The following is a 57,040-nucleotide window of genomic DNA, read 5'->3' as shown; positions in this document are numbered from 1 at the left end:
CGACACGAACCTGGCCGAGTCGCTGCAGCGCATCTCCGGCGTCTCGATCGACCGCCAGAACGGCGAAGGCCAGAAGATCACCGTGCGCGGCGTCGGCCCCGACTTCAATATGGTGCTGCTGAACGGCCGCCAGATGCCGACGTCGAACCTGGGCGACCTGAACGGCCGCGCCTTCGACTTCTCGAACCTGGCATCGGAAGCGATCTCGCAGCTGCAGGTGTACAAGACCAGCCGCGCCGAGACCCCGACGGGCGGCATCGGCGCCACCGTCAACGTGATGACGGCGCGCCCGCTCGACAAGCTGGGCACGTTCTCCAGCATCGGCGTGAAGGCCGTGCACGACACCTCGGCCAGCAACGTGCCGGGCGACGACCGCACCGGCAAGTCGACCACCCCGGAATTCTCGGGCATCTACAGCACCACCTCGAAGGACGGCCGCTTCGGCTTCGGCGTCTCCGCCAGCTACCAGGAGCGAAACCTCGGCTACGCCCAGGCATCCGTCTCCAGCGGCTGGAAAGGCCCGTACCGCGCCGACGAAAGCGGCTACGGCACCATCCCGCAAACGGGCGCCGTCAACCGGCCGGACGGCACCGACGTCTACCAGGTGCCGCAGAACCTGAACTACAGCTTCACGGGCGTCAAGCGCCAGCGCACCAACAGCCAGCTCGTGTTCCAGTTCGCGCCGACCAAGGAACTGACCACCACGCTGGACTACACCTATTCCGAGAACAAGCTGCACACCAAGCGCAACGACGTCTCGGCCTGGTTCAACTTCGGCCCGTCGACCTCGACCTGGACCAACGGCCCCGTCGCCGCGCCGCTCGTCTATACCGAGCAGATCGCCGCCGGCAACGCCGACATCGCGATGGGCGCGGGCGACTTCGCCACCAAGACCGAGAACAAGTCGCTCGGCTTCAATGCCCAGTGGCGCGCCACCGCGGACCTGAAGCTCGAATTCGACGCGCACCACTCGACCGCCGAGTCGATGGCCGACAGCCCGTTCGGCTCCTTCAACACGCTGGGCACGGCGAGCTTCTCGCGCGGTAATACCTCGGTCGACTTCTCGCAGGACTTCCCCGTGCTGAGCATCCAGGGCGCCGACTACAACCGCGCGCCGCAGCAGGTCACGGGCTCGAACTTCCAGAACGGCTACATGAAGGGCAAGATCGAGCAGGAGCAGATCAAGGGCCGCCTGCGCATACTGGAGTCGTCGAACCTGAACTTCGGCCTCGGCGCCATCAAGGTCGACAACCGCTCGGCGCTGTCGAACAACCAGCGCGACAGCTGGGGCGGCGCGACCAAGGCATCCGACTATCCGGCCACCCTGTTCCACCCGGCCACCGTGCGCCAGTACTTCGACCAGATCGACGGCAGCGGCAACCCGGCCCTGTTCAACAATTTCTACACCTTCAACTTCGACCAGGTGCGCCAGACCGTGGCGACGGCGTCCGGCCTGCCGGGCCTGTACGTGCCGAAGACCACGTTCGACACCGACCAGCGCACCGAGGAAAAGTCCAAGCACCTGTACCTGCAGCTGAACACGGACTGGGACACGGCGCTGCCGATGCACACGTCGATCGGCGTACGCTACGAGAAGACGGACGTCGTCTCCACGGCGCTGGTGCCCGCATCGACCGCGATCAGCTGGGGCTCGCAGAACGAGTTCACGGTGATCCAGGGCGCGCCGACCTTCACCACCCTGACGGGCAAGTACCACAACCTGCTGCCGAGCGTGGACTGGGACATGGACGTGCGCCCGGACATGAAGGTGCGCGCGAGCTACGGCGAGACCATCGGCCGTCCGCGCTATGACCAGATCGCCGGCGGCCAGATCCTGAACCAGCTGGCACGCGTCGAAGGCGGCACGGGCTCGCAGGGCAATCCGGCGCTGAAGCCCGTCAAGTCGAAGAACCTCGACCTGTCGTGGGAATGGTATTACGCGAAGCAGAGCTTCTTCTCGGTCAATATGTTCCACAAGGACCTGGAGAACTACGCGGGCCAGTCGCAGGTCGTCGAGACCCCGTTCAACCTGCACACCCCGGTCGGCGGCGCGCTGTGGAACGAGGCGCTGGCCAACGGCTGCGCGAATGCCGACACCACCTGCATCCGCAACTACATCTTCCGCAACCGCGCCGGCAGCCCGGGCGTGACGCGCGGACCGGACGACGCCAGCGGCAACGCCACCGGCTCCATCGTCGGCCAGCCGGGCGATCCGGTCGCCAACTTCCGGATCACCTCCTTCTCGAACCAGAAGAAGGCGAGCCTGAAGGGTGCGGAACTGAACCTGCAGCACATGTTCGGCAATTCCGGCTTCGGCGTCTCGGCCAACTACACGTGGGTGCACTCGGGCCTGAAGTACGACAACGCCTCCGTCGGCGAGCAGTTCGCGCTGGTCGGCCTGTCGAACTCCGCCAACCTGGTCGGCATCTACGAGGACGCCAAGTGGAGCGTGCGCGCCGCCTACAACTGGCGCGACGAGTTCCTGTCCTCGACCTTCGACTCGGCCGGCCCGAACCCGCAGTACGTGGAACCGTACGGCCAGCTGGACCTGAGCGTCGGCTACAACATCACGGACAAGCTGAGCGTGCAGTTCGAGGCGATCAACCTGACCGACGAGACGGCCCGCGTGCACGGCCGCCGCAAGGAACAGGCGTTGTACGTGACCCAGTCCGGCCCCCGTTACTCGGTGGGCGCGCGCTACAAGTTCTGACGTAGCGCCGGCACCACGACGGCGGGCACGCTTTCCGGGCGTGCCCGCCGTCTGCGTATCGGGACCCAAAAAAGTTGTTCCAAAAACAGCTTTTTCGGGTAGACTCGACCGGAGCGGGTTTTGCGTGACAGGAAGCAGCAATGAGTAAGACCATCGAACACATCGTCGTGGTCGGCGGCGGATCCGCCGGCTGGCTGGTGGCCGGCGTGCTCGCCGCCGAGCACCGCCTGCGCGTCACCCTCGTCGAATCGCCGGGCATCGCGCCCATCGGCGTCGGCGAAGGCACCTGGCCGTCGATGCGCGACACGCTGCGCCGCATCGGCGTGGCCGAATCCGATTTCCTGCGCGAGTGCGACGCCGCCTTCAAGCAGGGCTCGCGCTTCGACCGCTGGGTCGACGGCGGCGACGCCGACCGCTATTTCCACCCTTTCAGCCTGCCCCTGGGCCATGGCGACGCCAACCTGGCCGCCGCCTGGGCGGGCATGCACCGCGACGTGCCGTTCGCGGAACTCGTCGGGCCGCAGGCGCTCTTGTGCCTGGAGGGCCGCGCGCCCAAGCAGCCGCAGACGCCGGAATTCGCCGCCGTCGCCAACTATGGCTACCACCTGGACGCCGGCAAGTTCGGGCTGTTCCTGCAGCGCCACTGCACGGCCAGACTGGGCGTGCGCCACCTGCTGGCCCACGTCGAGGAAGTGGTGACGGTCAAGGACGGCGACCATGCCGGCGACATCGCCGCGCTGCGCACGCGCGAACATGGCCTCGTCGAGGGCGACCTGTTCGTCGACTGCACGGGCATGGCCTCGCTGCTGCTGGGCGGCCACTACGGCGTACCGCTCGTGCCCCAGCGCGGGGTGCTGTTCAACGACCGCGCGCTGGCCGTGCAGGTGCCCTACGCCACGCCCGACAACCCGATCGCCTCGCAGACCACGTCCACCGCCCAGCAGGCCGGCTGGATCTGGGACATCGGACTGCCCACGCGGCGCGGCATCGGCCACGTGTATTCGAGCGCCCACATGGCGGACGACGAGGCGGAACGGCTGCTGCGCGCCTACGTCACGGCGAGCGGCGCGCCGGCCGATCCGCCGCCGGCGCGCAAGCTGTCCTTCGAACCCGGCTACCGCGCCCGCTTCTGGGAGCGCAACTGCGTGGCGATCGGCCTGTCGGCCGGCTTCATCGAACCGCTCGAAGCGTCGGCGCTCGCCCTGGTCGAGCTGTCCGCCGCCTGGATCGCGGACGACATGCCGGCCACGCGCGCCCACATGGACATCGTCGCGCGCCGCTTCAACGAGGCGTTCACCTACCGCTGGGAGCGGGTCATCGACTTCCTCAAGCTGCACTACGTGCTCTCGCGGCGCCAGGGCGCCTACTGGGACGAGCACCGGCGGCCAGAGACGATTCCCGAACGCCTGCGCGAGCTGCTCGCGCTGTGGCGCACCCGGCCCCCGATGCACCGCGATTTCTACCGCATCGAGGAAGTCTTCCCGTCGGCCAGCTACCAGTACATCCTGTACGGCATGGGCTTCCGGCCCGAGATGCCGGCACGCGGCTCCGACGTGCCGCAGCTGGCCGAGGCGCAGTTCCGCGAGGCCGCGCGGCTGGGCGCGCGCATGCTGGCGCTGCTGCCGTCCAACCGCGACCTGCTCGACCACATCCGCACCCACGGCCTGCCGCCCGGCTAGCCCGTTTCACCCACCAGAACGACAACGACAACAATAGAGACAGAGACACCATGGCCAACCACGCAATCCTCAACAACGTCGACCACAAGCACCTGCGCATCGTCACGGCGCGCGGCGCCGAATACGGCGACGCCGTCATGTCGGCCCTGACCTTCCCGGCCGAGTTCCGCGACCTGCAGGCCTGCTACCCGATCGTGTTCGCGCGCGACGAGGACGGCAGCTTCACGCCGCTCGCGCTGATGGGCTTCGAACAGGGCGAGAACCTGTTCCTCGGCCCGGACGGCTGGGACGCGCCCGTCATTCCGCTGACCGTCGAGCGCCAGCCCTTCCTGATCGGGCGCGGCGGCGAGGAGCTGCAGGTGCACGTGGACATGGACCACCCGCGCGTGCGCACGGGCGGCCTGGAGGGCGAACCCGTGTTCCTGACCTACGGCGGCACGAGCGAATACCTGGAACGCATCTCGTCCGTGCTGCGCACGATCCACGAGGGGCTGGAAGCGTCGCGCGGCTTCACGGCGGCGCTGGGCGAGCTGGACCTGCTGGAATCCTTCGTGCTCGACGTCGAGCTGGACGACGGCGCCCGCCACCAGCTGGCCGGCTTCTGGACCGTGGCCGAGGAGCGCCTGCAGGCGCTGGCGCCGGACCAGCTGGCGGCGCTGCACCGCGCCGGCTACCTGCAGGCGATCTACATGCAGATCGCGTCGCTGTCGCAGTTCCGCACGCTGATCGCGCGCCGCAACCGTGCCGACGCCGCCCGCAACACGCAAGGTATCCTTGGCCATGCCGGCGCTTGACAAGCGCGTACGCGAGGTTGGCGTCCACGACGGCACCGTCCCGGACGAGATGCTGCGCGCGACCGAGCCCTACATCGTGCGCGGCCTCGCCGCCGGCTGGCCGCTGGTACAGGCCGCGCGCAGCTCGCACGACGCCGCCGACGCCTACCTGCGCGGCTTCTACCGCGACGCCACCGTCCACGCGCTGCTGGGCCACCCGGCGATCGCCGGCCGCTTCTTCTACAACGAGGCGCTGGACGGTTTCAACTACCAGTCCGTGCGGGCGCGCCTGGACGGCATCCTCGACGAGCTGAAGGTGCAGGCGACGCAGGAACGCCCGGGCGCCATCTACGTGGGCTCGACCACGATCGACACCGCCCTGCCCGGCCTGCGCCTCGACAACGACGTCGACCTCGGCGGCAGGGATGCGCTGGCCAGCATCTGGATCGGCAACCGCACCCGCATCGCCGCCCACTACGACCTGCCGGACAATCTCGCCGTGGTCGCGGCCGGGCACCGGCGCTTCACGCTGTTTCCGCCCGAGCAGCTGGCCAACCTGTACGTGGGGCCCATCGACTTCACGCCGGCCGGCCAGCCGATCAGCATGGTCGACTTCCACGCACCCGACTGGGAGCGCTTCCCGCGCTTCCGGACGGCGCTCGAGCACGCCCAGGTGGCCGAGCTGGGTCCCGGCGACGCGCTGTTCATCCCGTCCATGTGGTGGCACCACGTGGAGGCGCTGGACCGCTTCAACATCCTCGTCAACTACTGGTGGCGCCAGTCGCCGGACTGGATGGACACGCCCACGAATTCGCTGATGCTGGCGCTGCTGACGATGCGCGAGCTGCCACCGGCGCAGCGGCGCGCCTGGCAGGAGATCTTCCGCCACTACATCTTCGAACCGGACGAGGCGAGCCTCGCCCACATGCCGGAGCAGCGCCGCTACGCGCTGGCGCCGCTGGACGAGGACGGCGCCCGCATCCTGCGCGGCCAGGTCCTGAAACGCATCAACCGATAAGAACATCCCCCGAGGAGACCATGGAGACGAGCAATCGACAACAAGCCGCCGGGCGCCGCCCGGTACGCCGCATCGTCATCGCCGGCGGCGGTACGGCCGGCTGGATGGCCGCGGCGGCGCTCTCGCGCACGCTGGGCAAGGTGCTGGACATCAAACTGGTGGAATCCGACGAGATCGGCACGGTGGGCGTAGGCGAGGCGACGATCCCCAGCCTCGTGCACTTCCACCGCCTGCTCGACATCGACGAGCAGGAATTCATGGCCGCGACCCAGGCCACGTTCAAGCTGGGCATCGCCTTCGAGGGCTGGCGCCAGCGCGGCGAGGACTACATCCACTCGTTCGGCATGACCGGCACCGACCACTGGACGGCCGGCTTCCAGCACTTCTGGCACAAGGGCCGCGAACGCGGCCTGGCCGGCGACTACGGCGACTATTGCCTGGAACTGGCGGCGGCGCGCGACAACCGCTTCGGCCACCTGCCGAACGAAGGCCTGAACTACGCTTACCACCTGGACGCGACCCGCTACGCGCGCTACCTGCGCCGCTTCTCCGAGCACTTCGGCGTCGAGCGCATCGAGGCCAGGATCGCCTCCGTCGACAAGGACGCCGGCGGCGACATCGCCGCGCTCGTGCTCGATTCCGGCACCCGCATCGAGGGCGACCTGTTCCTCGACTGCACGGGCTTCCGCTCCCTGCTGCTGGGCCAGGCCCTGGGCGTCGGGTACGAGGACTGGTCGCAGTGGCTGTTCAACGACAGCGCCATCGCCGTGCAGACGGAGTCCGTGGGCCCCGCCGTGCCCTACACGCGCTCGATCGCGCACGACTGGGGCTGGCAGTGGCGCATCCCGCTGCAGCACCGCACGGGCAACGGCATCGTGTTCTCCAGCCGCTACGTCGACGACGCGACGGCACGCGCCGCGCTGCTGGCCAACGTCGAAGGCCGCGTGCTGACGGAGCCCCGCGTGATCCGCTTCACGCCGGGCCAGCGCAAGCAGGTGTGGGCAAGGAACTGCGTGGCGCTGGGCCTGGCCAGCGGCTTCCTGGAACCGATCGAATCGACCAGCATCCACCTGATCCAGCGCGCGCTGGTGCGCCTGCTGCAGACCTTCCCCACCGACGGCATCAGCCAGGCCGACGTCGACGAGTTCAACGGCCAGGCCGATGCGGACATCCGCCAGATCCGCGACTTCATCATCGCCCACTACAAGGTCACCAACCGCCGCGACACGCCGTACTGGCACGACGCGGCCGCGATGGAGGTGCCGGAGGCGCTGCGCCACCGCATCGCGCTGTTCCGCGAGACGGGCCAGGTATTCCGCATCGCCAACGAGCTGTTCGCGGAGAACTCCTGGGTGCAGGTGATGCTGGGCCAGGGCCTCCATCCGGAACAGCACCACCGCAGCGCGGACCTGATGGGCGACGCCGAGTTGCAGGGCTTCCTGGAGAACATCCGGCACAGCGTCGCGCAGCAGGTGGCGCGGCTGCCCCAGCACGAGGCTTACGTGCGCAAATACTGCCCCGCGGGCAAGCCGTGACGGCCGGCGCGTTCGCCGACAGCAAGCGCCACTACCCGATCCTGGACGGCCTGCGCGGCGTGGCTGCCGTGCTGGTGGTGGCGTTCCACCTGTTCGAAGCCCATGCAACGAGCCGTTTCGAGCAGCTGATCAACCACGGCTACCTGGCCGTCGACTTCTTCTTCGTGCTGTCCGGCTTCGTCATCGGCTATGCCTACGACGACCGCTGGGACCGCATGTCGGCGGGCGATTTCTTCCGCCGCCGACTCGTGCGCCTGCATCCGATGATCGTCGTCGCCATGGTCGTCGGCGCGCTGATGTTCTACTTCCAGGCCAGCCCCGTCTTCCCGAAGATCGCGGACACGCCCCCGTGGCAGCTGCTGCTCGTGATGGTCGTCGGGATGACGCTGCTGCCCCTGCCGCCGTCGATGGACCTGCGCGGCTGGGGAGAAATGCATGCGCTGAACGGACCCGCGTGGTCGCTGTTCTTCGAATACGTCGCCAACATCCTGTACGCGCTGGTCGTGCGCCGTTTCTCGAACGGCCTGCTGGCCGTGCTGGTCTTCCTGTCAGGCTGCGCCCTCGTCCATCACACGGTGTTCGGGCCGAACGGCGACGTGATCGGCGGCTGGTCGCTGGACCCCGTGCAGCTGCAACTGGGCTTCACGCGTCTCATGTATCCGTTCTTCGCCGGGCTGCTGCTGTCGCGCGTCGTCCGCCCCGGGCGCATCCGCCACGCGTTTCCCCTGTGCGCCGCCGTGCTGGCGGCGGCCCTCGCGGTGCCGCGCTTCGGCGGGCCGGACACACTGTGGATGAACGGCCTGTACGAGGCCGTGGCCATCGTCGTGCTGTTCCCGCTCGTCGTGTGGCTGGGCGCCAGCGGCGACGCGGGTTCCGGCCCGATGGCGCGGGTCTGCGGCTTCCTGGGCGCGATCTCTTATCCGCTGTACATCGTCCACTACCCGTTCGTCTACACCTATACCGCCTGGGTGGCGAACAACAAGATCACGCTGGTCCAGGGAGCGCCGGTCGCGGTGGCGACGCTGCTGGGCTCCATCCTGCTGGCCTGGGCGCTGCTCGTCTGGTACGACATCCCCGTGCGGAGATGGCTAGGGCGGCGCCTGCTGGCGCGCGAGGGGCAGCCGCTGGGACAGACGGCGGCCGGCTGATCAGCCGCCCGCCAGGTGCTGGCGCAGGATCATCGATCCGATCGCGATCAGCACCACGCCGCCGGCCAGTTCCGCGCGCTTGCCCGCCACCTTGCCCAGGCCGCGGCCCAGCATCACGCCGAGCGTCACCATCATGAAGGTGCAGAAGCCGATCGCGCCGGCCGTGCTGAGGATGTCCGCGTCCATGAACGCCAGGCCAACGCCGACGGCCATGGCGTCGATGCTGGTGGCGAAGCCGGTCAGCGCGAGCAGCCAGAACGAGTGGCTCTGGGGCTTGTCGTCCTCGTCCTCGTCGTCGCCCAGCCAGCCTTCGCGCAGCATGCGCAGGCCCAGGAAGCCGAGCAGCACGAAGGCGATCCAGTGGTCCCAGGCTTCGACATAGGGCGCGGCCGCCTGGCCCAGCGCCCAGCCGATCAGCGGCGTGCAGCCTTCGATGACGCCGAAGATCGCACCGGTGCGCAGCGCCTCGCGCCATTGCGGCCGCTGCAGGGCCGCCCCCTTTCCGATGGCGACGGCAAAGGCGTCGGTGGACATGGCGAGGGCCAGCGCGGCGGTGGCGATGAAATTCATGGAAATTCTTTTTCCGGTCGGGCATGGACGAAGGCATGCCGGCGCGGCCCGACACGGCGCGCAGGCATACCAACGGTCTTGCCAACCTTGACGGCGCCCGCACCACGGCCGCCGCTGGCTGCCGAGCATGTTGATGCGGGAACTTCCGGGGGACGGAAGCAGGCTACTCCCCGATGGGATGCGGCATGTTACACCATCCCCGCCAAAGAAAAAAGCCGGCGCAGGCAATGCAGCCCCGCGCCGGCAAAGGAGACCCGCCCGGTCGTCAAGCCGCGCCGGTCTCCAGCCGATAAAGGTTTGCGTATTTCAGACCGAAATACAGGATGAAGCCGTAGCACAGCGCCGGCACGATGAACGACACCTGCAGGCCGGCCGTGTCGGCCAGGTAGCCCTGCGCGAACGGCACCACGGCCCCGCCGACAATGGCCATGCACAGGATGCCGGAGCCCTGGCCCGTGTGCCGCCCCAATCCATGCAGCGCCATGCTGAAGATCGTGGGGAACATGATGGAATTGAACAGGCCGACGGCCAGGATCGCCCACATCGCCACGCCCCCGCTGGTGAACATCGCGCACAGCACGAGGGCGATGGCCAGCACCGCGTTGAACGCGAGCGCCTTGCCGGGGCTGACCGTGCGCATCACGGCGAAGCCGATGAAGCGGCCGACCAGCGCACCGCCCCAGTACAGGCTGACATAGTGGGCGGCCGTGGCGGGCGCCAGGCCCGCGATGCCCGGCTCGCCCAGGAAATTCACGAGGAAGCTGCCGATGCTGACCTCGCCGCCCACGTACAGGAAGATGGCGACGGCGCCCAGCACCAGGTGGCGGTGCGCGAGCGCCGAGCCTTTGACGCCGTCGAGCGCGGCGGCCGGGTCGTCACCGTCCACGATCTTCGGCAGGCGCGCCAGCGCGAACAGCACGGCGAGGATCGCCAGCGCCGCCGCCAGCGCCAGGTAGGGGCCCTGCACGGCAGCCGCCTCGCGGGCACGCGCGGCCACCTGGTCGGCGCCGACGGCCGCCGCGCCGGACAGGATCAGCATGCCGCCCAGTGCCGGGCCCACGGTGGTGCCGAGCGAATTGAACGCCTGGGTCAGCGTGAGGCGGCTCGACGCGGTGGCGGCCGGCCCCAGCACGGTGACGTACGGGTTCGCCGCCACCTGCAGGATCGTGATGCCGCTCGCCAGCACGAAAAAGGCGAACAGGAACAGGCCGTAGCCGCTGGTGGCGGCCGGATAGAACAGCGCGCAGCCGCAGGCGGCGATGGCAAGGCCGATGACGGCACCGGCCTGGTAGCCGACGCGGCGGATCAAGGCGCCGGCCGGCAGCGACACGATGAAGTAGGCGCCGAAGAAGCAGAACTGCACGAGCATCGCCTGCACGTAGCTGAGCGTATAGATGGCCTTCAGGTGCGGGATCAGCACGTCGTTCAGCGACGTGAGCAGGCCCCACATGAAGAACAGGATGGTGACGATCACCAGCGGCGCCGTCGTGCCGCCGGTGGCGGGCGTCGCGGCCAGCGGCCGGTTGGTGGCGGTATGTTCCATGGTCTCTCTCCTCAGGCGGCAGCGGCCGCGTGTTCGTCCAGCAACGCAGCGACGCCGCGCAGCGCAGGGTACGGTTCCGTGACGACCCAGGTCGGGATCTTCGCCAGGTAGCCACGCAGGCGTCCCTTGTCCTCGAAGCGGCGGCGGAAGCCGGAGGCATTGAACAGTGGCCCCAGCCGCGGTACGATGCCGCCGCCGATGTACATGCCGCCCGTGGCGCCCAGCGTCAGCGCCACGTTGCCGGCGACGCTGCCGAGGATCGCGCAGAACGCGTCGACGGTGGCGCGGCAGGCGGCGCAGCTGCCGTCCAGCGCCCTGGCCGTGATGTCGGCCGCGCCCAGGCGTTCGCCGCCAGGCTGGCCGATGAGTGGGCCAATGAGCGCACGGTGGATCGCTTCCAGGCCCATGCCGGACAGCAGGCGCTCGGCCGACACGTGGCCTTCCTCCTGTCCCAATTCGTCCCACAGCGCCTCGAGGATGCGGATCTCCTGGCGGCTGACGGGCGCGAAGCTGGCATGGCCGCCCTCGCCCGGCAGCGCCATCCAGCGGCCGTTGCAGCGGACGATGCCGGACACGCCCAGGCCCGTGCCGGGACCCACCAGGCCGATGGGCCGGCCCGGCACGGAGGCATGGTCGCCGTCGCCGACCCGCATGCGTCCCTCGTCGCCCAAGTGCGGCAGCGCCATGGCCAGCGCCGCGAAGTCGTTCACGACGAGCAGCGTCTCCAGGCCGCGCTCGCGCCGCAGCGCCTCGATCGAGAAGCGCCAGTGGTGGTTCGTCATCGCGACCGCATCGCCCTCGACGGGGTTGGCGATCGCCAGCGCCGCCGCGCGCACGCCGGCCGTGTCCACGCCACGGGCGGCCGCGCGGGCCAGGTAGCCGTCCATGGCGGCGCCGATCGTCGCGTGCTCGCAGCAAGGCAGCACCTCGAGGTCGGCGAAACCGCCGCCCGGGGCCTGCAGCGCGAAACGGGCGTTCGTTCCGCCGATGTCAGCGAGCAGGCGCAGCGTCATTGCAGCTCTCCGCACGCGACGTCCACGGCGGGTGCCGCCTGTGGCGACGGCGGCTGCGCATCCTTGCCGCTGCCCAGCACGTCGATATTGCCGAAGGCGGCGGCGAACGGGCCGCTGCTGGTCACGCTGAACGGCGTCGTCACCGCGTCCAGCTTCGTGCCCCTGGCCGTGAAGCAGGCCAGCGGAATCCGGACCGACTGGCGGCCCTTGCCGGCCAGGCGCGCGAACAGTGTCGTCGCGTCTAGCGGCGTGCCGCAGGCGGCGGCGCCGTCGCAGGCCATGGCGATCGTGACCTTGCCGGCCGGAGCCGACTGCACCATCGTGTCGAAGCGCAGGGCCCCGCCGTTCGCCAGCGCCGCCGGCAGGGCCAGGGGGCGGGTGCCGCGGGCTTCGTAAGTGGCCGGGCCCGTCCAGGTGACGAGGCGCGCATCCTGCTGCGTATTGATCTGGGCGACGGCCGCCGAGATGCCCGGCAGCGTCGTCGTGGCGTTCAGGTCCTGGCCCAGCGGCTGCACCTTGGCGGCGCTTCTCAAGTGCAGCGGGAAGCTGGCGCGGTCGGCCGGTCCGAACAGGGGCCAGCTATTGGAGGCGATGCAGCCGCCGGCCGGGTAGCGCTCATCGAGCAGGCCCAGCGTCGAGCGCTCGCCGCGGCGCAGGCCGTAGCCGTAGGCGAACAGGGGCGCGTAGTCCTTGTCGCCCACGTTCAGCGGCGTCTGGCACACGCCCTTCGGCCACGAGAACGACAGCTTGCCCTGGAAGTCGTAGGGCTTGCCGCTCGCCGGCGCAACCAGCAGGTCGGCCACGCCCTTGCCCTCCGTGCCGGGCAGCCAGGCGGCGACGAAGGTGTCCGACAGGTTCAGCAGGTCGTTGACCCACAGCGGACGGCCGGACAGGAATACCGTGACGACGGGCTTGCCCTTGCCGTGCACGGCCTTGAGCACGGCCAGGTCTTCCGGATAGCGGCTCGAATGGCGCAGCGTCCCGGACGGCACGATGTCACCGTCCCCTTCCGCATACGGCGCCTCGCCGATCACGGCGATCACGGCGTCGAAACGGGCCGGATCCACACCCTTCGCATCCGCGCTGTACGTGACTTGCGCGCCGGCCGCCTTCAGGCCGGCGAGGATCGTGTCCGCATGCGGGAAATCGGCGTTCGTGTTGGCCGTGCCCTGCCACGTCAGCGCCCAGCCGCCCGTCTGGTTGGCCATGCTGTCGGCGGCCTTGCCGACGACGAGGATGCGCGTGGCCCGCGCCAGCGGCAGCGCCGGTCCCTCGTTCTTCAGCAGCACCAGCGACTCGCGCACGGCGCGGCGCGCCAGTTCGCGTGCCTGCAGCGCATCGTCCTTGCCCGCGTACGCGCTCTGCGAGGGCTTGTGGTCGAACACGCCGGCGCGCAGCTTGACGCGGACGATCCGGCTGACGGCATCGTCCAGGCGCGCCATCGGGATGCGGCCTTCCTCGACATCCTTCATCGTGTTGGCGATGAAGGCCTTCCAGTCGTTCGGCACCATCACCATGTCGATGCCGGCGTTGATCGCCTGCGCGCAGCGGTCGTTGCTGCAGCCCGCGACTTCTCCGATCCCGTTCCAGTCGCTGACGACGAAGCCGTCGAAGCCCATCTCGTCCTTCAGGATGCCCGTCAGGGCGCGCCGGCTGCCGTGCAGCTTGCCGTGCTTTTCTCCCGTCGCCACGTCGTCCCAGCTGTTGAACGAGGCCATGACGGTCTGCGCGCCCGCCTGCAGGCCCGTCACGTAGCCGGGCGCGTGGATCGCGAGCATGTCGCGCTCGCTCGCCTTCGTCACGCCCGTATTGATGCCGTGCTCCGTGCCGCCGTCGCCGATGTAGTGCTTGATGCTGGCGATGACGTTGCCGTCGTCCTTGAACGTGCCCTGCATGCCCTTCACGTACACGCCCGACATCTCGCCGACCAGCTTCGGATCTTCCGAGAAGCTCTCGTAGGTACGTCCCCAGCGGTCGTCGCGCACCACGGCCACCGTGGGGCCGAACGCCCACAGGATGCCCGTCGCGCGCACCGCCTTGCCCGTCGCGGCGCCGATCGCGCCGACCAGCGCCGAGTCGCGCGCGGCGCCCAGGCCGATATTGTGCGGGAACATGGTGGCGCCGTAGACGTTGTTGTGGCCGTGCACGGCGTCCGTGCCCCAGATCATGGGCACCTTGACGGCCATGTCGGTGCGCATCGACGCGTCGTAGTAGGCGTCGGCCATCCCGAGCCAGTCGGCCGCACGCGCATGCTTGTCGTTGCCGGGCCAGCTGCCGCCGCCGTTCAGCACGGAGCCGAGGTAGTACTTGCGGACGTCGTCCGGCGTGACGGCCTTGATCTCGGCCTGCGTGATCTGGCCGACCTTTTGCGCCAGCGTCATCTTCGCCACGATGGCGGCGACGCGCGCCTCGATGGCCGGATCCTTCGCGATCGCGCTCTTCGCCTGCGGCCAGGCGGCCCGCTGTTCCGCGGCGTTCGCGGCGCTCGCGGACGCTGCCAGAGTCGGCGCGAGCGGCAGCGTCAATGCGACGGCCAGTGCCAGGGCGTACGGAACCAGGTGCGCCGCGGCGCTGTGCTTGTTCATGCCTTGTCTCCCATTCTTGGTATTGTGGGCCGATTGGAAACGATTCCAATCGGCCTTGCCAATATTGAATGGAAACGGCCGCGCTGTCAATCGCCGCCGTGCAGGAAAGCGCCGTACCACTTGCCGCTGTCCTTCAGGCGCCGCTCCTGCGTCGCATAGTCCACGTGCACCAGGCCGAAGCGCCGCAGGTAGCCTTCCGCCCATTCGAAGTTGTCCAGCAGGCTCCAGGCGAAATAGCCGCGCACGTCGACGCCGTCGCGCTGCGCGGCGTGCAATGCGGCCAGGTGGCGCTGCAGGTAGCGCGTCCTTGCCGTGTCGCGGATCGCGCCGTCGGCGTCGACCGTGTCGTCGTAGCAGGAACCGTTCTCCGTCACGTAGAGGGGACCGGGGCGGTAGTCGCGCTGCACGCGTGCCAGCAGCTCGGCCAGGCCGGCCGGCTCCACGGGCCAGCCCATCGCCGTGATCTCGCGCCCCTCGCCGGCCTGCGGCTCCAGCACGCGGGCGCGCAGCGGGCCGTGCGCCGGGTCGTCGACGATGGTCTCCGGGAAGTAGTAGTTCACGCCGAGGAAGTCGGTGGCCACGGCGATCGCCTCCATGTCGCCGTCCTCCACGCGCGGTGCACTGGCGCCGACCAGGTCCAGCGTCTGCGCCGGATAGCCGCGACCATGCAGCGGGTCGAGGAACCAGCGGTAGCGCAGGCCGTCGTGGCGCTCCATGGCGGCGACGTCGCGCGGGTCGGCCGTGGCGGCGCGCAGCGGATGGAGGCTGAGCGAAATGCCGACCTTCGCATCGGACACGTTGGCGCGGATCAGCGGCACTGCCAGGCCATGCGACAGCAGCACGTGGTGGCAGACCTGCAGCGCCGTCCGCAAGTCCGTATTGCCCGGCGCATGCCAGCCCTCGTAGTTGCCGATGATGGCCGTGCACCAGGGCTCGTTGTGGGTGATCCAGTGCTTGACGCGGTCGCCCAGGCGGCGCGTCATGGCGTCGGCCAGGTCGAGGAAGGCGTGCACGGTGGCCCGTTCGTTCCAGCCGCCCCGCTCCTGCAGGTATTGCGGGAGGTCCCAGTGGTACAGCGTGGCCCACGGCTGCAGTCCCCGCTCCAGCATGCCGTCGACGAGGCGCTCGTAGAAATCCAGCCCCTTCGCATTCGGCGCGCCGCCCGCCTCCCCGAAGATGCGCGGCCAGGCGATCGAGAAGCGGTAGGCGTTCAGGCCCAGGTCACGGGCGATGTCGAGGTCCTGCGGCCAGCGGTGGTAATGGTCGCAGGCGACGGCGCCGCTGGAGCCGTCGCGGATGCGGCCGGGCGTGGCGGCGAAGCGGTCCCAGATCGATTCGACGCGGCCGTCCGCGTCGGCGGCGCCTTCGATCTGGTACGAGGACGTCGCGCAGCCCCACAGGAAGTCCTGCGGAAAGTCGCCGCGCCGTGGCAGGCCGGGGTCGCTGGATGGTGTGCTCATGGTCTCCGTTCTTGTCATCATGTGATTGGAAAGCTTTCCAGCCTTCGGTCAAAAAAAAGCGCGCGGTCGGCACGCCGGGTCGCGGGCAGGCCTCCTCACGCGGCCTTGCGCCTGCCTCCGGCGGCCGTGGCGAGCGAGGCACGCAGCGTCACGCTGACGGGGAAGTCGCGCGTGACGGTGCGGCGCACGTCGTAGCACAGGTTCAGCAAGGCGTTCACGCCGTTCTGCGTCATCTCGCGCCACGGCATGTGCACGGAGGTCAGGCGCGGCGCGGAAAAGGCGGCGCTGGGCGTGTCGTCGTAGCCGATCACGGACAGGTCGTGCGGCACGCGGATACCCGCCTCCTGGAAATAGGACAGCGCGCCGACGGCCATCTCGTCGTTCGCGCAGAACAGCGCCGTGCAGCCGTAGTCCGAATCGAGCAGCTGCTTGGCCGCGGCCCAGCCGCCGGCCGGCGAGAAGTCGCTCTCCATGCGCCACACCCTGGCCGGATCGATGCCCTGCTCGGCCAGCTCGCTCATGAAGCCGTCGACGCGCGCGACGTTGTCGGCGAGGCGGCGCGGGCCCTCGATGACGGCGATCTTGCGGTGCTTGTGGTCCAGCAGCGCGCGCGCGGCAAGCCGCCCGCCGAGCGCGTGGTCGACCGTGAAGCACTGGTCCGGAATCGAGGAAAAGCTGTGGTTCAGCGCGACCAGCTGGCCCGCCTTCAGGCCCAGCGCCGCGATGTCTTCCTCCAGCAGCGCGCTGGTCATGACGACCAGGCCGTCGCAACCCCGTTCGATGAGGAACTCGACGCCCTCGACGGCCTGGCGGCGCTCGTCGCCCAGGCCCACGCCGAAGGCCAGCACCATGTGCACGCCGGCCGCGCGCAGCTCCGTGTCGATGATCTGCAGGATCGGCGTGTAGAAGGTGCCGGACAGGACGGGAATGTAGACGCCGACCATGCGGCTGGAGCCGGACAGCAGCGCCCGTGCCGCGTGCGAGGGCCGGAATCCCAGCTCGTCGATTGCCTTCTTCACGCGCGCCAGCGTGGCGGGCGATACCGAGCCCTTGCCGCTGACCACGCGCGACGCCGTTCCCAGGCCGACGCCCGCCAGTTTCGCTACATCCTTGATAGTTGCCACAAACTGATCCTCATGAAGACAGGCGTTGCCGCCAACCCGAAGGATACCGCAGGACCGCCCTCTCCCGCACCTTCCTTTGCGCGAACTTGCATGACGGCCCTACAGGCGCACGCCCGTCCCGGGGTCGAACAGCGATACCCGCGCCGGGTCGATGAGGACGCCCACCGCCTCCCCCGGCGCCCAGCAGCGAGGCGCATGCACGAGCGCCGGCAAGCTGGCGCCGCCCACCTTCACCCACACGACCTGGTGGCTGCCCATCGGCTCGACCAGCGCCACCTCGCCGCGCAGGCTGCCGGCGGTGCCCGGCTCCACGACGTCCACGTGCTCCGCGCGTACGCCCAGCACGGCAGGCCGGGCACCCAGGGCGCCCGTCATGCAGCCGGGATCGGGACGCAGCGCGATGCCGTCGGCGGCGAACGTGCCGTCGGCCGCCAGGTGGCCATCGACGAAGGTCATCGCCGGGGCCCCCAGGAAACCGGCCACGAAGCGGTTCGCAGGCCGCTCGTACACGTCGACCGGCGCGCCGACCTGCTGGATCTCGCCGCCGCGCATGACGACGATGCGGCTGGCCAGCGTCATCGCTTCCACCTGGTCGTGGGTCACGTAGATCATCGTCGAGCCCAGGTTCCGGTGCAGCAGCTTCAGTTCGCGGCGCAGCTCGGCGCGCAGCTTGGCGTCGAGGTTCGACAGGGGCTCGTCGAACAGCAGCACGCGCGCCTGGCGCACAAGCGCCCTGCCGATCGCCACGCGCTGGCGCTGGCCGCCCGACAGCTGCGCGGGCTTGCGCGAGAGCAGCGCATCCAGCTGCAGCATCTCGGCGGCCTCGCGCACGCGCATTTTGATCTCGGGCTTCGGCGTACCGGCGATCTTCAGGCCGAACGACATATTGTCCTCGACCGTCATCGTGGGATACAGCGCATACGACTGGAACACCATGCCGATGCCGCGCTCGCTGGGATCGGCGTCCGTCATGTCGCGGCCGCCGATCTCCACCAGCCCGCCGCTCGTGTCGACGAGGCCCGCGATGCTGTGCAACAGCGTGGACTTGCCGCAGCCGGAAGGACCCAGCAGCACGAGGAATTCGCCCGGCTCCACGTGCAGGTCGAGGTCGCGGATGATGTCCTTGCCGCCCAGCGTGATGGAGAGCTTGCGCAGTGTGACGTTCGACATGCCTGACTATCCCTTCACGGCGCCGGCCGCGATGCCGCGCACGAACCAGCGCCCGGACACGAAGTACAGCGCCAGGGGCACGAGCGCGGTCAGGATCGTGGCCGCCATGTTGACGTTGTACAGGCGCGTTCCGGTGGTGGTGTTGATCACGTTGTTCAGCTGGACCGTCATCGGCAGGTTGTCCCTTCCCGCGAACACGAGGCCCAGGATGTAGTCGTTCCACACGCCCGTCACCTGCATGATGGCGGCGACGACGACGATCGGCAGCGACATCGGCAGCATCACCTGGACGAAGATGCGCCAGAACCCGCCGCCGTCGATGCGCGCGGCCTGGAACAGCTCGTGCGGCACGTTGCAGTAGTAATTCCGGAAGAGCAGCGTCATGACGGGCAGCCCGAACACCGTGTGCACCAGCACGATGGCGGGCAGCGAGCCGAAGATGCCGGCCAGCGCCAGCACCCGCACCAGCGGATAGATCATCACCTGCACGGGCACGAAGGCGCCGGCCAGCAGGATGCCGAACAGGAGATTGGCCCCGCGCGGGCGCCAGAACGACAGCGCGTAGCCGTTGATCGCCCCCAGCAGGATCGGCAGGATCGTGCTGGGGATCGCGATGGCGACGGAATTGCGGAACCCCGTGCGGATGCCCTCGCAGGCCGCGCCCGTGCACACGCCGCTCCAGGCCTGGCGCCACGGCTCCAGCGTGAACGCGTGCGGCAGCGCGAAGATGCCGCCCTGGCGGATCTCTTCCATCGGCTTGACCGAGGTGACGAGCATGACGTACAGGGGCACAAGGAAGAACGCCGCCGCGCACAGCAGGAAAGCGTAGACACCGATCCGGGCCGGCGTGAGGCGGCGCCGGCGCGCGCGCGTCCGCGGCCGGGCGGCGCCCTGGGTGGAAGCCCCCTGCAGCGGCAGCGGGCGGGCGATCGATTGACGGCTCATCGGGTATCCTTCTTCGGTGTCCATCGACGGGTGGTCTTCATGCAGCCGCCCTGCGGCTGCGGGCATACGCGTAGGGCGCGAACAGTGCCAGCACGGGCACCAGCAGCACGATGGCGCCGGCCGACGCCAGCCCCACGTTCGAGCGCAGGAACAGGTGATCCATGATGAACTTGGCCGGCACTTCGCTGGCGATGCCGGGGCCGCCCTGGGTCATGGCGACGACGGCGTCGTACAGTTTCGCCACCGACGTCGCCAGCAGGAGCAAGATGGTGGCGAAGCTGGGCCACAGCATCGGCACGACGATCTGCAGGTACACGCGCCAGGCCGGGATGCCGTCCAGGCGCGCCGCTTTCCAGATTTCCGGGTCGATGCCGCGCAGGCCGGCCAGCACGAGGGCCATGACGAGGCCGGACGCCTGCCACACCGTCGCCAGCACGACGGCCACGATCGCCCTGTGCTGCGACACGATCCAGTCGAGGCGGAAGCCCGGGAAGCCCAGCGCGCGGATGGCGCCGTCGATGCCGTCGCCCGGCGTGAGCAGCCATTGCCACACCAGGCCGGTGGCGACGAAGGACATCGCATACGGATACAGGAAGATGGTGCGCAAGGCGCCTTCGCCGCGCACGTCCTGGTCGATGAACACGGCCAGCAGGAAGCCGATGACGACGCAGGCGACGACGAACAGCACGCCGTACACGGCCAGGTTGTGCAGCGACAGCATCCAGCGTTCGTTGTCGAACAGGCGCTGGTACTGGGCCAGGCCGATGAAGCTGCCGCTGGGGAAGGTGCGCGACCCCGTCATGGAGATCCACAGCGTCCAGCAGGCCGCGCCCACGTAGCCGACCAGCGCCACGAGGGCCATCGGCAGCAGCGCCGCGCGCGGCGCCAGCCAGGACAGGAACTTGGAGGATGCGGGACGCTGCATGTCAGTAGCGCAGCGCCGAGGCGATGCTGTTCTGGGCCCGCTCGACGGGCATCGGGGTATTCCAGTAGGCGGTCAGCACGTCCTGCAACGCGCCGTTCTGGTCCGGGGTCAGGTACACCTCGGCCACGCCGACGGGGCGCGCGCGGTCGCGCAGGATCGCCATGCCCTTGCGCGCGCAGTCGTCGAAGGCGGACGGGTCGGCGTCCGTGCGCACAGGGATCGACCCCTTGAGGCGGTTGAACGCCACCTGCACGGCGGGCCGCTCGACGACGTCGGCGATCAGCTTCTGGGCGCGCAGCGCGTCCGCCTTGCCCGTCTTGGGAAACACGAACACGTCGCCCTGGATCAGGTAGGGGCTGTCCGGGCCGAGTCCGGGCAGGCAGCCGAACTCGCGGCCCGGGCGCTGGCCGGCCGCCGTGAATTCGCCCTTGGCCCAGTCGCCCATGATCTGCATGCCGGCCCGCCCCGCGATCACGAGCGCCGTGGCATCGTTCCAGTTGCGTCCCGGCGAGGCCGGATCCACGTAGGCCTGCAGGCGCTTGTAGGCAACGAGCACGCGCCGGAATGCCGGCGAGCGGATCGCCGCCTGGTCGCGGTCGCGCATCACGCGCAGGTAGAGGTCGCGCCCGCCCAGGTTGGACAGCATCAGCGAGAACAGGATCGTTTCCTGCCAGGCCTGGCCGCCGTGCGCCAGCGGCACCAGGCCGGCGGCCTTGAGCTTGTCCAGCGCGGCGAACAGCTCGTCGACGTCCTGCGGCTCGCGCGCGATGCCGGCGCGGGCGAAGGCCGCCTTCGAGTACCAGATCCACGTCTGCATGTGGATGTTCATGGGGACGGCGTAGTAGTGCCCGCGGTACTTGATGGCGTCCACGATCGGCTGCGGCAGCACGCGGTCCCAGTCGTCGCGGCGCGCCACGTCGTCGACGGGATTGAGCATGTCTTCCTCGATGATGTCGAGGAACTGCTTGGAGGTGTTGAACTGGGCCGCCGTGGGGGGATTGCCGCCGATGATGCGGTTGATGGTGACGGCGCGCGACTGGTCGCCGCCCGCGATCGCCGAATTGACCCAGGCGCCGCCCGCGCTGCGGTAGGCGGCGGCCACCTCCTTGACGGCCGCCGATTCGCCGCCCGACGTCCACCAGTGGATGACTTCGGCCTGCGCCGGCATCGGGGCGGCGGCGTGCGCCCACGGCGCGGCGCACAGCCACGCGCCGGCCAGCCAGGCCTTGCGGAATCGGACCATCGTTGTCTCCATGCGGCCGCCATCGATGGCGGTCCTTCGGCTGTCATTTGCGGGGCGTCGTTGGAAACGCTCCCATGACTTTTGCCGGACTATAGCACCGGGCCGAAATTAGTGTCAAATAGAAAATATCCGGTGAATTTTCCTACAAAAATGGCTGAGCAGGTGGGATTCCGGGCAATCGTGCGGGCCGGCAACGCCATATAACAACACTAAGGCTGCAGGCGGTAGCCGACCGCCGTCTCCGTCAGCAGGTAACGCGGCTGGGCTGGATCGTCTTCCAGCTTCTGGCGCAGATGGCCCATGTAGATGCGCACGTAGTGCCCGTTCTCGCGGTTGGCCGGCCCCCACACCTCGCGCAGCAGCTGGGGAGCCGTGACGACCTCGCCCAGGTGGGCGACGAGCACGGACAACAGCCGGTATTCAGTGGGCGTCAGGCGCACCGGCTCCCCGGCGCGCGTCACCTGGCGTTTCTGCAGGTCGACGACGACGTTGCCGAAGGCGACCGTCGACGCCGGCTCGCCCGCCGCCTTGTGCTGGCGCCGCAGCGCCGCGCGCACGCGGGCCAGCAGCTCGCCCGTGCCGAAGGGCTTGGTGAGATAGTCGTCCGCACCCGCGTCGAGCGCCGTGATCTTGTCCGCTTCGTCCACGCGCGCCGACAGCACGATGATCGGCACGGGACTCCAGGCGCGCACGGTGCGGATCAGGTCCACGCCGTCGCCATCTGGCAGGCCGAGGTCGAGGACGATCAGGTCGGGGGTGCGGGTACCGGCGTCGATGACGCCGCGTTTCAGATTCTCGGACTGGTGCACGGTCCAGCCCTCGCCTTCCAGCGCCATGCGCACGAAGCGGCGGATCTGCGGTTCGTCCTCGACGAGGAGCGCAACGGGAGCGACATCACGGTTCATGCCGGGATGGTAAGCGATCGGGCGTAAAAGCGGCGTAAAAAATGTCTCTGGACACGGCAAAGGAAGCGCGCCCGCCACCTTGCGCGGCGGGCGGAGTACCGCGCCGGATCAGCCGAACAGCTTGGCGGCCGTCTTTGCCACCAGCTCGCCCTGGTGGCGGGCGCCGTCCAGGTCGAGGGCGCTCGGCTGGCGCTGGCCCTGGCCGCCGGCGATGGTAGTGGCGCCGTAGGGTGCGCCGCCGGCGACTTCGTCCAGCGTCATCTGGCCCGCGTAGCTGTACGGCAGGCCGACGACGACCATCCCGAAGTGCAGCAAATTCGTGATGATCGAGAACAGCGTCGCTTCCTGGCCGCCGTGCTGCGTGGCCGTCGACGTGAAGGCGGCGCCGACCTTGCCGTTCAGGGCGCCGCGCGCCCACAGGCCGCCCGTCTGGTCGAGGAAGGCCGCCATCTGCGACGGCATGCGGCCGTAGCGGGTCGGCGCGCCGATCACGATGGCGTCGTAATCCGCCAGCTCGTCCACGGTGGCGATGGGCGCCTGCTGGTCGAGCTTGAAGTGGCCGTTCTTCGCGATGTCTTCCGGCACCGTCTCCGGCACGCGCTTGACGGCGACGGTGGCGCCGGCACCGCGCGCGCCCTCGGCGACGGCATTCGCCATCTGCTCGACGTGACCATAGGTGGAGTAATACAGAACCAGTACCTTCGCCATGCTGTTCCCCTTTCAGTGAGTCGTTCGACAAGAAAAAGTCATGCTAAACCAATCCGCCGTCCAGCGGCATCCGCCTTCCGGCGGGTTCGTCTGCTACCCTGTCAGGATCAACAGCTGGGCGGCCCGTACCCGATCGGCCAGAATCCCCGCACCAACCACGACAGGAGACACGCATGAACGACACCGTCCGCTGGGGCATCCTCGGCACCGGCCGCATCGCCCGCGATTTCGCCAACGGCTTGCGCGCGACGCCGGGCGCCGTCCTCGCCGCCGTGGCCTCGCGCAGCCAGGACGGTGCCGACGCCTTCGGCAGCGAGTTCGATATCCCCCTGCGCCTGCCCAGCTACGAGGCGCTGGCGGATTGCGCGGACGTCGACCTCGTGTACATCGCGACCCCGCATTCGCTGCACGCGGAAAATGCGCTGGCCATGCTGGACGGGGGCAAGGGCGCGCTGTGCGAGAAGCCGTTCGCCCTCAATCGCGCCCAGTCGGAGCGGGTCGTGGCGCGCGCCCGCGAACGCAAGCTGTTCCTGATGGAGGCGATGTGGTCGCGCTTCCTGCCAGGCCTACTGGAAGCGCGCCGCATCGTCGCTTCCGGCGAGCTCGGAACCGTCACCCAGGCCCATGCCGACTTCGGCTTCGCGGCCGCCTACGATCCGGAGGCGCGCCTGTTCAATCCGCAGCTGGGCGGCGGCGCCCTGCTCGACGTCGGCATCTATCCGCTGTCCCTGGCCGCCTTCCTGCTCGGGCCCGTGGCGGCCGTGCAGGCGCAGTCGGAGCTCGGCCCGACCGGCGTCGACCTGCAGACCGTCTTCACACTGCACCATGCGGACGGCGCCCTGTCCACGGGCGCCTGCTCGCTGAAGGCGCGCACGCCCGGCCTCATGACGCTGTCCGGCGACCGTGGCCGGCTGCGCCTGGACGCCCCCTTCCACCGTCCGCCCACGCTGACCCTGACGGATGCCGACGGCAACAGCCGCACCATCGACACGCCCTACCTCGGCAACGGCTACGTGCACGAGGCGATCGAGGCACAACGCTGCTGGCTGGCCGGGGACATCGAGAGTCCGCTGATGCCGCATGCGCAGACGCTGGCGCTGATGGGCGTGCTGGACGAGATCCGCCGCCAGGTGGGCGTGCGCTATCCGGGAGACTGAGGCCGGACACACACGGTGCACGCCGGGCGCGTTGACACGGCCACCGTCCCGGGGCATACTCGCACGAAGTGTTAGCGCTATCAGAAATGCTCGCAGAAGCGGTGCGCAACATACATATCAGGAGACTCGCATGCTCGAACACCGGATCCGCGGCGGCGCCGCGCCCACCCGCGCGCCCGCCCCTTCCGCCGACACGGCGGCCGGACGGGACGCGACCGCACCGCTGCGCTGGCGCGAAAAGCTCGCCTACGGCGTGGCCGACATGGGCTTCAATTTCTACTGGACCAATGTCGCCACCTTCCTGCTGATCTTCTATACGGATACCTTCGGCATCTCGGCCGCCGCGGCCGCCGCGATGATGTCGACCGTGAAGATCGTGAATGCCTTCACCGATCCCATGATCGGCGCCGCCGCCGACCGCACGGCGACCCGCTTCGGCAAGTTCCGCCCCTGGCTCGTGTGGATGAGCATCCCGCTGGCCGGCGCCGCCGTCCTCACGTACACGACGCCGGACCTCGAGGGCGACGCCAAGCTGGCCTGGGCCTACGGCACCTACCTGCTCATGATGGTGTGCTACACCTGCGTCAACATCCCCTACAACGCGCTGTCGGGCGTGATGTCGGCCGACCCGCAGGAGCGCTCCACGATCAACGGCCTGCGCTTCATCTTCGCCTTCGCCGGCAGCACCCTCGTCACGGCCGCCACGCCTTCGCTGGTGCGCCTGCTGGGCGGCGGCAACGACGCGCGCGGCTGGCAGCTGGCGATGCTGGCCTGGGGCCTGGCCGCCACCGTGCTGTTCCTGCTGACGTTCGGCGGCACCCGCGAACGCGTGGCGCCGCCGCCGGGCCAGCGCTCGAACGTGCTGCGCGACGTGCGCGACCTGGCCGTCAACCGTCCGTGGATCGTGCTGTTCGTGCTGTCCCTCGTCATCATGGTGACGATCACGCTGCGCACGGCCAGCGCCGCCTACTATTTCAAGTACGTCGTCGGCCGTCCCGAGCTGATGGCGGCATTCGTGCCGACCTACATGATCGCCGCCGCGATCGGCGCCGCCTGCACGCCGCTGCTCACGCGCTTCGCCGACAAGAAAACGCTGATGATCGCCCTGATGTCGCTGACGGCCCTGCTGTCGGCGGCGTTCTACGTCATCCCCGCCGACCAGGTGCAGCTGATGTTCGCGCTGCAGGCGCTGCTGGGGCTCGTGCTGGGACCGAAGTCGCCGCTGGCCTTCGCCATGCTGGCCGACACGGCCGACTACAACGAATGGCGCACGGGCCGGCGCGCCACCGCGATGACCTTCGCCGCCGCCACGTTCGCCCAGAAGCTGGGCACGGCGATGGCGGTGGCCACCATCGGCTCCGTCTTCACGGCCCTCGGCTACGTGCCGAACGCCGTGCAGAGCGGCGGCTCGCAGGCGGGCATCGTCTGGCTGATGTCCCTGATCCCGGCCGGCTTCGCCCTCATCGCCGTGCTCGTGATGTGCCTGTACAACCTCGACGCCCCCGGCATCGCGCGCATGCAGGCCGAACTGGCCGCGCGCAAGGACCCATCCGCATGACCGCCATCATCACCAACACCGATACGAACGAAGGAAACCCGATGCTCCGACCGACCGACGACGGCACCCGCTACGAACTCGCCAGCCCGACCGCGATGCCCCAGGCCGGCGGCTTCCTGTGGAACCGCCGCATGATGATCCAGCTGACCTGCCGCGGCTATGCGACCGCGCAGTTCATGCAGCCCGAACCGGCGAAGTACGCGCATGCGCCGAACCTCGAGGCGAAGAGCTTCATGCAGCCGGAGCAGGCCTATTATGCGCACCACCCGGGCCGCTTCTTCTACGTCAAGGACGAGGACACGGACGAGATCTTCTCGGCGCCGCACGAGCCGGTGCGCGCGCAGCCCGACCGCTTCGCGTTTTCCGTGGGCCAGGCCGACATCGCCTGGACGGTCGAGAAGCTGGGCATCCGCATCGCGCTGCGCCTGGCGCTGCCGACCGACGACGTGGCCGAGCTGTGGACGCTCGCCGTCGACAACCTGTCGGACCGCTCGCGCCGCATCAGCGTCTATCCCTATTTCACCGTCGGCTACATGTCGTGGATGAACCAGTCGGCCGAGTACCGGGCCGACCTCGGCGGCATCGTCGCGTCCAGCGTCACCCCGTACCAGAAGCTGCAGGACTACTTCAAGAACAAGGACCTGAAGGACAAGACCTACCTGCTGTGCGAGACCGCGCCGGACGCCTGGGAAGCCTGCCAGGCGCAGTTCGAGGGCGAAGGCGGCCTGCACGCGCCGGACGCCGTGCGCGCCCCGCTGCTGGCCGGCGGCGACGCCCGCTACGAAACGCCGGTGGCGGCCGTGCAGTACCGGCTGCAGCTGGCGCCGGCGCAGTCGGCGACGCGCCGCTTCCTGTTCGGCCCGGCGAAGGACGACGCCGAGATCGCCGCCATGCGCGCACGCTACCTGAGCGAGGAAGGCTTCGCTGGCGCCGCGCGCGACTACGCGGCCTACGTGGCGCAGGGCGCCGGCTGCATCCGCGTCGAGACGCCCGATCCGGAATTCGACAACTTCGTCAACCACTGGCTGGCGCGCCAAGTGTTCTACCACGGCGACGTCAACCGCCTCAGCACCGACCCGCAGACCCGCAACTACCTGCAGGACAATATGGGCATGGCCTTCGTCAAGCCCGCCGTGGCGCGCGCCGCCTTCCTGCACGCGCTGTCCCAGCAGGAAGCCAGCGGCGCCATGCCGGACGGGATCCTGCTGTTCGAAGGCGCGGAACTCAAGTACATCAACCAGATCCCGCACACCGACCACTGCGTGTGGCTGCCCGTGTGCCTGCGCGCCTACCTCGACGAGACGGGCGACATGGCGATCCTGGACGCGCCCGTCGCCACGCATGACGGCACGACGCTGAGCGCATTCGAGCGCATCTCGCGCGCGATGGACTGGCTGCTGCACAAGCGCGACGAGCGCGGCCTGTCCTACATCGAGCAGGGCGACTGGTGCGACCCGATGAACATGGTCGGCTGGAAGGGCCGCGGCGTCTCCGGCTGGCTGACGGTAGCCGCCGCCTACGCGCTGAACCTGTGGGCCGACGTCTGCGCGGCGCGCGGCGACGCCGCCGGCGCCGCCCATTTCCGCGCCGGCGCCGCCGACATGAACGCCTCCGCCAACCGCCACCTGTGGGACGGCGACTGGTACGCGCGCGGCATCACGGACGACGACGTCAAGTTCGGCGTGGCCGCCGACAAGGAAGGCCGCATCTACCTGAACCCGCAGAGCTGGGCCTTCCTGGCCGGCACCGCCGACGATGCGCAGCGCGCGCGCATGCTGGCCCAGGTGGACGCCCAGCTGGACACACCCTACGGCGTGCTGATGTTCGCCCCGCCCTACAGCGCCATGCGCGAGGACGTCGGGCGCGTCACGCAGAAGCACCCGGGATCGGCGGAAAACGGCGCCGTCTACAACCACGCCTCGGTGTTCTACATCTACAGCCTGTACACGATCGGCGAGACGGACCGCGCCTGGAACGCGCTGCGCAAGATGATCCCCGGCCCCGACGAAGCCGACTACCTGCAGCGCGGCCAGCTGCCCGTCTTCATCCCCAACTACTACCGCGGCGCCTGGAAGGAATACCCGCGCACGGCGGGCCGCTCGAGCCAGCTGTTCAACACGGGCACCGTGTCGTGGGTGTACCGGTCGATCATCGAAGGCCTGTGCGGGCTGAAGGGCGATGCCGACGGCTTGACCGTGAATCCGCAGCTGCCGGCGGGATGGCCGGGGATGCGGATCGTGCGCGCGTTTCGCGGGGCGACGTTCGATGTCAACGTCAAACGCGGGGCGGTCGACGGCGTCACGGTACATGTCGACGGTGTACGGCGCGACCAGGTTCGCATCGACGGTATAGAGCCCGGTCGCACCTATTTGCTGGAGGTCGTGGTTCCCTGATTGCAGCCGCCGACGGTCAAGGAATCACCGCACGCTGAAGTGTCCAACCGTCGCGACCAAGACTGCACCGCAGGTTGTCTTGTGGCCATCGTAGGCAACGGCGATATCGTCGATGGTGTGGTGCGGATCGCCTTCGGCGATCGTGCACCCTTCGTGCCCCTTAATGGGACAGCTGCACGCATCGCCGACGCGAGCAACTGCGATTCCATCGACCGTAAAATCGGTGGCGCCAACGCTGACGACCTTGCCGCCGTGCGAAGTCGGATCGCCGAGACGGATGACGTTGGGCATTGCTTATCCCCTTTGCGAGGGCGGCGCCGTTTCGCCCGTATCGTCGGCGGTACGTCCGGCTTTGTCCTGATCGGCGGAATACTCCTGACTTTGTGTCGGCTCGACGGCCGGGGCAACTGCGTCGCCATATTCGACCAGCCTCCACATTGTCGCAGCGCGATAAGTAGCCCTTTCTCCCTTGAGGTATTGCCATAGCGTCGGCTTCGCTACCGAGGTGACATGCGGCATTCGTTCTCCGGATTTGAAATGCTGGCGACCGCCGTCCGCGGCGTTGGCTTCGCTGGACTGCCACCAGCCCGTCTGGGGACAAACACGTCCGGTCGCGGCAAGCTCGCCCAGTGGAAGTCGAGGAATATCTGCCGAAGTGTTCTTTGCCGCCACTACAGTTGGCCGTGCGCGGATCGTCCCGGTGATCTTGTCCCAGACTGCGATGGCCTCTTCGTCACTCAAGCTGGTTCTAGTGCCACCTGCGACGTTGCCGTCGACTCCGGTTTGCATGCGGATATCGGCGTAGGGTTTAAGCGGATCCGTTGGCGTCCCTTTGAATGCCAACGCGAAATCGTGAATACTATGGGAATCGGGGAGCTCAGGCGTACGCGACAACGCCTCGAACCCGTCGAGCCAACCATTAAGCTGCCTTGCGCCTCGACGTAAGTACCGAGTCTTCAGGCGCGGACCGTTACGGTCGTCCATCCGTAGGTTTTTTTCGAGTTCATTAAGCTGCCATTCCAACGAGTTACCGTCGGAATAATGCGGATTTGACGGCCCCGTAAAGATGGACAAGTGAGTATCTGGAAACTCCTTTAAGCGAAACCCGATCCGAATCAGCTCAGCCGGAGCTCGCTTACCCGCGTTCGCCTCGTCGGGCAGAAAAGCGTATTCTAGACAATTACCAGGTTCGGATGGAACTTCGTAATCAGATCTGTGACGTAAACGCCGGGCGATGCTGTTTATCAGCGCCACCGTTTCCTCCGCCTCGTCCCGCAACGGTCTTGCCTTGAGCACTACCCCGTCGTCTCCAAGTCTGAAGTACGCTCTGATTTTTAGATCATTGATTGACTCGAAACCTTCATAGCCAGTAATAATCTTTCCTTCCGATTCCGGCAAACTACCAGTCGATAAAAGCAGAGGCGCATCGTCATGGTATATCGCTCTCTCGTTCCGCAGTTCCTGCTCAAACTCTTTGGCCATCTCCTTTACCTGGCCCCAGCCACCGGGGTAGATTGTGACTTCAAATGGAAGAACTGCGTCGGCCCAGACTACTATTGCTGTTTCAGGCACATCGACTACAAACCTCCCGAAGCAAACAGCTTTCGTCTTTGAGAAGATTTTATGCACACGTGGAGTTAGCTGCGTCATGTCGGACATTCTCCCTTCCATCGATCTTGATTTGCAAGACGATAAAGCTAGCGTTGACACGAGAAGAGTCGTGAAGATAATTCTGTAGAAACTTTCTTCGCACATCGCTAATTCCCTCAACTTTTCCATGAAGCTTGCTGAGCAATCCGTATTATGCTGTATAAGGTCGAAGCGATAGCATGAGGATCTGCATAACTGGATTGATGTTCGTACCCCGTCTGCCGGAATACTGCTTTTAACTTACCAGATCGAAGTTGATAGTCTGCAGATTTTGCAGGCACGGTCTGGTCGCCAGCTGCCGAGGCAGCAGTGATGGAAGCATATACTGGTGAAGGCATTTCTTCACCGTATGGTTGGAGCGCCTTGTTATACCGAAGAGGATTCCAACGGACCAACTCCACCCTCCCCTGCCTGGAGTCACTAATAATTGGCCAGTCCCGCCACTCCTCGGGATCGGCACAGCCACTGTCAATTTCCCAAACGACTTCGCTGAAACTTTTTCTTTTATGATCGGCGCCGTAATGCGCATAACTAGCGGGATGAAAGGTATCCGCGATCAAATTATGGAAGTGCTGTGCCAAGTCGAGATAGTTGCAGGTCCGTTTGAATGTCCCGCCACCTTGCTCCGGAGGCAAACCAGCGGGGTTTATCCATTCTTCTCGAAATAGGGAATACCACTTACCGGCTATTTTATATATTTCCTTGTAAGGGTCGCCTTGCTTCGGCCAAGCATCGAGATCGCGACCTTGGTACCTGATTCGAAGCCAGCCATTGCCGTAACGTTCGGTAGGTAACAATTGAAGTCCGCCAGGCGCATTTGCCAGCACTGCCGTGACCTCATCACCATAATTGCCCGCAACTTTCGCCGCAATACTTTCGGTTCCACCGAGCACCAACCCATTGTCCTCGAAGCCTGCACGCATGCGCTTATATCCCGCAGGAGCCCCGAGGGCCGGCATGACTCCGTGGACGATGCCAGCAATCTTGTTTTGCAAGTTCCCAAATTTCGGATGCACTAGCGCTCGTCCAACCAGCCCGCCCATCGAGTGTGTAACTACGACGACCTGATTACATTCATAGCCGAGCCCACTAAGGTCAGCTATTACGCAATTGATTCGAGCAGCGATTACCTTTGCGCTATCGCCATTCGATTGCAACCAGTTATAACCAAATGCGTATACGGGGAACCAACAGCCGGTCGCGACCTTCTTTAGTTCCTCCTCAGTCAACGCTTTCTGCGGCAAACTTGGATCGGATTGCCAGACGCTGGGTACAACACCGACAACGTCGCGCCAATCTTGACGCAGCTTCCCGTCAGCGAAAGTATTGTTGAGGCGAGACTCCATTTGTTGCAAAAGGCCGCCGTAACTTTTGAACAGTACCTCACCCCATCCGCGCTCTCGCGCCTTTTGGACAGCAGTCCTTGCTTTTTCCTCCGTAGCAGGGTCATCAGTCAAAGTGGGCGAACTGAAGCTCTTTCGAAACTCCACATTACTATGCCTTTCGTCGCCGCTGACCTCAGTACGACCGCCAGGCTGATAAATGTCGACCGTCGTTTGCAGCGGATCGAGGGCAAGTTGCCGTGCCTGCGGAGATTGTGCAGCTGCACCGCTGACATTCGAAAGGCCAAGGACGTCCGGGCGCCACGCAATATTGTCCTTCTTCCCAAGATGCCGCTGCCTTTGCTCACTCATACGTAAGTTGGAGCCCATAATCCCGGGCAGAAAAATGACTGGCAAAACGCGTTTAGGAAGCATCCTTGCGCACTGCGGCTTCTGGTCCTCCTTAGGCGTCACAAAGCCTTTTGCCTTACGGGCTGCGTCTTGATTCTGCTGCGCGGGCAGGGGCTGTTCTGCGCGGGCCATCGTCTCCTCCTGGGGAAGTCAATCGTCGAGTGCTTCAATTACATAGCTGCCAAACGGGATGCCGCTGACAAAACGCTCGGTCATGCCCGAAGAGTCGGTGCGCCCCTCGAACGTTCGGCCGTCCTCCGTCGTAATCCGGTAGCGCTGGTCCTTCATCGGCTCATCCGTCCCTACCCAGCGCAGGACCGTTTGCTGGTCGTGCGTGATAGCGCTCGTTGCGAGCTTCACGGCTGGGGATGCGCCATTTCCCGGCCCGACGTGGGCGAACTGGGAAGATTTAATCGTATGCGTGCCGCTGCTTTGCTGGGTGATGGTTCCACCACCAATGTCCACTTGCGCCCCCTGCGCGATCAAGCACACCTTGGGAGCCTGCAGCACGATTTCATCCGCTGCAGTCAGCACGATGCGCTTGGCCGACGTCAGTTCGATGTCATCGGCGTGGGTCTGCAGATCGATTTTCCCACTGGCCGCAATCAGCTTAATGCCAAGCCGGTGGGCGAACAAACCGATGCTTTCGGTAGCGCGTGCAAACAGCTTCCGCCCCGCCGATAGCTGCGTGTTACCGATGCTGACCATATCGACATGGGTTTGCGCGCCGATGGCGAGATTGTCCTGGCTGGCCACGGCGATACCGGCCGGCGCGGACAGCGCCACTACGGGTTTCCCGCCGCCACTGCTGCGCTTGTCCGTATTGCTGCCAGCCTCCCACTGCTTCAAGTAGCCGATCAATTGCGCAAGCTCCTTGTCGGAAGCGGCCTCGGCGTAGTGCGTGGTCGCCAACGCCGAAAGCTGTTGTTGCACGCCTTGCAGCGCTTCAGCCAGGCCGATCAGCTCCGCGCGGTCAAGCAATCCGCCACTCGCTTTGTTGCTCCCGGATGCACTGATCAGAACTCCTTGCGCGCCACGTACCGCCACGGCATGGTCGCTGCGCAGTTCCGCACCTTCCCCGCGCGCATCTGACTTCCCGTCGACGCGCGGGTGCGTCAGCCAGCCCAAGTTCAGCTCGGTATGGCCATGCTGCGAAGACAACTGGGCGTTGATTTGTCCAGACGTATCGTCCAAGCGCAGTTGGTTGTAGCGCAGGCCCTGCACCTCCTTGCTCTTGATGCCGGCAAGATGCCTGTTCCCCGGTAGCGCTCCCGTAGCGCTGAACGACGGCGGCGTTGCCGTACCGTTATAGACCTGGCCAACGATAATCGGCTTGTCGGGATCCCCGGCGAGGAAATCGACGATGACTTCGTCACCGACGCGTGGCAAGGTGATTGCACCCCATTGGCTGCTGGCCCAGCAGCTCGCGACACGGACCCAAGCCGAGTCGCGATCGCTGTCGCTGGCACCGGCACCTTGCGCGTGCACGTGGTCCTCGGTGCGCGTCCCGGGAAACCGCAACTTGACTCGGCCAAGTTCGTCGCAGTGCACCTCTTCGCCATCTGGACCGACCACGAATGCGCTCTGCAGGCGTGGATGCGGCAAATCGAGACGCGGGTCGAACGCAGGAACGATCGGAATGCCCCGCCGTACGCAGGAAAACCGGTTCGTATAGCGCACGCCCCGCTCCTCGCTGGCGTGACGTAGCTCCGCTTCCGGCGTCGGCACATTCCAGCGATTCAAGCGGAATAGCCGCCGAACGCGGTCATCCACGGTCTTCGGCAAGTTGTTCTCAGCATCGACTTGCAAGCCCGTAATGACAAACTCCCTTTCGTCGTCACGATGGGTATCGATGTCGTAATGCCCGGCCAGCCGTATCCACTGGCCCACGCAAAGATCCCGGACGCTCCCCTCGCCGTGAAAGACCTTAGACTCGTATTCATGACGCTTCATGCGCAGCTCGCCGAGCTGGCGGTAGTCGTCACCGTCTTCGGCGGCGTGCGGAACGTCAATGAGGTAGTCCTCGAGGCTCGCCGCGAACTGGCTGCCTGCCGCGCCCTGCTCCACATGCGCCGAGACGGAGGTAGACAGCGCTCGCCCCCGCAGGTAGTCGCCGCTCTGCCGGCTGACCCGCCCCGGCACCAGCGTGCGGACCGGGTTCCATGCCACAATGGTATCCGCCTGCTCCGTACCGTCGTCACGGTGATAGCGTACGGTACCTGCCGCATTTTGCACGAGGGAGAAGGCGTCGTCGAACAGCACCAGCCGATGCGACGGCAGATCATCGCCTTCGGAATTGCTGGCTGGGCCCGGTTCGATGAACCATGCGATGCCCCGGCGCTTCCATAAGCGGCGCAGGAATGCCGCATCGGATTCATTGTGCTGCATCGTGAATTCCCGGCTAGGGTAGGTGCCCGATATGCGCGACCAATCCACGTCGAACGATTTGGCCATTAAAGGATTGTTCTTGCGCCACTCGCTGACGAGCGCTTCGGTGATGTCCAGTTCGCTTCGATTCCGGAACACACGGGTATTGGTCCGATGCTCCATCAAGGCCAGCCCGTCGCGCACGACCAGCTCGTAGGTGGCGAGCCCGCCATCGCTCTGGCCGGCAGCGGCTTGCGCCACGATGCCGCATACCGAGCGGAGGCCGCCGCGATCCGTGACGAACTGGAGTTCGACAGCGAGGGCGATGAAGCCCTTCAAGGGCAGATCGGCGCGGGTCGACACGCATAAAAGCCGGTACTCGAGCCCGCCGCACAGGGATTCGCTGCCGCTAACGTGCTTGACGAGCAGCGCGTCGTCGAACCTCGCGCCGCCTTGCGCGAGTCGCAGGCGGATCGGACGGTTCAGCTCGGAGAGTCCTGCAAATGCAGTTGCCAGCGCTTGGAAATCCATTGTTTCTTCCTGTTTGGATAACACGCAAACACTCGCGTCGGAAGAATCAATGGTATGGGCGCTAGAACCTACGTTATTTGATCCAAGTAAATTTCCTGTCGATCTGCAGCATCATCCGTCAGGTACTCTCCCGCTCCCGCAAGGTAAACCCGAGATCCACCCGCGTCGCGTGCGGCTCTCGCCCGGCCAGCAGGTCCACCAGCAGGGTCGCGGCCTCGTAGCCGATGCGGTAGCGCGGCGTGTCGATCGTCGTCAGCGACGGTACCATCCAGGCGGAAGCCGGCAAGTCGTTGAAGCCGGCGATGGCGACGTCGCCAGGGACCTTGACGCCATGGCGCTGGCAGTAATAGATGGCGCCGTGGGCCAGGTCGTCGTTGCAGCAGAAGACGGCGTCGACGGCGGGCAGCGTCTGCAGGGCGCGCTGCATCAGTTCGGCCCCCAGCGCGATCGTCGACGGGTCCGCCACCATGATCTCCAGCGCCGGATCGAACAGGCCGGCGGCACGCATGGCCTGGCGGTAGCCGTCGGCGCGGCGCAGCGTGCGCTCGTCGAGCTGGGCGCCGATGAAGGCGATGCGGCGGTAGCCGCGTGCGATCAGGTGGCGCGTCATCGCGCTGCCGGCGTCGAGCTGGGAAAAACCGACCGTCAGGCGCGCGGTGTCGTCGGCCAGGTCCATCATCGACACCGTCGGGATCCGCGAGCCTTCCAGCATGCGCGTCACTTCCGGGCTGTGTGCGAGGCTGGACAGCAGGATGCCATCCGGGTTCGACTGCAGGTAGGTGCGCAGCAGCTTTTCCTCTTCCGCGTCCGAATAATGCGTGTTGCCGATCAGGAGCTGGTACTGGCCCTCGGCGATCGCATCCTGGATGCCGTCCAGCACGGCCGTGAACACCACGTTGGACAGCGACGGCACCAGCGCCACGATCACGCGCGACTGGCTCGACGCCAGCGCGCGCGCGGCGCGGTTCGGCACGTAGCCCAGCTCGGCCACGGCCTGCTCGACCCTGGCCCGGGTCGCATCGGACACCAGCCGCGGCTGGCTCAGCGCGCGCGACGCCGTCATGATCGATACGCCCGCCAGGCCGGCCACCTCTTCCAGCGTGGCCCGTCCCGACCCCCTCGCCTTTCCCGCTCCGTTTCTGCTCATTATTGTTGTCGTCTCATGCTGGCCGTCTCCCGGCAGGTTCCCGATTGCGCCATGGATTGGAAACTTTGTCAATATTCGGCACCCGACGTGCGCCCTGAAGAGCTCGTGTCCGACACTTCCTACGGGCCCCAGTCTCCTTCTCCGATTGCCCGTGTCCGCCATCGGCATAGCATGGCCTCTCTATCGCGATTCCAGGAGATGACCATGCCAAGCAATCAGGAATACAAGGGAAAGGGCATCAAAGGCCGTAACTACGACGAGTCGAGCGGCGTCGGCACGAGCAGCGCCGGCCCGACCGGCACCGTCGGCAATCTCAACGACGGCGGCCGCGATGGCGGCGTCGGGGCGCCCGACCTGGCCGACAGCGGCAACCAGCAGTCGGTGCAGCACGGCCAGCCGGGCGGCAGGCCGGCGCAGGGCGACTCATGGCGCGGCCAGGGCGGCCGGGGCAACCAGCAGAGCGACGCGCCCGCCAGTGGTCCGGGCGACAACTCGCAGCGCGGCAACCAGCAGCGCTAGCGCCTGTCGCTCCACACGGCGCCGCCCGCGGGCGGCGCCGTCGTTTTGTGGGGTTTACGCATCGCCCTCCGCCAGACCTCTTTTGTTGCCGTAAGGAATTGTTATAATCGGCTTTCATGCATCATGCATGTCGCACCCCGCGCCTGCCGCCCAGAAAGAACCGATACCGTGAACGCGCAGAGCCTCACCGCTTCCCCCGACGACCACCTGGCCCACATCGACAATGCGTTCGACCTGATGGCCCTGCTCGACGCAGGCGGCCAGGTGCTGCGCGTGAACCGGGCTTCCTTCGACATCCTCGGCTATGCGCCGGACGAGATGCGCGGCCGCCATGTGCGCGACTTCGCGCACCCGGACGACCGCGCGGCACTGGGGGCGCTCGGCCTCGCCCTGCGCGACGGCGCGGCCTGCCGCGAGCAGGAGCTGCGCTACCTGCACCGTGACGGACACGTGGTCTACCTGGCGATGTCCGGGCGCTGGTCGGCGGACGGCCAGCTGCTGTACACGACGGCGCGCGACGTCACCGCACACCGGCTCGCACGCGAGGAACTCGCGCGATCGCGCGAGCGCATGAATGCCATGCTGAAGAGCATCGGCGACGCCTTCTTCGCCGTCGACCGCGACTGGCAAATCATCTATGCCAACCACAAGGCCGCCAGCTTCGTCGGCGTGGAGCTGGCCGCCGGCCTGGGACGCCCGCTGCTCGACGTGGTGCCCGCGCTGGAAGGCACGGCCGTGCTGGAACATTATCGCCATGCGATGGCCACCGGCCAGGCCGGCGTGGTGGAGGCGTGGTGGGCGCCGCTCGGCACCTGGACCGAGGTCCGCATGTATCCGAGCGCGGACGGATTGTCCGTCTATTTTCACGACATCAACGACCAGCGCCACGCGGCGGAAGCGATGCGCCGCAACGAACAGCGCTTCCGCGTGCTGTTCCAGCAGGCCGGCGACAGCATCCTGATCGTCGACAGCACGCTGCACATCGTCGCCGTCAACGGCCGCGCGTGCGCGCACTTCGGCTACGCGGAAGAAGAATTCATCGGCCTGCCGGTCAGCGCCGTGGACAGCGACTTCGCCTACGGTCCCGGCCTGCTGGACAGACTGCGCCGCGGCGAGACGCGGCTGCTGCGCATCGTCAAGCGGCGCAAGGACGGCAGCACGTTTCCGGCCGAAGTGCACGTCTCCCTGTTCGAGGACGGTGGCCAGGAATACTTCCAGGCGATCATCCGCGACCTCACGGAACGCGACGAAGCGGAGCGCCAGCTGCGCGAGAGCGAGCGGCGCTTCCGCGAAGTCATCGAGATGACGCCCTCGGGCTACGTGCGCGCCGGTGCGGGCGGCGTGCTGCTGGACGCGAATCCCTCGCTGTGCCGCCTGTCCGGGCGCGCGCGCGACGACCTGATCGGCCTGCCCCTGCACGCGCTGTTCGAGCGCCCGCCGTGGGAAGGGCTGGAGGCGGACGGCGACGGCAACACCACCGTGCGCGGCGTGGAAGCCATGCTGCTCCGCACGGACCGGGAACCCTTGCACGTGCTTTTCAACGGCAACGTGCGGCGCGACGATGCCGGCGAACTGTTGCTCGTGACGGGCCTGATGATCGACATCAGCGCCCGCAAGCGGGCCGAGGAACGCCTGCAGCTGCTGGCCACGCACGATACGCTGACGGGCCTGCCCAACCGCGCCCTGCTGCAGGAACGCGTGCAGCGCATGATGGACGATGATGGACGGCCCGGCGGGGAACCCGGCGAGCTGGCCGTGATGTTCCTCGACCTGGACCGTTTCAAGGAAGTCAACGACGCCTTCGGCCACGAGCTGGGCGACGTGCTGCTGTGCGAAGTGGCGGCAAGGCTGCGCGCGGTGCCGGGCGCCGAGGACGTCATCGCCCGCCTGGGCGGCGACGAGTTCGTGGTGGTGGCGCGGTGCGGACGCGAGCGCGCCGGCGTGCTCGCCGCGCGCCTGCTGGAGGCGCTTACCGCGCCGGTGCGCGTGGGCGCCCAGGACGTGATCATCGGCGCCTCGATCGGCATCGCCATGTACCCGCACGATGCCGGCACGCGCGAGTTGCTGTTCCAGGCCGCGGACACGGCGATGTACCGCGCCAAGGCCGCCGGCCGCAACCGCCTGTGCTTCTTCGAGCCCGGCATGACCCTCGCCACGCAGGCGCGCATGGCGCTGGAGCTGGCGCTGCGCCCGGCCCTGGCGCGCGGCGAATTCGAGCTGTACTACCAGCCGCGCGTGGACCTGCGCACCATGTCGGTCGTCGGCATGGAGGCGCTGCTGCGCTGGAACCATCCGCAGATGGGACGGGTGGCGCCCGGCGAATTCATCGGCATCGCCGAGGAAACGGGCCTGATCGTGGCGATCGGACGCTGGGTGCTGGCCGAAGCCTGCCGCCAGACCCGGCGCCTGGTGCAAGAGCACGGCCGCGAGGTGCGGGTCTCGGTCAACGTCTCGGCGCGCCAGCTCGCGCAACCCGGCTTCGTCGAGGCGGTGCGCGCGGAACTGGCGGCGAGCGGCCTGGGGCCCCACTGCCTCGAGCTGGAACTGACGGAAAGCGCCCTGATCGAGGACATGGACCGCACCGCCGCCATGCTGGGCGAGCTGCAGGGGCTGGGCGTCAAGCTGGCGGTGGACGATTTCGGCACCGGCTACTCGGGGCTGGCCTACCTGCGCCGCTTCCCGATCGACGTGCTCAAGCTGGACCGGTCCTTCGTGCTGCAGGACGACGGCCGCATCAGCGCCTTCGACTTCGTGAAGGCCTTCGTCGACATGGCGCATGCGCTGCGCCTGTCGGTGGTCGCCGAGGGCGTGGAGACGGCCGAGGTGCTGGATTTCCTGCGCGCCGCCGACTGCGACGAGGTCCAGGGCTACCTGCTGGCCCGGCCGATGCCGCTCGCGGACCTGCAGGCGCTGCTCGCGCGCGGCTGAAACGGCCTCAGGCCGGGCTGGCGGCGCTGCCCCGCGCCGGCGCGGCGGACTGGCCGCCCGGCGGCGCGCCATCGGACACCGCATCCGTCGCCGCATTCGGCACGAGCAGCGCCAGGCGGTCCTCGATGACCTGGAAGCGCAGCGGCATCGCCAGCTTGTCGACCTCGCCGTCGGTGGCGACCTTCATCTTGCGGCGCCGCGACAGCAGCGGCGCGCGCACGGTCATCGTCTTGAAGGCGAACGCGACGACGTCGTCGGCCTCGCCCAGCCTGCCCAGCGCGCCGCGCAGCAGCAGGCCGAGCATGCGCAGCTTGCCGACGGGCTTGGGCGCGATCGCGGCCAGGCGGCCGCCGTCGAGCGCTTCCTCCAGCGGGCCCATGCCCACCTGCTCCATCTGCAGGCGGTTGTTGCCGACGAAGAGCGTGGGCGTGCGCAGATGCCGTACCCGGCCATCGAGCTCGAGCGCGATGCGCAGGTTGCGGTGGCGCCCCAGCGCCGTCTTCAGCGCCGACAGGATCGCCACCACGCGCGAGCGGCCGTACTGGCGCTTGTCGTGCTCGCGCTCCTCGAGCAGGCGCGGATACAGGCCGACGCTGGCGTTGACGAGGAAGATGCGCTCGTTGACCATGCCAATCTGCACCGGCCGCACGCGCCCGCGCACCAGCGCCCGCACGGCCTCGCCCAGGTCCTCGGGAATGCCATGGGTGCGGCCGAAATAATTGAACGTGCCCTGGGGCAGCACGCCGAACACGCAGCCCTGCCGCACTGCCTCGTGGGCGACGGAGTTCAGGGTGCCGTCGCCGCCCGCGGCGACGAGGATGGCGCCGTCCGCCGCCGCCCTGGCCGCGGTGCGCCGGGCCACGTCGCCGAGCTGGGCGGCGTCGTGCACGACTTCCAGTTCGCAGCGGCGGCCGGCCTCGCGCAGCACGTCGCGGATCGTCGAGCAGCGCAGCTCCGTCTCCGCATGGCCGGAGCCGGCATTGAGTACCACGTAGAACGGCGCATCCGGGCGCGGGTCGGTCGTCGGCATTGCTGTCGCTTTCCTGCTTCAGGGTTGATCGGAGCGATGCCGCCGGCATCGCGCCCCGAGGATAGCAGTTTTCGCCAACGGCAGCGGTTCGTATGGACGCGCGTTCCGGTAACCAACGGTCATCCCCCCCCAGTCACAAATTATGGATATAATGTAAAACGCTTGACCTCGCGCCCCACCTTGCTCCGGTCGTCATTGACGGGGCAGAGTGTGTCAATATTTTCGCTACCCGCGGGTAAACGGCGAACAGATATACTAACGCTCACAATCATAACGATCCGCTCGAGGCGCGCCCCTGCCCCCGGTGCAGCCGACTCGCACAAGCGGACGCCGAATCCACCACAATAGGCAAAGCCATGAGAATCAGCAAAGAAAAGGCGGCCGAAAATCGTGCCGCCCTGATCCGTGCCGCGAGCAAGCTGTTTCGCGAGCGCGGCATCGATGGCGTCGGGGTAGCGGAGATCAGCAAGGAAGCCGGACTCACCCACGGCGCCTTGTATGCCCATTTCAGGTCGAAGGAAGAGCTGGCGCTGGAGGCGCTGTCATACGGCCTCGACCAGAGTGCGTCGCGCATGTATTCCAGCACGATCAACGGCATGCCGGACCTCGGCAGCTATCTCGACGACTACCTTACCGCCGATGCCCTGCACGACTACGCCAGCCGTTGCCCCATGTCCGCGTCGGCCAGCGAAATCGGCCGCCAGGACAAGGCGATCAGTGCCCGTTTCGCCGAAGGCTATATGGTGATGGTGCGGGCGTTCGAGCGCCAGATCGCCGACAACGAACCGGGCTCGGACGCGCTTGCCCGTGCCATGGTCGTCGTCGCCACGATGATCGGCAGCATCGCCGTCGCGCGCGGCGCCGCCAAGGGCAATCCCCAGGTCGCGGAGCAGGTGCTGAAGGCCGCCCGCACGATGATCGACGAGCTGATGCTGGCCCAGCCGCACCCGCCGGCCGCCCCCGGCCACGAAGCCGGGCGGGCGCCGCGTCCGTCCTGAGCGGCGCGGCCGGCGCTTACTTGGTGACGGCGATCGGCGTGCGGTGGCCGCCCTTGAACGTGTACAGGGTCAGCACGCCGTCGCGGATGTCGCCGTTCTTGTCGAAGGCGATGGTGCCCGTGACGCCCTTGTAGTTACTCTTGGCCAGTTCCGGCAGATACTTCGCCGGCGCCGAGGAGCCGGCCCGGTCCATCGCGGCGGCGATCGCCAGCACGGCATCGTACGAATACGGGGCGATGATCTGCACGTCGATGCCGAAGCGCTTGCGGTAGTCGGCGCGGAAGCGTTCCATGCCGGCCTTGCCGGATTCCTCCACGCCGCCCGCCTCGGCGCACACGACCTGGCCGTCGGTCATCGTATTGCCCGACAGGGGCTGCATCGCATCCGAGCAGATCCCGTCGCCACCCATCATCTTCGCATTCATGCCCAGCTGCTTCATCTGGCGCAGCATCGGGCCTGCCACGGCATTCATGCCGCCGAAGAACACCAGGTCCGGGTTGCTGGCGCGGATCTTGGTCAGGATCGCGGCGAAATCGGTGGCCTTGTCGTTCGTGAATTCACGCGCCACGACATTGACGCCCTGCTGGCGCAGGCCGTTCGAGAATTCCGTGACGAGGCCCTGGCCGTAGGCGGTACGGTCGTCCACCACCGCGATGCGCTTGGCGCCCATGCTCTTGACGGCGTAGCGCGCCAGGCCGCGGCCCAGCTGGGTATCGTTCGCGACGACGCGGAACGTCGTGTTGAACCCCTGTAGCGTGTACTTCGGATTGGTCGCCGATGCCGAGATCTGCGGGATGCCCGCGTCGTAGTAGATCTTCGAGGCCGGGATCGTCGTGCCCGAGGTCTCGTGGCCGATCACGCCGTTCACGCGGGCATCGGCCAGCTTCTGGGCGGCCGCCGTCGCCTGCTTCGGATCGCCGGCGTCGTCTTCCGGCACCAGCACCCATTTCACCTTCTTGCCGCCGATCGTGGCGCCGCGCGCATTGAGCGCATCGATCGCCATGCGGGCGCCGTTTTCGCTGTCCTTGCCGAAGTGGGCCACCGGGCCCGTCATCGCGGCCACGTGGCCGATGCGCACCGTTTCCTGAGCCGATGCGACCCCGGCGGCGGACAGCGCCACCATCAACAACGTCTGCTTCTTCATTCCATCCTCATCTAAAAAAGTCATTCTTTATGCAAAAATACCAGGGTATAGAGTATAGTCCGAAGGAACAGGTAGCGCAAAGCAACATCGTCTTTCAGGCACAATGCAGTTTTCGCAGTCCCATGTTTCTTCGACCATGACCGCTGACAGTCCCCTTCCCTTGCCTTCCCTGAACGGCGCCACGATGCTGCGCGCGCTGTTCCGCCGCCCGCGCCGCCTTGCCGGCGTACGTACGCCGCGCACCTGCTTCGCCCTCGACCAGATCGACGGCAACCACCTGCGCCGCTACCGCCAGGCGCTCGGCTTCCGCGACGAAGGCATTCCGCTGACCTACTGGTACCTGCTGGCCCAGCGCGCCCAGGTGGCCACCATGCTGGATGCCGCGTTCCCGTTCCGCCTGCCGGGTACCGTGCACACGGCCAACAGCCTGCACGTCCATGGCGACGCGCGCCGCGACGTCCCGCTGCTGCTCGTTACCAGCGTGCACATCCGGCCGCCGGCCGACAACGGCGCCGTCTTTGCCGAGCTCGACACCGTCGCGCGCCAGCAGGATGCCGAGGTGTTCACCTGCCACAGCACCTACCTGGTGGTGCGCGGCCAGCGCGGCCCGCGCAAGCAGGCGCGCGCCGGCGATGGGGCGCTGGCGCCGGTGGCGCGCTGGCAGCTGGGCCGGAACAGCGGCCGCGAATACGCGTCCGTTTCCGGCGACTGGAACCCGATCCACCTGTGGGGCTGGTCGGCCCGGCTGATGGGCATGAAACGCCCCATCATCCACGGCATGCACACGCTGGCCCGCGCCTGCGCCGAGCTGGAGCAGGCCGGCGGCGGACGCATCGTCAGCCTCGACGGCCGCTTCAAGGCGCCGGCAGCGCTCGGCAGCGAGCTGATCCTGGCCGCCGACCTCGGGGCGCGCCACTTCAGCGTGGGGGCCGGCAGCCGCCCGGTCGCGGAAGGCAGCTTCCGCTTCGCCTGACCATCCCGCCTGGCATCCAGGAGTTTTTGATCCATATCAAGGAATGCACCGTGCATTTTCGCGATCCTAGGGAACCTGGGAACCGCCACCAGGCGGCCGTTGGAGACGAACCATGTACAAGCGCATCCTGTTGCCGACCGACGGGTCGGAAGCTTCCGGCCGTGCGGCAGATGCCGGACTGACCTTCGCCGGCGAGCTGGGCGCCGAGGTCGTGGCCCTGCACGTCATCCCGCCCTTCCGCGTGTTCAGCACGGATGCCACGATGCTCGAGGACACGCCCGAGCAATATGCCGTCGCCAGCCGCGAACGCGCGCTGACGCTGCTGGCGCCCATCGCCGGCGCCGCCCAGGCGGCCGGCGTGCCGTGCCGCCTCGAAGTGCTCGAGTCCGACGCGCCGTGGTCCGCGATCGTCGACACCGCCCAGCGCCTCGGCTGCGACCTGATCGTGATGGCCTCGCACGGCCGGCGCGGCATCGCCGGGCTGCTGCTCGGCAGCGAAACCCAAAAAGTGCTCGTGCACAGCACCATCCCGGTGCTGGTGCACCGCTGAATCCCGCCATGCAGGAGGACGTGCCGATGTACAAACGCATCCTGGCGCCGACCGACGGCTCCGACCTGTCCGCCGCGGCCGAACGCGCCGCCATCGACTTTGCCCGCGCCAACGGCAGCGCCATCGTCGCGCTGGCCGTCGCCCAGCCCTACCTGCCGACCACGGCCATCGACGGCGCGGTCGCTATCGACCCCGCCATCGAAGCCGAGACGCTGATGCTGGAAGCGAATCGCCACGTCGAACGGATCGCGGCGGCGGCGCGCGCCGCCGGCGTCGCCTGCACCACCGTCGCCACGATCGCCCATTCGGCCAGCCAGGCCATCCTGGAGCACGCAGGCAAGCACGGCTGCGACCTGATCTTCATGGCGACGCACGGGCGGCGCGGCCTGACCCGCCTGCTGCTGGGCAGCGTCACCCAGGACGTGCTGGCGGCGTCCACGGTGCCCGTGCTGGTGCTGCGACCGCAAGGCAAGCCCGGCGCAGCGGCCCAGGCAGGCACGCCGTCGCCTTAGGAGAGCGTCATGTACAAGCGCATCCTGGTGCCCACGGACGGCGCCGAACGGGCGGCGCTGGCGCTGGAGACGGCGCTGGGCCTGGCCAGGCTGGGCGGCGGGAGCATCGTCGGCGTGCACGCCTGCGCGCCGATGATCCTGGCGCCCGATCCGGCCGTCGTGGAAGACCCGGCGCGCGGCGCCTGGCGGCGCGAGCGCGTGCAGTTGGCGCAGGATGCGCTCGACTACGTGATGCGGCGCGCGCGTGAAGCGTCGGTGCCGGCGACGACGGAACTGAGCCGGCTGGACCGGCCCTGGGAGGCCGTCATCCAGGCCGCGCGCGACCATGGCTGCGACCTGGTCGTGATGGCGGCCCATGGCCGCCAGGGGCTGGTGGCCCGCTTGCTAGGCAGCGAGACCCAGAAGGTGCTCACCCACAGCGCGATCCCCGTGCTGGTGGTGCGTTGAACCGGGCGCGGGCGCGCCCGGTGGCCGATCAGCGCTTGGGCGCGCTGACCATGTCCAGCAGTTGCAGTTCGGGCGGGCTGACCAGCAGATCCTGCGCCGCCCTCTTGAAGTCGACCATGTACGGCATCGCGAGGTGCTTGTCGAGCTCGCTCTGGTCGGTCCAGTTCTCGTACATGACGAAGACGGAGGGATCCGCCTGCGAGCGGTGCAGGTCATAGTCGAGGCAGCCCATCTCGGCGCGCGTGTAGCCCACGAGCGTCGTCATGTAATCCTGCAATTCGTTTTCCTTGCCCGGCTTCGCGCGCAGCGTGGCGATGACGGTAACCTTGGCCATACAATTCCTTTCTCGAAGCGGCAGCGCCGCATGGGGTCCGCCGGCGGGATCGTCAGGCGGGTCCGACAGTGTAGACGAATCGCCAAACCGGCGTCGTGGGTACCCCTCTTTTGCGCCAGGGCAGGAGAAAAGGCGAAACGCCTGAACTGTCGGTCGATGCCGGCGTCCAATGCTCATTCGCCGCGCCGCGTGCCCGGCCACGAAGCAACGGTCGATCTTGGTGCATCTTGACTTCGATCAAATACTCGGATGCAGCACCCAGAGAAACTGCAAGGTATCGAATCAGGAGGAAACCGCGCCATGACGCCGCACCAACTACACCCGTCGAGCCCGCTTGCGATGTGCGCGGCGATCCGCCATTCGCGCAAGACGCTGTGCCGGCGCCTGGACGACACCTGCGCCCATCCCGACGACGGGTTCACCCATGCCTTCGGCGCGACGGTGGCCGCCGTGGAAGCCGTGTTCCGCCACGAGGAACTCATCATGGAGACCCTGGGCTACGTGCGCCTGCACGAACACCGCGAGGAAAACGCCGTGATCCTCGCGGCACTGCACCGGGTCATGCCCCAGGTGGAAGGCGGCGATTGCGCGCTCGGGCGCCAGGTCGCCACCGCGCTGCGCGACGTGATCTCGCTGCACCGGCTGAGCACCGACCTGGCCCTGGCGGTCGCGCCGCACACGAGCAGGCAGCGCGCGCACGGCCACGCCGCGCGCACGACGCTGCACGTGCCGAACCAGCGCCGCCACGTGCACTGACGGGGCGGGGGCCGCCATTGCCCAGGGCCCTATTTCAATCCTTCCCGGCGCCGGTGGATGACCTTGCCGGACACCATGAACGTGCCGTCGCCCTTGTAGTGCAGCGTCTCTGGATGCCTGGGCGTGGCCGCCGCGCGCGCGGCCACCACTTCCCAGATGAAGAAGTTGTACTTGTCGACGAGGCTGTCGTCGTGCAGCCGACATTCGAACTGCGCGTGGCACTCGCGGATCGAGGGCGCCGCCACCCGTTCCGATGCGTCCAGCGTCAGGCCGAAGGCGGCGAACTTGTCGATGTCCGCCCCCGTCGTGGAGCCCACGCCCAGCACCTGCTCCGTCAGCGCCGTGGTCGGCAGGTTGATCACGCATTCGCCGCTCGCGCGGATCAGCCCGAAACTGTGGTTGGCCGACGAGATCACGCAGCCGACCAGCGACGGGGCGAATTCGATCACCGTGTGCCAGCCCATCACCATCACGTCGCGCTCGTCCTGCCAGGCCGAGGACACGAGGACGACGGGGCCGGGTTCGAGGTAGCGCCGCACCTGGTCGAGTGGCACGGGCTGCTTGCGCGCGTTGCGGGTCATGCATTCCTCCTGGATGGCTGGCACGGCGCCATTATGCAAGAGCGGACGCGAGCGCGGCGCAGGCCAGCACTTTCCGTGGCAGGCAGCGGGACGCTACACTAGCGCCATGAAGATTGCCGTCCCCCTCCGGCAGCGCCGCCTGCTCGCGCTGTGCGCCGCTTCCGCCGCGCTCCATCTCGCGCTGCTGGAACTCGTTGCGCGCCATGGCGGCGGCGCGCCGTCGGCTATGCGGCCATCGGGCGCCGAGCTGCGCCTGCGGCTGGTGCCGCCACTGCCGTCCACGCAGGCGCCCTCCGCCCGCACGGCGGCAGGTCCGCCGGCACCCGCGCAAGCCGCACCGCCCATGACGCGCGGCGTCGCATCCCGACCCGCTTCCAACGCGCCGCTCCGTCCCCCCGCCCCGCCGGCCGCCGCGCTTCCCGTCGCGGCTGCATCGCCCGACACGGCCGTTTCCCCGCCCGGTCCGACAGCCGGACCGGCACTCGTCCAGATGCCCGGGCGCTATCACGTGCGCTTCCCGGGTTCCGCCGTCCTCACGTACACGCAGCTGGTCCAGCGCCCGGGGACGCCGCCCACGTCGGCCGGCCCGGCACGCATCGACTGGCACACGGATGGCCGGACTTACCGCCTCGACATCGACGGCGTCACGGGGCGCATGCACAGCGAAGGCGATGGGGGCGACGCCGGCATCGTGCCGCGCCGCTACGTCGAGCAACGCGGTGCCGACACGCTCGTCACGGAGTTCGACGGGAACGATGGGCGCGTGCTGTTCCGCGCGGGAGGCGGCGAGGCTCCGGGTGCCATCGGCATCCAGGATGCCGCATCGCTGCTGCTGCAACTGGCCGGCATCGGGTTCGGCGAGCCGGATCAGGTGGCCGACCGCATCGACGTCGTCGTGGCCGACAGCGCGGCGACGGCGATCGTGCGCTTCCAGGTGATGGATGACGAAGACGTGGAAACGGGCGTGGGGAGGATCGCCGCGCGGCGCCTGTCGCAGGTCGTGGCGCCCGGCCAGCCGCGCCTGGAGGTCTGGCTGGCGCCGGCACGCGACTGGCTGCCCGTGCAGCTGCGCGTCAGCCGGCCCGACGGCAGCGTCGTCACGCAGACGCTGAGCGGCATCGAGGGGGCGCCGGCGGCGCCCTGAGTGCGGCCGGACCTACTCGCGAACCCGGCGCCAGCCGGCCTTGCGCGCGCCGCTCGACTGGGCGGGCGGGAACTTGGTCGACTTCAGCTGGCCGTCCGCCAGCGTCGAGATCTGCACGAAGGTACCGCCCGGCAGCTGCACGACGAGCGAACCGACGGCCGCCGAGGTGACCGACAGCGCCGTGCCGGCCACGCCCTCGGCCTGCAGCGGCGTGCCCGTGCAGGCATCGAGCAGGTACAGGTTGCTCTTGCCGCCGACCGTGCAGGCGTCCGACGCGGACGGAAGGTTCGATACGACGTCGAGCGTCCCGGCGACGACCTTGGGATCGAGGTTGACGCGCTCGCCCGCATTCTGGTCGAGGTCGAAGAACCAGCCCGCGTGGGTCGACAGGTCGACCGCGGCCTTGTCCATCGTATAGCTGTCGCCGCCGTTGCCGGCAACCTTGGTCAGGGCGCGCCGCGTCATGGTCGCGCCGTCGCGCCAGCTCGCCGCGGGAATCCCCGTGCCCGTGTCCTTCAGCACGTACACGCTCTGCATGGTCACGTCCGAGATGTCCGGCACATCCAGCAGGCGTCCGGTGCCGTAGGCCACGACGCGGCTGACGGCGCTGGTGACGGTGCCGTCGCGGTCGCGGCTGTCGACGCGGCACAGCGTCACTTCCGGGCGCGACGTGATGGGCTGCGAGGTGCCGGCATCGCCCATCTGCAGCACCGTCGGGCTGCCGCCGGCCGTGAAGTCGAAGCGCCACATCTTGCCGTCGTTGTCGCCGCCGTACACATAGGTCACGAGCGGATCGGTCTGCGGATTCGCCGTGATCGCCGTGATGCGGGCGAAGCCGGACGGCGACGCCGTGCTGCCAGTGCCGGTGCTGGTCTTGCTCAGCACCCTTCCGGTGGCAATGTCGACCACGTACAGGTAACCCCTGCCGTCGCCGCCGTTGATCTTCTCGGTGCCCGGCACGTTGTTGTAGCCCGAGGTCAGGAACACGACCCAGTAGGTCGTGCCGGCCGCGCTGCGCCAGGTGCCGAACTGCGGATTGCCGAAGGTCAGGCCGATGTCGGCGTCGTAGTTGGCGCCGCTGCAGACGCCGGCGTCGGCGCACAGCTCCCACAGGGCCTTCGGATGCGCCGGGTCGGTGACGTCCAGCGCGTAGTAGCCGCGGCCGCCCGCGTTCAGGCCGCCCACCAGCACCGAACGCCACTGGCCGCCGATCTGCACGTCGCCCAGTTCAGGCGCGCCGTCCACCGTGTACTGGTGGTTGGTGCCGTAGGTGGTGCCGGCCTGCAGGTACAGCTTCTTCATCGTGATGCGCGGCGCGTAGGCCCACATCTCGGTGCCGTCGGCGGCGTCGAACGCATGCATCATGCCGTCGTTGGCGCCGACGAACACGGTGGCCTTGCGCGCGGCGTTGCCGGACTTGTAGGCGGCGTAGCCGTCCAGCGTATAGCTCTTGCGCGGCTCGCGCAGGTAGGCCGGCTTCGAGGTCGCGATGTCGCCCAGGATGGTCAGGTAGGTCTCCAGCGGCTTGGCCGGGTCGGGCGCGACGCGCGCATAGGCGCGCATGACGTTGTCGTTCGCATACTGCTGCTGGCCGCGCAGCCAGTTCACGATATTCGCGCCGCCGTTGACGACGGCGCGGTTTTCCGGCGCCAGGGTCGGGCACTGCGCCAGCTCGTTGCACTTGTTGTCGAACCAGGCCTTCTCCGTCGCCGTCATGGCGCCGTACGAGAACGACTTCAGGGCATTGGCGGCCGTGTCGAGCATCCAGATCGTGCGGCTGTCGCTGCTCAGGTCCACGCTGTCGACCATGGTCTTCATGGTAGTCCACTCGGTCTTCTGCGCCACGGTGCCGTCCGTCGTGGAGATCTTGCGGTCGGCCAGTTCGCCGTACCACTTCACCGTCGTGAAGGTGGACGAGAACACGTCGTTGTCCTCCATCGTGATGTTCGGCGTCGACGTCGCCGCGGCGGAAGCGGCGCCGGTGCGCGTCTCGATCGCCGACAGCGCATCCGACAGGCCCGCCACCACCTGTTTCGGATCGGAGGCGCTGAAGTACTTGCCGTGGCCGTTGATCGCCGTGTGCCACAGGTCGTCCACGCGCGACTGGTAGGCAACCGACGTGTTCGTGACGTTCGTGACCGGATCCGGCCACACATAGGGGCCGTTGTTGTTCCAGGCGCAACCGGTCTTGACGCCCGTGATCAGATTGTAGAAGTCGCCTTCCGACGCCGTCTCGTAGTCGGACCGGTACGTCATGATGCCGTCTACGCCGAGGCCCAGCGTGTAGGTGTTCATGTGCAGGCGCAGGTTGTCGCCCGCTTCGCCGCGCACCAGGCCCGCCTTCGACCAGTCTTCCAGCGACGGGCGCAGCGACGTCGTGCCCGTGTTGGAGCCGCCGTTGTACCAGTACAGCGCCACGTCGGCCAGCGAGTTCGCGCTTTGCGCGGCCGGATCCACGCACCCCTTGCCGCGGGTGCAGAAGCGCGCGGGATTCTCGACGTTGTCGTTGTTGACGACGTCGGTCGCCGGGTCGCCGTTCCAGTAGCCGTCCGTGGTGACGAAGGTGAAGTTCTGCTGGCAGGCATATTCCACCACCTCCTCGCCGGCCTTGGCGACATAGGGACTCTGGTTCGCATACATCTTGCCGATCGAGTGCAATGCCACGCGCAGGGGCGTCGCCTGGCTGCCGTTCATCGCATACAGCGAGGTGTACCAGGCGCTGCGGTTATTGCCCGAGAATTCGCGCGGCGGGGTCATCGCGCCCTGTGCCGCGGCGGTCGACAGGGACACGATGCCCACCTTGTAGTTCGCGTTCAGCGCCTGGAAGGCCTGGCCGACGGCCGTCTTCATCATCTGGTTGCGCGATTTGTAGTACGCGTACCAGTTGGCGAAATTGGTCATCTCCTCGTCGTAGGTGCAGGTGGCCCCGAGGCAGTCGGTACGGGCCGTGGCGCGCGGATAGCTGTTCACCGCGGGAACGATGTCAGTACGGACGAACACGGCGGCGCCGCTGCCCAGCGGCGTGGTGGTGGTCGGGACGGCGTCGATCACGGCGGCAACGGCCGGCTTCGTCGCCGTGGTCGCGAACGACACCGAATTGGCATCGTTCAGCTTCCCCATCGTGATCTTGGCGCCGCCGGCGCTCGCGTTGTTGTCGACCACGCACACGACGTTCGTGCCGGCCGCCTTGCAGGTGTCGGAAACACTGTTGCCGCCGATGTAGGCCGACACGACGCCGCGCGCATTGATCGCGTCGCGGATGGCCGTCGCGATCGCCGTATTGGTGGCTGCGCTCGCGAACGTCAGGTCCGCGCTGATGATCGTCGCGCCGTTCAGCATGGTGCCGCCCTTGAGCACGGTCCGCGTGCTGGAGAACCGGCTTCCGGCCGCGGTACCGCTCACCGTGATCAATCCCGTGGCCGGCTGCGCCGCCTGCACCGTGGTGGAACTCGCATTGACGGTCAGCGCCCAGCCATTGCGGCTGCTGTCGTTGACCAGCGAGCAGACGCCGATGGTCTTGGCGGTCGTCCCCGCCGCGCAATCGATCGGCACCACCGCGACGACGTTCTCCGTCGCCAGCGTGATGCCGTAGGTCGAACAGGCCGGCACCGCGCCCTGGGCGGTCTTCATGCAGGCCAGGTACTGGTTCGTGAGACCGGTCTTGTTGATGATCGACGTCGCCAGCGCGCCGGCGAGCGCCACCTGGCGCGAACTCGTGTTGGTGCCGCTGGGAGCGTTGACCGTGCCGTTCGTGATGGTCACCGCGCCGTCCGGCTCCGCCACCGTCACGCTGTTGATGTTCATCGATGCCGCCGTCGCCGACGCGTTGATCGTGATGGTGCCGTAGGCGCCCACCACGCTGCCGTTCGGATTGCCGAAGCGCGGGTACTTGTAGTTGCCGACGTACTTGGCCCGGCAATTGGTCAGCTCCGCCGAATCGCACCAGCGCACCTTGGCCGCGAACGGATAGTTCGCCGGCGCCGGCGCCCCCACCGCCGTCGTCACGCAGGTCTTGAGTTCGCTCTCGGCACAGTATTCGGCGACGTTGATCGTGTAGTAGTAGGGGTTGCCCGTGAAGACGTCCGACGTGTAGCGGGTATCGCTCGGGTAGGAGTAGGTTGCCGTGTTGTACACGCAATTGCGGCCGTCCGTGTCGCACCAGCGCAGGTCGGGAAATCCCGTCGCCAGGTTCGTCCTGGTGCTGCTCTGGCCCAGCATGTCGGTCTTGTTGATGTTGAAGCCGTCCGTCGTCACCGAGGTCCACGCCGCCGTGTTCTCGCGCGTCATCGAGTCATACACGTTGCCGTCGTAGCGCACCGGTGGCGAATAGCGCACCTTGGGATCGTAGTACTGGCGGTTGAAGTCGGCGCTGTTGAACGGCGGATGGCCGACCTTGCAGCCGGTCGTGGTGACGTAGCGCTTGCCGGAGATCGTGGTGACCATCGTCGAGCGCGAACGGCAGGTCGACGTGTCGTCGATGTAGTCGGGCGTGAAGGTGGAAGCCATCGAACCCGAATTGTCGTACAGGAGCATCAGGTTCGGCTTGACGTTGCCGGTACCGTTCAGGTTCAGCAGCGGCAGCTGGGCGATGCCCGTGGTGCCGGCGAGCGCCGCGGTGCTGGCCAGCGCCAGCGACAGGAGTGCGAGGAGTCTTTTCATCATGGTGTTCTCATGCCCCGATCAGGACGACCATCTGGTTCGTCACGCTGGCGCCGCGCCCGCCGACGATGCGCGACGTGATCACGTAGTGGATGCGCGGCGCGCCCGCGTACTGGGAGGCGTCGCTGGCCAGGCTGGCGCCGAGCGGCGTCGTATTGCCGAGTGCGGCCGTGTTGGCGGAGGTCTGCACGCAAGCGTTCTCCTGCGCGTCGTAGGACTTCGCGAATTTGCACAGGCGGTGGATCACGTACTCGATCCTCGAGCCATCGGCATTCTCGATGGTCTTCCCGACCTTCCAGAAGGCATCGTCGCGCGGCGTCACGTCGCCGGCCAGCGACGCGGCGTAGCCATTGGCGGCGTCGTCGTCGTTCAGGGCCAGGCGGTTGCTGGCCGCCCTGGCGCTGAGCCACTGGAATCCCTCGTGCAGGCCGAGGTCGGCCTCGCGGCCGAGGGTCGCGTCGTAGGCCAGGTTGCCCGTCGTGAGGCCCGTCGAGTGGACGGACTTGAGCAGGTACACGCCGCCGATCAGCATCAGGGCCAGGATCACCAGCACGACGGGCAGCGCGATGCCCGCGGCGCGCGGCGGACGGACGGAAAAGCGGGACGGCATCATGGCGGCGGCCTCCAGCCGGCGTTGCGCAGGTTGACCACGGTCTCGAACACGCGGTAGCGATAGCAGTGCCAGTGCACGGGGTCGCCGGCCACGGCCACATCCACCGTGACGGGGACGGCCGCGACGCCGGCCGGCACCGCGGCGGCGAACACGGTGGGCTGCGACGTCGTGGCCGTGCAGGCGCTGCCGGCCCCGGCGTTTTCCGGCGCCTTGCTGCGCGCGACGACGGCCAGGCGCACGGCCGCGATGCGCTGCCAGTCGCCGGCGTCGCCCGCGGTGCCGGAACCGTCGGCATCGACGACGGTGGCCGACCATTGGCTCACGCGCAGGCCCGCATCCGGCTGGAAGGCATTGCCCACGCGCTTGTCGAAGCCGTACTGCGCCTTGATCGAGACGATACTGTCGGACACCGTCACGGGGGCCTCCGACGAGGCGGCGTCCCCCGTGCCGAACAGGCGCAGGTAGCCGTCCGCCACGGACCAGGTATGCAGGGACAGCGAGGCCGCCGGGCCCAGGTTGAACACCCGCGCCGCGCCGCCCGTGAAGGCGGCGCCGAGACTGCCGCTGTTGAACCGCATGCCGTCCGGCGCGAAGTCCAGGAACTTGGGATTGTCGGCGACGGAGGCCACGCCACTGAGCTGCGCCAGCGCGCATGTCCCGTTGGCTTGCTCGGGCGCCACGACGATCACGTCCTTCGGCTTGAATCCCCATGGCAGCCGATCGACCTGCACCCGGGTGCCGGCGCTGTAGTCGGCCAGGACCCGTACCGTGCCCGTGCCCGCCAGGGAGCTGCCGGAATAGAAGCTGATCCGGTCGGGCGCCGCACCGTTCGACTCGATCACGACGGGCGCGAGCGGGTGGATGGCCGCGCCGCCCCGTGTCGCGGCGGCCAGCGCATAGCCCTGCGTGTCGCTGAACGCCGTATTGCAGCCCGCGATGATCGGGTCGTTCAAGCCGAAGCCGGCCTGCTCGGCTTCGCCGCTGAGCGAAAACAGCGCCAGCATGCCGTTCTGCATGGCGTCGGAGCCGCCCAGCGAGGACTGCCGCGTGGCCTCGTTGCCGGTGAACAGGCGCAGCGCGAACAGCAGCGCCAGCAGGCCGACGACCACGCTGACCATCAGTTCGACGAGGGAGAAGCCGCCGCTGCGGCCGAGGGCGGGCCGCTTCATGTCGACGGGGCCAGCCAGGCGGAGACCGTATGGGAATTCGCGGCCGCGCCGCTCTTGCGGGTCCAGGCGATGGTCACGGACACCCGGGTGCGGTCGGCGGCCGGCTGCGCGTCGACGTCGACCTTGACGGTGGCGCCCGGAATGTGCGCGCGGCTGACGGTCTCCGCGTACCAAGGAGCCAGTTGCGCACTGGGCGTGGAGCCCGGCTCGAACGCGTAGGCAGCCACGTTGGCCTGGTCCAGCGCCATGATGCCGATCAGCTTGTTGGCGGCGATGACGGCTTCGGCACGCATGCCGGCGTCCGCCAGGGCGCCCTGGGAACGCACCTGCAGGCCGAGGGCGCCCAGCACGCCGATCGCGAGCAGCACGGCCGCGACCAGCACCTCGACGAGGGCGATGCCCCGCGCCGCCGTGCGCGGCAGCGGGCGCCTCATGGCGGACACCCGCGCGCGGCATGGACCGCGGCATCCGGATCGCAGACGCTGGCGACGCCGGCGAGCGTGACGGCGACGGCCAGCGGCTTGAACGCACCGCGGCGCTGCGGGCCGGGGGAGATCGTCAGGCGCTGCAACCGGGCCGGGATGCGCGCGTCGACCCACCCGAGCGGCGTGAAATAGATCGTGGTGGCGCCGGACGGCGCGAAGCCCTGCGTCATCTCGTCCGAACTGGGCATGGCGACGGCGCTGCGCTGGACGGAAAGGAACCCTGGGTCCCCGGCGTCGGCGGGAAGCGGATCCGTGCCGGACCACGTCCCGTTCTCGGCGTCGCAGGGATCGCCGTTGCTGGGATCGCACAAGTCCATGCGCCAGTCCATCTGGCCGTTGGCCGCGTTCTCGGTGAGCACGAGGCGGCTGTGAACGTTGCGCGCGATCGCCTGGTTGCGCGCCAGCGTCAGCCCTTCCTGGTAGAACACGGCGGCCGCCGCGGCCTTGCGGCCCAGGATGAGATTCGACATCGACGGCATGCCGACGGCCAGCAGGATGCCCATGACGGCGACCACCACCGCCGCCTCGACCAGCGTGAAGCCCGCGCTGCGCGCGCGCGTCACTGGACGCACGTGCTCCCCTTGCGGTCGATCCAGCACGAGTCGCTGGTGCCCCAGGCATTGGCGTTAAAGGTGCCGAGCGTCTTGCGGTTGCCGTTCTGGTCGATCGTGTAGCTAAAGCCCAGCACCTGGTTCTTCCCCGTTGCCTTGACGACGAACGCGGAATCGGAAGCGCTCACAACGCTGTAGGCGAAGCTGTCGGTGTCCTTGGGAAGGCGGTTCTGGCCGGCGCCATCCATGCCTGAATAGGTGTGATTGTTGTTCCAGAATTCCTCGGCCGCCGTCTGCACGCTGCCCAGGCCCGTGAAGGCTTCTGTCAGGCGTGCCCGGATCACGTAATCGCGGTACTGCGGCACGGCGATGGCCGACAGGATGCCGACGATGGCAACGACGATGAGCAGCTCGATCAGCGTGAAGCCGCGCGCGCGCCGGAGGCTGGACGTGGTGAGGATCATGAATAGGGAATGAATTGTTTCCGCAGGTCAATATTACCGCAACGGATGGATTTTTGGTCGCAAAAAAACCACGGAACCTCACATTTACCGGGGCGGCGCAGGGTGAAACTTCGTCGGTTTTGCAGCGAGACCGCGAGATCCGTGCTCAAGATTGCAACGACCATTAGTCGCAAAACAATGCCGAGATCACTTTGTCATCAAGGGACGCGTCATGTAGAGCGCGCCCGCTGGATAGCTTGCCAGCGCGGCCGCGTCGGCGTGGGCCGCCGCATAGCCGAACCCTTCCCAGAAGCCGCGCGAGTCCTGCACCGACACGAGGGCCGCATGCGCCAGGCCCAGCGCTGCGCCGGCGCCGTGCATGTGTTCCACCAGGCGCCGCGCCAGCCCCTGCCCCAGCGCACGTGGCGCCACCGCCAGGTCGTGCAGGTACAGCGTGTCCGGGACGTCGGGCAGAACGAATGCGCCGCCCAGCGGGGTCGCCTTGCCGCGCAGCGAGGGATAGGCGAACAGGTAGGCGCATACGCCGGCGCCGTCGCCCGCGACGAGGGCCGTGGCGGGCGCCGTTCGCCGCCGCGCCAGCACGACGGCCGCCGCTTCCTGCATCGCCGGCGGATAGCATGCGGCCTGCACGGCCAGCACGGCATCGAGGTCGTCGTCGCGCATGGCGCGCAGCTGCAGGGATGGCGCTGGGTCAGTCATGGGATGGCGGTCGGAAGGGAAAGGGACCGGCATTATCCGCTAAACGGGTGCGCCTGTTTAGCTGTCTTACTAAACATGGGGTGGCCGGAGCATTTATATTGCCGAGCCAGAAAATTTCGCGCTATGTTTCATGTTCGTTACCAACAGCATCATCAGCAGGAGACAGAATGCGTTTTCGTACCCCCCTCACCGCCGTGGCGCTCGCCGCGGGCATCCTGTGTGACGGCGCCGTGATGGCCCAGTCTGCGGCCCAGACCGGGGCCCAGACCGCGCCGGCCGGCAGCAAGACCGCCGAAGTGAACGTGTTCGTCGGCACCGGCGGCGACGGCCACACCTTCCCAGGCGCCACGCGGCCGTTCGGCATGGTGCAGGTGAGCCCGGACACCCAGGTGCGCCATTTCAAGCAAAGCTATCCGTGGGCGGCCGGCTACCGCTACGACGACAATTCGATCCTCGGCTTCTCGCACACGCACTTCTCCGGCGCCGGCCACTCGGACCTCGGCGACATCCTCCTGATGCCCACCAGCGACGAATTGAAACTGGATCCGGGCTATCCCGAGCGCCCGTTCAGCGGCTACCGCTCGCGCTTCTCGCACGACCAGGAAAAGGCGGAGCCGGGCTACTACGCCGTGAAGCTGCTCGACAACGACGTCGACGTGGAGCTCACCGCCAGCGAACGCGTGGGCCTGCACCGCTACCGCTTCAAGCCGGGGTCGGACGCGAAAGTCATCCTCGACCTGCGCCAGAGCATCTACGACTACGCGGGCAAGAACCTGTGGTCGCGCCTGCGCCTGCGTGGCAAGGACACCATCACGGGCATGCGCGAGACGCGCGGCTGGGCCCCGGGCCGCCAGCTGTACTTCGCCGTGCAGTTCTCGCGCCCGTTCGCCGAGC

The 57,040-nt window shown here is 67.8% G+C and carries 47 protein-coding genes (2 of these 47 running past the window's edge); 19 read left to right on the top strand and 28 right to left on the bottom strand.

Annotated features, from left to right (window positions below):
* The 6 genes from ACI1V7_RS07265 to ACI1V7_RS07240 form a co-directional block, all read left to right on the top strand.
* Window positions 1-2,710, top strand: partial view of a TonB-dependent receptor gene (locus ACI1V7_RS07265; protein ID WP_404531078.1) — the 3' portion only. Its footprint begins 251 nt before the window's first position; only the last 2,710 of its 2,961 coding nucleotides appear in the window; its start codon lies off the left edge, out of view; the stop codon is at window positions 2,708-2,710.
* Window positions 2,711-2,850: 140 nt separating this feature from the next.
* Complete coding sequence (locus ACI1V7_RS07260) at window positions 2,851-4,389, top strand: tryptophan halogenase family protein (RefSeq protein ID WP_404531077.1); 1,539 nt, start codon at window positions 2,851-2,853, stop codon at window positions 4,387-4,389.
* Between the two features lie 50 nt (window positions 4,390-4,439).
* Window positions 4,440-5,183, top strand: a complete 744-nt coding sequence (locus ACI1V7_RS07255; RefSeq protein WP_404531076.1) for a SapC family protein — start codon at window positions 4,440-4,442, stop codon at window positions 5,181-5,183.
* Window positions 5,170-6,180 carry a cupin-like domain-containing protein gene (locus tag ACI1V7_RS07250; protein ID WP_404531075.1) on the top strand — a complete coding sequence of 337 codons (1,011 nt, stop codon included), beginning with the start codon at window positions 5,170-5,172 and terminating at the stop codon, window positions 6,178-6,180. The genes ACI1V7_RS07255 and ACI1V7_RS07250 overlap by 14 nt, the downstream gene beginning before the upstream one ends.
* A gap of 20 nt (window positions 6,181-6,200) precedes the next feature.
* Complete coding sequence (locus tag ACI1V7_RS07245) at window positions 6,201-7,715, top strand: tryptophan halogenase family protein (protein WP_404531074.1); 1,515 nt, start codon at window positions 6,201-6,203, stop codon at window positions 7,713-7,715.
* A complete protein-coding gene (locus tag ACI1V7_RS07240) occupies window positions 7,712-8,863 on the top strand; it encodes an acyltransferase family protein (RefSeq protein WP_404531073.1) in 1,152 nt (383 codons plus the stop codon). Before ACI1V7_RS07245 ends, ACI1V7_RS07240 begins: the two co-directional genes overlap by 4 nt.
* Here ACI1V7_RS07240 and mntP read toward each other — a convergent pair whose 3' ends face one another.
* From mntP to wrbA, 12 genes are all read right to left on the bottom strand, one after another.
* Complete coding sequence (mntP, locus tag ACI1V7_RS07235) at window positions 8,864-9,433, bottom strand: manganese efflux pump MntP (RefSeq protein ID WP_404531072.1); 570 nt, start codon at window positions 9,431-9,433, stop codon at window positions 8,864-8,866.
* A 265-nt stretch (window positions 9,434-9,698) separates the two neighbouring features.
* Window positions 9,699-10,976 (bottom strand): sugar MFS transporter, encoded by a 1,278-nt coding sequence (locus ACI1V7_RS07230; RefSeq protein ID WP_404531071.1) that lies wholly within the window; start codon window positions 10,974-10,976, stop codon window positions 9,699-9,701.
* Between the two features lie 11 nt (window positions 10,977-10,987).
* Window positions 10,988-11,989 carry a glucokinase gene (locus ACI1V7_RS07225; protein ID WP_404531070.1) on the bottom strand — a complete coding sequence of 334 codons (1,002 nt, stop codon included), beginning with the start codon at window positions 11,987-11,989 and terminating at the stop codon, window positions 10,988-10,990.
* Window positions 11,986-14,574 carry a glycoside hydrolase family 3 protein gene (locus ACI1V7_RS07220; protein WP_404531069.1) on the bottom strand — a complete coding sequence of 863 codons (2,589 nt, stop codon included), beginning with the start codon at window positions 14,572-14,574 and terminating at the stop codon, window positions 11,986-11,988. Before ACI1V7_RS07220 ends, ACI1V7_RS07225 begins: the two co-directional genes overlap by 4 nt.
* 86 nt (window positions 14,575-14,660) lie before the next feature.
* Window positions 14,661-16,034 (bottom strand): GH1 family beta-glucosidase, encoded by a 1,374-nt coding sequence (locus ACI1V7_RS07215; RefSeq protein ID WP_404531068.1) that lies wholly within the window; start codon window positions 16,032-16,034, stop codon window positions 14,661-14,663.
* 95 nt (window positions 16,035-16,129) lie between these two features.
* Window positions 16,130-17,158 carry a LacI family DNA-binding transcriptional regulator gene (locus ACI1V7_RS07210; protein ID WP_404531067.1) on the bottom strand — a complete coding sequence of 343 codons (1,029 nt, stop codon included), beginning with the start codon at window positions 17,156-17,158 and terminating at the stop codon, window positions 16,130-16,132.
* A 99-nt stretch (window positions 17,159-17,257) separates the two neighbouring features.
* Window positions 17,258-18,328: an ABC transporter ATP-binding protein gene (locus ACI1V7_RS07205; RefSeq protein ID WP_404531066.1), complete on the bottom strand. Its 1,071-nt coding sequence runs from the start codon at window positions 18,326-18,328 to the stop codon at window positions 17,258-17,260.
* A 6-nt stretch (window positions 18,329-18,334) separates the two neighbouring features.
* Window positions 18,335-19,273 carry a carbohydrate ABC transporter permease gene (locus tag ACI1V7_RS07200; protein ID WP_404531065.1) on the bottom strand — a complete coding sequence of 313 codons (939 nt, stop codon included), beginning with the start codon at window positions 19,271-19,273 and terminating at the stop codon, window positions 18,335-18,337.
* Between the two features lie 37 nt (window positions 19,274-19,310).
* On the bottom strand, window positions 19,311-20,198 hold the full coding sequence (locus ACI1V7_RS07195; RefSeq protein ID WP_404531064.1) for a carbohydrate ABC transporter permease: 888 nt from the start codon (window positions 20,196-20,198) through the stop codon (window positions 19,311-19,313).
* A 1-nt stretch (window position 20,199) separates the two neighbouring features.
* Window positions 20,200-21,441: an ABC transporter substrate-binding protein gene (locus tag ACI1V7_RS07190; protein WP_404531063.1), complete on the bottom strand. Its 1,242-nt coding sequence runs from the start codon at window positions 21,439-21,441 to the stop codon at window positions 20,200-20,202.
* A 209-nt stretch (window positions 21,442-21,650) separates the two neighbouring features.
* Window positions 21,651-22,346: a two-component system response regulator KdpE gene (kdpE, locus tag ACI1V7_RS07185; RefSeq protein ID WP_404531062.1), complete on the bottom strand. Its 696-nt coding sequence runs from the start codon at window positions 22,344-22,346 to the stop codon at window positions 21,651-21,653.
* Window positions 22,347-22,454: 108 nt separating this feature from the next.
* Entirely contained in the window at window positions 22,455-23,054 is a 600-nt protein-coding gene (wrbA, locus tag ACI1V7_RS07180) for an NAD(P)H:quinone oxidoreductase (RefSeq protein WP_404531061.1), read from the bottom strand.
* Between the two features lie 173 nt (window positions 23,055-23,227).
* Here wrbA and ACI1V7_RS07175 point away from each other — a divergent pair, with 173 nt between their 5' ends.
* The 3 genes from ACI1V7_RS07175 (at window position 23,228) to ACI1V7_RS07165 (ending at window position 28,162) form a co-directional block, all read left to right on the top strand.
* Window positions 23,228-24,211, top strand: a complete 984-nt coding sequence (locus tag ACI1V7_RS07175; RefSeq protein WP_404531060.1) for a Gfo/Idh/MocA family protein — start codon at window positions 23,228-23,230, stop codon at window positions 24,209-24,211.
* Between the two features lie 130 nt (window positions 24,212-24,341).
* Entirely contained in the window at window positions 24,342-25,769 is a 1,428-nt protein-coding gene (locus ACI1V7_RS07170) for an MFS transporter (protein WP_404531059.1), read from the top strand.
* Window positions 25,766-28,162, top strand: coding sequence for a GH36-type glycosyl hydrolase domain-containing protein (locus tag ACI1V7_RS07165; protein WP_404531058.1), 2,397 nt, complete (start codon window positions 25,766-25,768; stop codon window positions 28,160-28,162). The genes ACI1V7_RS07170 and ACI1V7_RS07165 overlap by 4 nt, the downstream gene beginning before the upstream one ends.
* A 24-nt stretch (window positions 28,163-28,186) precedes the next feature.
* Here the strand turns inward: ACI1V7_RS07165 and ACI1V7_RS07160 are convergent, their stop codons facing one another.
* From ACI1V7_RS07160 to gntR, 5 genes are all read right to left on the bottom strand, one after another.
* Window positions 28,187-28,453: a PAAR domain-containing protein gene (locus ACI1V7_RS07160; protein ID WP_404531057.1), complete on the bottom strand. Its 267-nt coding sequence runs from the start codon at window positions 28,451-28,453 to the stop codon at window positions 28,187-28,189.
* A 3-nt stretch (window positions 28,454-28,456) separates the two neighbouring features.
* Window positions 28,457-29,821 carry a T6SS immunity protein Tli4 family protein gene (locus tag ACI1V7_RS07155; RefSeq protein WP_404531056.1) on the bottom strand — a complete coding sequence of 455 codons (1,365 nt, stop codon included), beginning with the start codon at window positions 29,819-29,821 and terminating at the stop codon, window positions 28,457-28,459.
* Between the two features lie 107 nt (window positions 29,822-29,928).
* Window positions 29,929-31,677 (bottom strand): esterase/lipase family protein, encoded by a 1,749-nt coding sequence (locus ACI1V7_RS07150; protein WP_404531055.1) that lies wholly within the window; start codon window positions 31,675-31,677, stop codon window positions 29,929-29,931.
* Window positions 31,678-31,695: 18 nt separating this feature from the next.
* Window positions 31,696-34,443, bottom strand: coding sequence for a type VI secretion system Vgr family protein (locus ACI1V7_RS07145; protein WP_404531054.1), 2,748 nt, complete (start codon window positions 34,441-34,443; stop codon window positions 31,696-31,698).
* Window positions 34,444-34,561: 118 nt separating this feature from the next.
* Window positions 34,562-35,590, bottom strand: a complete 1,029-nt coding sequence (gene gntR / locus ACI1V7_RS07140; protein WP_404531053.1) for an HTH-type transcriptional regulator GntR — start codon at window positions 35,588-35,590, stop codon at window positions 34,562-34,564.
* A 204-nt stretch (window positions 35,591-35,794) separates the two neighbouring features.
* Between gntR and ACI1V7_RS07135 the strand changes: the two genes are divergently transcribed.
* Together ACI1V7_RS07135 and ACI1V7_RS07130 are read left to right on the top strand one after the other, a co-directional pair.
* The gene (locus ACI1V7_RS07135) at window positions 35,795-36,109 is read left to right on the top strand and encodes a hypothetical protein (RefSeq protein ID WP_404531052.1); all 315 of its coding nucleotides are present in this window, start codon (window positions 35,795-35,797) and stop codon (window positions 36,107-36,109) included.
* Window positions 36,110-36,277: 168 nt separating this feature from the next.
* Window positions 36,278-39,037, top strand: a complete 2,760-nt coding sequence (locus ACI1V7_RS07130) for an EAL domain-containing protein (RefSeq protein WP_404531051.1) — start codon at window positions 36,278-36,280, stop codon at window positions 39,035-39,037.
* Window positions 39,038-39,044: 7 nt separating this feature from the next.
* Here ACI1V7_RS07130 and ACI1V7_RS07125 read toward each other — a convergent pair whose 3' ends face one another.
* Window positions 39,045-40,067 carry a diacylglycerol/lipid kinase family protein gene (locus ACI1V7_RS07125; protein WP_404531050.1) on the bottom strand — a complete coding sequence of 341 codons (1,023 nt, stop codon included), beginning with the start codon at window positions 40,065-40,067 and terminating at the stop codon, window positions 39,045-39,047.
* A gap of 356 nt (window positions 40,068-40,423) precedes the next feature.
* On the opposite strand from ACI1V7_RS07125, the gene ACI1V7_RS07120 reads away from it, so the two are divergent.
* A complete protein-coding gene (locus tag ACI1V7_RS07120; protein ID WP_404531049.1) occupies window positions 40,424-41,065 on the top strand; it encodes a TetR/AcrR family transcriptional regulator in 642 nt (213 codons plus the stop codon).
* 16 nt (window positions 41,066-41,081) lie between these two features.
* On the opposite strand, the gene ACI1V7_RS07115 is transcribed toward ACI1V7_RS07120, so the two are convergent.
* The gene (locus ACI1V7_RS07115; protein ID WP_404531048.1) at window positions 41,082-42,209 is read right to left on the bottom strand and encodes a branched-chain amino acid ABC transporter substrate-binding protein; all 1,128 of its coding nucleotides are present in this window, start codon (window positions 42,207-42,209) and stop codon (window positions 41,082-41,084) included.
* A 136-nt stretch (window positions 42,210-42,345) separates the two neighbouring features.
* Between ACI1V7_RS07115 and ACI1V7_RS07110 the strand changes: the two genes are divergently transcribed.
* From ACI1V7_RS07110 to ACI1V7_RS07095, 4 genes are all read left to right on the top strand, one after another.
* Window positions 42,346-43,182 (top strand): MaoC family dehydratase, encoded by an 837-nt coding sequence (locus ACI1V7_RS07110; protein WP_404531047.1) that lies wholly within the window; start codon window positions 42,346-42,348, stop codon window positions 43,180-43,182.
* A 112-nt stretch (window positions 43,183-43,294) separates the two neighbouring features.
* Window positions 43,295-43,732 (top strand): universal stress protein, encoded by a 438-nt coding sequence (locus tag ACI1V7_RS07105; RefSeq protein WP_404531046.1) that lies wholly within the window; start codon window positions 43,295-43,297, stop codon window positions 43,730-43,732.
* A gap of 26 nt (window positions 43,733-43,758) precedes the next feature.
* Window positions 43,759-44,244, top strand: coding sequence for a universal stress protein (locus tag ACI1V7_RS07100; protein WP_404531045.1), 486 nt, complete (start codon window positions 43,759-43,761; stop codon window positions 44,242-44,244).
* A 9-nt stretch (window positions 44,245-44,253) separates the two neighbouring features.
* The gene (locus tag ACI1V7_RS07095; RefSeq protein WP_404531044.1) at window positions 44,254-44,691 is read left to right on the top strand and encodes a universal stress protein; all 438 of its coding nucleotides are present in this window, start codon (window positions 44,254-44,256) and stop codon (window positions 44,689-44,691) included.
* A 28-nt stretch (window positions 44,692-44,719) separates the two neighbouring features.
* On the opposite strand, the gene ACI1V7_RS07090 is transcribed toward ACI1V7_RS07095, so the two are convergent.
* Window positions 44,720-45,025, bottom strand: coding sequence for a putative quinol monooxygenase (locus ACI1V7_RS07090; RefSeq protein ID WP_404531043.1), 306 nt, complete (start codon window positions 45,023-45,025; stop codon window positions 44,720-44,722).
* A 300-nt stretch (window positions 45,026-45,325) separates the two neighbouring features.
* Here ACI1V7_RS07090 and ACI1V7_RS07085 point away from each other — a divergent pair, with 300 nt between their 5' ends.
* The gene (locus ACI1V7_RS07085) at window positions 45,326-45,781 is read left to right on the top strand and encodes a hypothetical protein (protein WP_404531042.1); all 456 of its coding nucleotides are present in this window, start codon (window positions 45,326-45,328) and stop codon (window positions 45,779-45,781) included.
* A 29-nt stretch (window positions 45,782-45,810) separates the two neighbouring features.
* Here ACI1V7_RS07085 and ACI1V7_RS07080 read toward each other — a convergent pair whose 3' ends face one another.
* Entirely contained in the window at window positions 45,811-46,362 is a 552-nt protein-coding gene (locus ACI1V7_RS07080) for a flavin reductase family protein (RefSeq protein ID WP_404531041.1), read from the bottom strand.
* Window positions 46,363-46,468: 106 nt separating this feature from the next.
* Here ACI1V7_RS07080 and ACI1V7_RS07075 point away from each other — a divergent pair, with 106 nt between their 5' ends.
* The gene (locus ACI1V7_RS07075; RefSeq protein WP_404531040.1) at window positions 46,469-47,506 is read left to right on the top strand and encodes a DUF3108 domain-containing protein; all 1,038 of its coding nucleotides are present in this window, start codon (window positions 46,469-46,471) and stop codon (window positions 47,504-47,506) included.
* Window positions 47,507-47,518: 12 nt separating this feature from the next.
* Here the strand turns inward: ACI1V7_RS07075 and ACI1V7_RS07070 are convergent, their stop codons facing one another.
* The 7 genes from ACI1V7_RS07070 to ACI1V7_RS07040 form a co-directional block, all read right to left on the bottom strand.
* Window positions 47,519-52,168, bottom strand: a complete 4,650-nt coding sequence (locus ACI1V7_RS07070) for a pilus assembly protein (protein WP_404531039.1) — start codon at window positions 52,166-52,168, stop codon at window positions 47,519-47,521.
* A 7-nt stretch (window positions 52,169-52,175) separates the two neighbouring features.
* A complete protein-coding gene (locus ACI1V7_RS07065) occupies window positions 52,176-52,778 on the bottom strand; it encodes a pilus assembly PilX family protein (RefSeq protein WP_404531038.1) in 603 nt (200 codons plus the stop codon).
* The gene (locus tag ACI1V7_RS07060) at window positions 52,775-53,947 is read right to left on the bottom strand and encodes a PilW family protein (RefSeq protein WP_404531037.1); all 1,173 of its coding nucleotides are present in this window, start codon (window positions 53,945-53,947) and stop codon (window positions 52,775-52,777) included. The genes ACI1V7_RS07065 and ACI1V7_RS07060 overlap by 4 nt, the downstream gene beginning before the upstream one ends.
* Window positions 53,944-54,381: a type IV pilus modification PilV family protein gene (locus tag ACI1V7_RS07055; RefSeq protein ID WP_404531036.1), complete on the bottom strand. Its 438-nt coding sequence runs from the start codon at window positions 54,379-54,381 to the stop codon at window positions 53,944-53,946. The genes ACI1V7_RS07060 and ACI1V7_RS07055 overlap by 4 nt, the downstream gene beginning before the upstream one ends.
* Window positions 54,378-55,004: a pilus assembly FimT family protein gene (locus tag ACI1V7_RS07050; protein ID WP_404531035.1), complete on the bottom strand. Its 627-nt coding sequence runs from the start codon at window positions 55,002-55,004 to the stop codon at window positions 54,378-54,380. Before ACI1V7_RS07050 ends, ACI1V7_RS07055 begins: the two co-directional genes overlap by 4 nt.
* Window positions 54,992-55,447 carry a type IV pilin protein gene (locus ACI1V7_RS07045; protein ID WP_404531033.1) on the bottom strand — a complete coding sequence of 152 codons (456 nt, stop codon included), beginning with the start codon at window positions 55,445-55,447 and terminating at the stop codon, window positions 54,992-54,994. Before ACI1V7_RS07045 ends, ACI1V7_RS07050 begins: the two co-directional genes overlap by 13 nt.
* A gap of 186 nt (window positions 55,448-55,633) precedes the next feature.
* Window positions 55,634-56,146: a GNAT family N-acetyltransferase gene (locus ACI1V7_RS07040; protein ID WP_404531032.1), complete on the bottom strand. Its 513-nt coding sequence runs from the start codon at window positions 56,144-56,146 to the stop codon at window positions 55,634-55,636.
* Between the two features lie 167 nt (window positions 56,147-56,313).
* On the opposite strand from ACI1V7_RS07040, the gene ACI1V7_RS07035 reads away from it, so the two are divergent.
* On the top strand, window positions 56,314-57,040 hold the start of the coding sequence (locus ACI1V7_RS07035; RefSeq protein ID WP_404531031.1) for a GH92 family glycosyl hydrolase. Its footprint extends 1,631 nt past the window's final position; only the first 727 of its 2,358 coding nucleotides appear in the window; it begins with the start codon at window positions 56,314-56,316; its stop codon lies off the right edge, out of view.

It is taken from the genome of Massilia paldalensis, assembly GCF_044901715.1.
In the GTDB taxonomy this organism is placed as follows: Bacteria; Pseudomonadota; Gammaproteobacteria; order Burkholderiales; family Burkholderiaceae_D; genus Telluria; species Telluria paldalensis.
The sequence above is the reverse complement of the archived record's forward strand: the minus strand, read 5'-3'. Positions and strand labels throughout refer to the sequence as shown.

What these genes read in the sequence shown, in the direction of transcription:
- ACI1V7_RS07170 (WP_404531059.1), top strand. Translation starts at nt 24,342, where the DNA reads ATGCTCGAACACCGGATCCGCGGCGGCGCCGCGCCCACCCGCGCGCCC.
- wrbA (WP_404531061.1), bottom strand. Translation starts at nt 23,054, where the DNA reads ATGGCGAAGGTACTGGTTCTGTATTACTCCACCTATGGTCACGTCGAG.
- ACI1V7_RS07160 (WP_404531057.1), bottom strand. Translation starts at nt 28,453, where the DNA reads ATGCCCAACGTCATCCGTCTCGGCGATCCGACTTCGCACGGCGGCAAG.
- ACI1V7_RS07120 (WP_404531049.1), top strand. Translation starts at nt 40,424, where the DNA reads ATGAGAATCAGCAAAGAAAAGGCGGCCGAAAATCGTGCCGCCCTGATC.
- ACI1V7_RS07165 (WP_404531058.1), top strand. Translation starts at nt 25,766, where the DNA reads ATGACCGCCATCATCACCAACACCGATACGAACGAAGGAAACCCGATG.
- ACI1V7_RS07100 (WP_404531045.1), top strand. Translation starts at nt 43,759, where the DNA reads ATGTACAAACGCATCCTGGCGCCGACCGACGGCTCCGACCTGTCCGCC.
- ACI1V7_RS07080 (WP_404531041.1), bottom strand. Translation starts at nt 46,362, where the DNA reads ATGACCCGCAACGCGCGCAAGCAGCCCGTGCCACTCGACCAGGTGCGG.
- ACI1V7_RS07215 (WP_404531068.1), bottom strand. Translation starts at nt 16,034, where the DNA reads ATGAGCACACCATCCAGCGACCCCGGCCTGCCACGGCGCGGCGACTTT.
- ACI1V7_RS07150 (WP_404531055.1), bottom strand. Translation starts at nt 31,677, where the DNA reads ATGGCCCGCGCAGAACAGCCCCTGCCCGCGCAGCAGAATCAAGACGCA.
- ACI1V7_RS07045 (WP_404531033.1), bottom strand. Translation starts at nt 55,447, where the DNA reads ATGATCCTCACCACGTCCAGCCTCCGGCGCGCGCGCGGCTTCACGCTG.
- ACI1V7_RS07220 (WP_404531069.1), bottom strand. Translation starts at nt 14,574, where the DNA reads ATGAACAAGCACAGCGCCGCGGCGCACCTGGTTCCGTACGCCCTGGCA.
- ACI1V7_RS07110 (WP_404531047.1), top strand. Translation starts at nt 42,346, where the DNA reads ATGACCGCTGACAGTCCCCTTCCCTTGCCTTCCCTGAACGGCGCCACG.
- ACI1V7_RS07230 (WP_404531071.1), bottom strand. Translation starts at nt 10,976, where the DNA reads ATGGAACATACCGCCACCAACCGGCCGCTGGCCGCGACGCCCGCCACC.
- ACI1V7_RS07075 (WP_404531040.1), top strand. Translation starts at nt 46,469, where the DNA reads ATGAAGATTGCCGTCCCCCTCCGGCAGCGCCGCCTGCTCGCGCTGTGC.
- ACI1V7_RS07205 (WP_404531066.1), bottom strand. Translation starts at nt 18,328, where the DNA reads ATGTCGAACGTCACACTGCGCAAGCTCTCCATCACGCTGGGCGGCAAG.
- gntR (WP_404531053.1), bottom strand. Translation starts at nt 35,590, where the DNA reads ATGAGCAGAAACGGAGCGGGAAAGGCGAGGGGGTCGGGACGGGCCACG.
- mntP (WP_404531072.1), bottom strand. Translation starts at nt 9,433, where the DNA reads ATGAATTTCATCGCCACCGCCGCGCTGGCCCTCGCCATGTCCACCGAC.
- ACI1V7_RS07060 (WP_404531037.1), bottom strand. Translation starts at nt 53,947, where the DNA reads ATGAAGCGGCCCGCCCTCGGCCGCAGCGGCGGCTTCTCCCTCGTCGAA.
- ACI1V7_RS07125 (WP_404531050.1), bottom strand. Translation starts at nt 40,067, where the DNA reads ATGCCGACGACCGACCCGCGCCCGGATGCGCCGTTCTACGTGGTACTC.
- ACI1V7_RS07145 (WP_404531054.1), bottom strand. Translation starts at nt 34,443, where the DNA reads ATGGATTTCCAAGCGCTGGCAACTGCATTTGCAGGACTCTCCGAGCTG.
- ACI1V7_RS07115 (WP_404531048.1), bottom strand. Translation starts at nt 42,209, where the DNA reads ATGAAGAAGCAGACGTTGTTGATGGTGGCGCTGTCCGCCGCCGGGGTC.
- ACI1V7_RS07225 (WP_404531070.1), bottom strand. Translation starts at nt 11,989, where the DNA reads ATGACGCTGCGCCTGCTCGCTGACATCGGCGGAACGAACGCCCGTTTC.
- ACI1V7_RS07155 (WP_404531056.1), bottom strand. Translation starts at nt 29,821, where the DNA reads ATGTCCGACATGACGCAGCTAACTCCACGTGTGCATAAAATCTTCTCA.
- ACI1V7_RS07195 (WP_404531064.1), bottom strand. Translation starts at nt 20,198, where the DNA reads ATGCAGCGTCCCGCATCCTCCAAGTTCCTGTCCTGGCTGGCGCCGCGC.
- ACI1V7_RS07175 (WP_404531060.1), top strand. Translation starts at nt 23,228, where the DNA reads ATGAACGACACCGTCCGCTGGGGCATCCTCGGCACCGGCCGCATCGCC.
- ACI1V7_RS07135 (WP_404531052.1), top strand. Translation starts at nt 35,795, where the DNA reads ATGCCAAGCAATCAGGAATACAAGGGAAAGGGCATCAAAGGCCGTAAC.
- ACI1V7_RS07250 (WP_404531075.1), top strand. Translation starts at nt 5,170, where the DNA reads ATGCCGGCGCTTGACAAGCGCGTACGCGAGGTTGGCGTCCACGACGGC.
- ACI1V7_RS07260 (WP_404531077.1), top strand. Translation starts at nt 2,851, where the DNA reads ATGAGTAAGACCATCGAACACATCGTCGTGGTCGGCGGCGGATCCGCC.
- ACI1V7_RS07085 (WP_404531042.1), top strand. Translation starts at nt 45,326, where the DNA reads ATGACGCCGCACCAACTACACCCGTCGAGCCCGCTTGCGATGTGCGCG.
- ACI1V7_RS07090 (WP_404531043.1), bottom strand. Translation starts at nt 45,025, where the DNA reads ATGGCCAAGGTTACCGTCATCGCCACGCTGCGCGCGAAGCCGGGCAAG.
- ACI1V7_RS07105 (WP_404531046.1), top strand. Translation starts at nt 43,295, where the DNA reads ATGTACAAGCGCATCCTGTTGCCGACCGACGGGTCGGAAGCTTCCGGC.
- ACI1V7_RS07200 (WP_404531065.1), bottom strand. Translation starts at nt 19,273, where the DNA reads ATGAGCCGTCAATCGATCGCCCGCCCGCTGCCGCTGCAGGGGGCTTCC.
- ACI1V7_RS07245 (WP_404531074.1), top strand. Translation starts at nt 6,201, where the DNA reads ATGGAGACGAGCAATCGACAACAAGCCGCCGGGCGCCGCCCGGTACGC.
- ACI1V7_RS07190 (WP_404531063.1), bottom strand. Translation starts at nt 21,441, where the DNA reads ATGGTCCGATTCCGCAAGGCCTGGCTGGCCGGCGCGTGGCTGTGCGCC.
- ACI1V7_RS07070 (WP_404531039.1), bottom strand. Translation starts at nt 52,168, where the DNA reads ATGATGAAAAGACTCCTCGCACTCCTGTCGCTGGCGCTGGCCAGCACC.
- ACI1V7_RS07255 (WP_404531076.1), top strand. Translation starts at nt 4,440, where the DNA reads ATGGCCAACCACGCAATCCTCAACAACGTCGACCACAAGCACCTGCGC.
- ACI1V7_RS07055 (WP_404531036.1), bottom strand. Translation starts at nt 54,381, where the DNA reads ATGAGGCGCCCGCTGCCGCGCACGGCGGCGCGGGGCATCGCCCTCGTC.
- kdpE (WP_404531062.1), bottom strand. Translation starts at nt 22,346, where the DNA reads ATGAACCGTGATGTCGCTCCCGTTGCGCTCCTCGTCGAGGACGAACCG.
- ACI1V7_RS07040 (WP_404531032.1), bottom strand. Translation starts at nt 56,146, where the DNA reads ATGACTGACCCAGCGCCATCCCTGCAGCTGCGCGCCATGCGCGACGAC.
- ACI1V7_RS07065 (WP_404531038.1), bottom strand. Translation starts at nt 52,778, where the DNA reads ATGATGCCGTCCCGCTTTTCCGTCCGTCCGCCGCGCGCCGCGGGCATC.
- ACI1V7_RS07095 (WP_404531044.1), top strand. Translation starts at nt 44,254, where the DNA reads ATGTACAAGCGCATCCTGGTGCCCACGGACGGCGCCGAACGGGCGGCG.